The sequence below is a fragment of the Streptomyces sp. NPDC059454 genome (assembly GCF_042749965.1).
Taxonomy (GTDB): Bacteria; Actinomycetota; Actinomycetes; order Streptomycetales; family Streptomycetaceae; genus Streptomyces.
This window is the reverse complement of record NZ_JBHYVC010000053.1, coordinates 1-52846: the sequence shown is the minus strand read 5'-3', so window position 1 is coordinate 52846 and position 52846 is coordinate 1. Positions and strand designations below refer to the sequence as shown.

Genomic DNA, 52846 nt, shown 5'->3' with positions numbered 1-52846 from the left:
GTTGTGGGTTTGGGGTGTCTTCTTTGTTTTCTTTTACCTCGATGAGGATTTTGGCGTGGTGCGGGAGGGCGGGGGCCCGGCGCCGCTCGACCCCCCCCCCCCGCGGGGGCCGGGACCTATTGGAGCAGGCCCGACAGCATGGACTGGTTGTTCAGGATTCTTCCGCCGTAGGAGCGCGCTCCCGGGTCGGTGGCCCAGTAGGACTCCCCGCCCTTGTACCAGGCGCCCACGTTCTCGATGTCACCGGCCGTGAAGTCGGCGGCACCGGTACCGGGGGCGATCGTGTCCCGGCCCTGGGACAGATACCTGGCGGCCATGAAGATGTTCTGGACGTTGTCCTCGAGCGACCCCCGGATCTCGCCGCGCTGGTACCCGGTGAGGTCCTGCGGATCGTATCCGAGCAGTTCCGCTCCGAGATCGATCTGCATGCTGAGGTTGCCGAAGGACGCGTCGTCGCCGTTCAGCAGGCTGCCCCCGAGGTCGAAGACCGGCGGGTCGCCGGACACCTCCTCGTAGGCCACGCCCGCCAGCAGGGTGGCGGGAATGTCGTACTTGGCCGCGGCGGCGGTGAGGGTGTCACCGTACGCCTCGACGAAGGCGCCCTTGTGCTTGTTCTGGTCCTCCTTGACACCGCCGAAGATGAAGTCCGGGAGCTGGGCGATCGCGTCCCAGTTGCTCCAGACGTCGAGATCCTTCTCGGTCCCGTGGTCGTCGGACAGGCCCATCAGCAGTAGGTGCTCCACGGTCAGCTGCTTGGTGGACGTGCTGCACGCCGGCGGGCATCCGGCGCCGATGGTGACCAGCGTCGAGTCGGCCGCGGGGGTCGAGGGACCCTCGTAGCCGACGTCCCAGCCACCCGCGTCGTTCATCCGGCAGGTGTAGCCGGACTCGTTGCACTCGACCGGACGGTGACCGTCGTACTCGACGAACGAGGACGGGTTGCCGCCCGCGAACGCGTACCGGTTGCCGGTGAACGGATCCATGCCCAGGCCCATGTCGGCGAGGGCGCCGTTGTACATGTCCCGGCTGGTGAAGCGGTTCAGCCCCGGGCTGTAGTTGCGGAAGCCCATGTCGTAGGTGCCGGACTGGGCGTCCCAGCGCTTGGCGTTGAAGCGGTACGGGTTGTACGCCTCCTTCGTCGGGTCGGCCGCGTCGGGCTTGTCGACGCCGGTGAACTCGGACTCGTCGTCCTTGCCGTAGGCGGTGTACCCGTAGGTCGCCTTGGTGTCACCGTTCTGGTCGGTCACCGTCTCGACGTCGGTGTGGCTGTTGTAGCCGTAGTAGCCGTCCTCGGTCGTACCGTCCGTGTTGTGCTTGGCCTGGGACAGGCGCTCACCCCATGGGCTGTACTGGTACGACTTGGTCAGCGCACCGGAGACCTCCTCGTTCAGCACCTCGCCGGACAGGCCGAGGTAGGTGAAGTCGGTGGTCTTGCCGTCCGCGGTCTTGGACGCGGTGCGGTCCAGCGGGTCGAAGGTGTACTTCGTCGTCTTCAGCGCGCCGCCGTCGTCCATCTTCTGGGACTCGATGACGTGGTCGAAGCCGTCGTACACGCTCCGCTCGACGACCTGGTTGCCCGAGGTCACCGACTCCTGCCGACCGAACGGGTCGTAGTTGTAGTTCGCCGTCGAGCCGCCGGTGGTGGCGCTCAGCAAGCGGTTGCGGTCGTAGTCGAAGGTGCTCGTGGTGCCGTCGACGGTCTGGGTGATGACGTTGGCGTTCGCGTCGTGGACGTACGTCTCCGTCCCCGCGCCGTTGCCCGTCTTGACCGATTCCTTCAGCCGGTCGGCCGGGTCGTAACTGAAGTTCGTGGTCGACTCGAGGTAGGCCGTGTGGCTGTCGGCGTTCATCTTCTTCGCCACGTCCTGCGCCTTGTTGCCGTTGGCGTCGTAGGCGTAGGCGTGGGAGGAGACGAGGGTGCCGTTGGACTTCTTCTCGGTCGTCGACTTCAGGGCCGCGTTCCGGTAGTAGGTGTAGTCGACGGTGTTGCCGTTGGCCTTGGTCTCCTTCAGTTTCAGACCGCGGTCGGTGTACGCGTACGACGTGACCTTCGGCGAGGCGTCCGTGGCCGTCTTGCCGACCGACACCGTCTTGACCAGCTCGCGCAGGTCGTAGGTGTACTTGGAGAACTGGTCGGGATGGGTGACGGTCTCGGGCTGGCCGTTGGCGTCGTAGATGTACGACGTGGTCTTCTTCTCGGTCCCGGCGAGCGCCTCGGTGACCTTCTGGACCTGGTTGAGGCCGGTGTAGGTGACCGTGTAGGCGTCGATCTCCGCCGTTGACGACGTGTCGTCGATCTTGGTCAGGTTGCCGTTGAGGTCGTAGGTGTAGGCGAAGTCGTTCTTCTCCGTGTCCGCCGGCTCACCGGCGGTGCTGCGGACGAGTTTCACACCGTCGGCCACCACGGTGCCGCCGCTGTTCTGGAAGAGCTGGAGCTTGGACGTGTTGCCCTGCTTGAAGGCATAGGAGCCCAGCGATACCCAACTGCCCTGGTTGGCGGCGGCGTTCTGGTCGATGACCTTGTCCGCCGTGCCCGTGGAGTGGGTGACCGTGTACTTCGCGGTGGTCGCGGCCCCGGTGACCTTCGGGAGCTTCACGTACGCCGTGTAGGTGCCGTCCTTCGGGATGTTCAGCGTCCAGGTGAACGCGTCCGTGCCGGTGCCCGCCGCGTGGGTGCGGTGGTCGTAGCCGTGCTGGCCGGTGGCCGATCCCTTCGTCCAGGTGCCGGTCGCGGCGGTGTTCTGGGTGTCGGAGTTGTCGATGAGCGCCACCGACAGACCGACGGGCACACCGTCGTCCGAGCGGGACTTCACCGAGCCGTCCGGGTAGTACGACCACGTCATCGTGCGGTTGGAGGAACCGCCCGCCGACGTCAGCGTGCGCTTGGTCTGCTGGCCGATGTCGTTGTAGCCGTAAGCGGTTGAGATGTCCCACGGATCGGTGGAGGACTCCACCCAGCCGTTGTCGAAGTACGAGTAGGTCGTGTCGTTGCGGACCGTCTCACCCTCCGACGGCGGCAGCGAGGTCTTCGCCACCATGCCGACCTTGTCGTACACGGTCTCCGTGTAGACGTTCGGGTCGTTGTAGCGGGAGTCCGCCGGGTCGTACGGCTGGTACTGCTTCACCGGACGGTTCAGCGCGTCGTACTCGGTGCGCGAGGTGAACGCCGTGGTCGTACCGGCCGCGACAGCCCGCGGGCTGATCACCTTGGTGACATTGCCGATCTGGTCGTACTCGTACTTCGTCGACCGTGTCGTGGTGCCCTCGTACGGGACCGTGACCTCGGTCTGCTTGCCGCGCTCGTCGTAGGTGACGGTCACGGTGTTGTTCTCCGCGTCCGTGGTGGAGACGACCAGCGAGTCCTTGTCGTAGGACGTCTTCGTCGTCTTGCCGGCCGCGTCCGTGACGGCGGTGACCCGGTGGTTCAGGTCGTAGGCCGTCTTGGTGGTGTAGTCGGTCGTGTCCGCGGTCGCGTTCTTCTTGGGGTCGATGACCGTGACCACGTTGCCGACGTCGTCGTACTCGTAACCGATCTTCTGGCCGGCCGAGTTCACCACGGAGGTGAGCTGGTAGACCTCGTTGTAGTGGTTGGTGGTGACGTAGTCGGTCGTGTCCGTCGTCGTCGCCGTGCCCTTGGGCTCCGTCGTCTTCTTCAGGTGGCCGACCCGGTCGTAGGCGTACGTCGTGGTGCGCGGGTCCGTGAGGTTGTTCGCCGGAGCGGTTGCCGAGACGACCTGGTCCGCGCCGTCGTACACCGCCGTGGACACGGCACCGTTGGGTGACGTCGACTTGGTGACGTTGTCGTTGGCGTCGTACTCCGGTGCCGGAGTGGTGATCAGCTCGCCAACGGCCTGCTTCTTCGGCACCGTGCTGACCAGCGGGCGTCCGTAGACGTCGTAGGTCTGCGTGGTCACCTTCTCGTTGGCGTCGGTGACCTTGGTGACCTGGCCGCGGTCGTCGTAGACGAAGTCCGTCGGGTTGTTCAGCGCGTCGGTGATGCGACTGGGGTAACCGCTGGCACCGAAGCCGGAGTAGGTCGTCGGGTTGCCGTTGGCGTCGGTCGCCTTGGTGAGCCGGCCGTAGGAGTCGTACTCGTACGACGTCGTGTAGTCGTCCGCCGTCGCCGTCGCGACGCCCTTGGGGTCGGTGACCGTCCTCAGGTTGCCGAAGGCGTCATAGCCGAACTGCCACGTGCGGCCCTCCGGGGAGGTCTTGGTGGACAGGTCGGCCGCGTAGCCGTCGGCGCGGGTCTGGTAGCCGTACCGCTGCGAATCGGCCGGGTACGTGCCCGGAGCGCATTCCGAGGCGTCGGGGACACCGGACTTGTTGTTCTCGGCGTCGCGCGACCAGAGCGGGTAGCCGGTCTTCTGGTCGTAGCAGTAGGCCGTCTTGGCGCCGTTGGCCTCCTCCAGGTAGGTGACGTTGTTGTCCGCGTCCCAGCTCATCTTCGTGGTCTGGGACTTGGCGTTCGTCGTCTGCACCGGGCGGCCGAAGTCGTCCGCCACGTAGGAGGTGGTGTGCGATTCGGCGTCCGTCACCTCGGCCTCGGTGAACTTCGTGTTCGACGCGTTCGCCGCGTACGTGAACCCGGTCGCCCCGTTCAGCCGGTCGGTGATGGTCTTCGTCCACCAGTGGTACTTCGGGTCGTCCCCGGCCGACGGCTCGTTGTACGCCAGCTTCGTGGCGTTGCCCCGCGGGTCGTCGACCTGGACCAGCTTGACGTTCTTGTTGCCCTGTGTGGCGTCGTACGTGAAGCCGAAGACCTTCGGCTGGGCCGAGCCCGCGCCGTCGGTTATTTTCGTCAGCAGACCCTTGTCCGAGTACTCGAACGCGAGCTTACGGCCGGAGACGTCGGTGACCGACTGGATGTGGTCCTCGATCTTCGGGCTGGTCGCCTCGGCCTTGTCGTAGTAGTCGACGGTGAGCGACTGCCGGCCGGCCGGGTCGGTGATGTACCGGAGGAACTTGGTCGGCTTGTTGTTGGACCTGCGTTCCTCGTACGTGAACGTCTGCGTGTTGCCGTTCTTGTCGACCGCGGACGTCAGGTAGCCGTCGCAGCCGAAGAGGAAGCGGGTGCCGTCGGGGCGGGTGAGCGTCCAGGCGTCCGGGACCGGGTCCTTGGCCGGGGTGCAGTCCAGGCCCGGCTTCATCGACACCCGGTAGTGGACGCCCGCGGGGGCCTTCCACGTGCCGTCGTCCTGCTTGCGGAAGACATGCGTGGTGCCGTCGCCGTCCGGGAGGCGGATCTCGGTGGGGTGCGGGTTGGGGTGGAAGTCCAGCGGCGCGCCCAGCCGGATGGGGCCCGACGCCTGGAACGACCAGCCGTGACCGGAGACCGTGTCCGAGGTGTCCAGCGAGTTGTACGCCACCCGGAAGAACGTGTTCAGACCCCGGCCGGGGTTGGTGAACGCGTTGTACTGCCACACGCTGTTGCCGGCCGCCAGGTTGTTCATCACCGTGGAGCCGGCGCCGGTGTTCTTGCCGGTGTAGGAGTAGAACTTCTCCAGGCCGAGCTGGTTGGAGGTCGGGTCCTCCACGGCCACGTGCTGCGTGAGGCCGGTGACCGCCGCCGCCGTACCGGCCGCGTCCTGGACCTCCCAGGTCAGCGTGTACTCGGTGCGCTTGTTGCCGGAGTCGGAGTTGATCGGCGTCTTGACCTGCGCGGGGATGGTGACGGAGGCACCGGGGGCGAGGTCGTGCGGCAGCGCGGTGCGGACCTGGTTGCCGCCGGTCGTGGCGTCCGTGCCGTCCGGCAGGGACCACCGGTAGGTCAGCTCGTGACCGGCCGGCGTCCACAGTTGGTCGGTGGTGTTGGTGAGGGTGACGTCGACGGTGTAGGTGGAGTTGGGCGTCATCCGGGCCGGCGTGCCCGGCGCGTAGTACGTCGACTCCGGGCTCTCGTCCACGTAGGTGACGACGAGCTTGGGCCGCAGCCGCTGCTCGGGTGCCTCCGAGGACAGGAAGACCGAGCGCTCCTGCGCGGCGGTCTCGTCGGCCGTCCGGATGGCGACACCGTGCCCGGTGGCCGGGTCGGTCACCCAGCCCTGGGCGAGCGAGGTGACGTCCCAGTCGTGGCGGGCCGGGTCGTTGCTCATCGCGCCGACGTCGGAGACCGCCGCGCCGACGTCACCGCCGGGCGAGGTCCAGGCGGTGCCGGAGGTGGCCTTGTTCCAGGTCGCGCTCTCGTCGAAGTCCCGGGTGAGCGGGCGCAGTTCGTAGACCGCCCCCTCGGCGCTCCGCGTCGACTGGGTGCCCCAGAGGCGGACCGTGGCCTGCAGGACGCGCGAGGACGCGGGAACTCCGAGGTCGCCGAAGTCCAGCAGGGCGCGGGTGTCGCCGTAGGTGGTGGAGTTGTTGCCGACCGTCAGCCACGGCTGCGGCCCGTACTCGTCGAACGTGTCGTGGGCGGCCGTCGGCTGCGCCGAGGTCAGGGTGGTGTCCTGGCCGGCGGTGATCACCTTCGTGGTGCGGCCCGCCTTCGGCAGCCGCACCAGCTGGGTGGGCGAGCCGATGACCTGGCCGTCCTTCGTCTTCACCGCGACCATGTAGTAGTAGGCGCGGCCGAACGGGTCGGCGCTGTCCGCCGGGGTGGGCACCGCCGTGGTGTCGGTGAAGGCGTTCGCCGACCCGCCCACGGGGGCCACCAGCGTCGCCGCCGACGGCGTGAACGACTGGTAGACCGAGCGGTGGACCTGGTACTCCACCAGGTCGTCACCGGTGGAGCCGGCGTCCGGGTCCCGGTAGTCGGGCCAGTGCAGCTCCGCGCCCGTCGCGTGGATCACGGACGGGGAGTCGAGGGCCACGCCCTGCCGCCCGAAGGTCAGCACCAGGCGCGGGTAGTTGGCGCTCTCACCGCCGTAGCCGAACTCGCTGCCCTCGTAGCGGGGGCCGCCCTTGGGGGCGTCGGCGCTCTCGTCGCCGGCCTTGACCACGAAGCCGTGGTTGTCGTAGGTGCCGTCGATCCACTGCTGGACGGTCTTCGTCACCGGGAACGAGTGCCAGGTGCTCACCTCGCCCGGCTTCTTGGTGACGGTCCCGCCCTTGGTGAAGCGCACGGCGTCCGCGACGACCGCGGTGGACGTCGAGACCGGTGCGTCACCCAGGACGATCTTGCCGGCCGTGCCCGCCTGGAACGGGTGCGAGCCCAGCGACTTCCACACACCGCCGGTGCCGGCGCTCTGGTCGACGGTGTACTGCTTCGACCCGCCGGCGTACGTCACCGTGTACGGCGCGTTCGTCGCCCGGTCGACGGCGGGCACGCTGTGCACGTCGACCTGGTAGGTGCCGTCCTCCGGCAGGCTCGGCTGCCAGGTGTACGTGTCACCCGCCGCCGAGTCCTTGTTGTACAGGTAGTCCTTGTTGACCGCGTGCTGCGTGTAGGTGGTGTTCCCCGACGCCGGCCACGAGCCCACCGCCGCGGTGCGGCCGGTGTCCCCGTCGTCGACGACGACGGACGTGCCGGACAGCTCGCCGGTGATGCCCTGGGCGCTGTTCCAGGTGGCCGTCGCCTCGTTCCACTCCTGGGTGGCCCGGCGCGCCTCGAGGCGTACCTCGTCACCGGAGGTGGTGTGCGTCTGGTCGTAGTACAGCTTCAGGTCCGCCGAGTCCACGCGCGTCCCGGCCGGTATCCCGGACAGCGGGAACCGCAGCAGGGCACGCGAGGAGCCGGAGGCGGTGTTGCCGACCGACAGCCGCCAGTTGTCGTCGTAGTTCGACGCCGGGCCGTCCGAGGAGATCATCACGTCCTGCGCCGTCGTCGGCGTCGGCGCGATCTCGATCGTCGGGTCGACCGTGACGGGGTACTGGCGTTCCTTCGCGGCCAGCCACTTCGCGTCCGGCGTGACGGTCAGCGTCCAGCCGTTCCCGGCCTTGGCGAGCCGCTGCCTCACCTCGGTGCTGTACGTGGTGCCGTACGGCGACGAGGCGTCCTTCTTCGAGTCCGTCATGAATCCGGCCGGGATCACCAGCACGGGGTCCGCGGACTCGCCGAAGAAGCGGATCGAACCGTCCTCGCCCTGCTTCGGCGTCAGCCCGTCCACGTCCAGCGTGAACGTGAACTTCACCGGTCCGGAGGGCCGTTCGTCCAGGACGATGTTCTCCTTGACGCGCCCGGCACCCACCTCGTAGGTGAGGTCCGCGCCGTCGACCGCGTCCTTGTACGTGACCGTGCTGCCCTTGGCCGTCGGCTTCAGCGTGTCCGCGCCGGCCAGGCCCATGGTCACCGACCGGCCCTCACCGGCCTCCACCCGCAGCAGCTTCCCGGCGTCCGAACCGAACCGGCTGTGCAGCGTGTTCGTCGTGTTCGCGAAGTCGAAGCCCTTCGTCTCCGACGCCTCGACCGACGTGTCGATCGGCTTCCACTCGGCCTTCCTGCCCGTACCGTTCCGGTAGGACGTCGGCACCGCCGACAGCTCCACCTCGGTACGGCCGTCGGACATCCGCCAGTACCGGGCGTTCGCCGTCCGCCGGCCGGTCAGCTCCTTGACCCGCTTCGCCTTCGGCGCGTTCTTGCCCTTGGGCAGTTTCTGCCGGTCGGCGATTCCACGGTCACCGTACGACGGGGGTTCGGGGTTCTTCTCGTCGTCGTCCCCGAACCAGTCGGTGACGCTGTCGAAAAACCCCTTTTCATCGCCCTTTTCGGGCTCCGATGGCGGGGCCGCGTACGCGACCTGCGGCAAGAGCGATCCCGCTATCGCCGCCACCACCAGACAGGAGAGATATCTCCTGTACGGCACCTTCACGTCATGACCTTTCGACATCGGCGGCCGACCCCGCCGTACGCGAAATGGGCGCGCCGAACGAGCCGTTGCGGAGAATTCCGAACGGCGGCCGGATTATTGACCAGTTGGCTGACGGCATGTCAAGCGATGGGACATTTGGGGTCATTGAAGCCCCTGAATGCGGTCGCTTCGCCCCCGTTTGTCTTCTCGGTGGCGCCGCGTATTCCGCATGGTGTATAACCGCCCGGTTCCGTACCGGAAGCACGCGCGGAAATTGCGCCCGACGAAAGCCGGCCCCCATGTCAACGACCGAAAGCACGGCAGAAACAACGGAAAGGGAAGCCCCGGCCGGCGAATCGACCGACAAGCGCCGGGGCGGCGACCGGGCGGGCTTCATCGCCGCCGGCGCGGTCCTCGTCGTCTGCCTGGGCTTCGTCCTGTACGGCGTCCTCGGCACCGAGAGCGGCACCCCTCCGGAGCAGCCGAGGACACCGACGGCCGCCGTGACGTACCGGATCACCGGTGAGGGCAACGTGGACGTCAGCTACCTCGCGCGCAGCGAGGAGGGCAAGGCGACCGTCGAGAAGGGCATCGAGCTGCCCTGGGAGAAGACCGTCCGGGTGCCGCTGGGGCAGCCGCCCACCCTCAGCATCGTCCTCGACGGCAAGGGCGGACAGGCGCGCTGCGCCCTCGCCGTCCGCGGCGCCCACGTCCAGAGCGCCACCGCGTCGGGCACCTACGGCCGCGCCACCTGCGCCGGCGAACGGCTCGCGGCACCGACGGAGTCCTAGGGAGCCTGCGGCTTCAGGGTTTTCCGGATGGCCGTCACCGGGGCGCACTCCGCCCATACGGTCTTGCCGGGGCCCGTGGGGCGGGGCAGCACGCCCCAGTCGTCGGCGAGGGCGTCCACCAGGAGCAGGCCCCGGCCCGACTCGCCGGCCGGGGACGGGGGTCCGGGGGCCGGGCGTCGCTCCGCGCGGGTGTCCGACACCTCGATGCGCAGGGTGCCGTCCTCGGTCTCGGTGAGGCTCAGGTGGAAGTCGCGGCCGGGTACGTGTCCGTGCCGGACCGCGTTCGCGGTGAGTTCGGCGGCGATCAGGGTGAGCGTCTCGTTCGCCGGTGAGGTGCAGGGGTGGCCCCAGGCGTGCAGGCGGTGCGAGACCAGCCGGCGGGCGAGGCGGGCGCCTCGCGGGGTCGAGGTGAACCGCATGGCGAACGTGCGAGTGGGGTGGGGCGTACGCCTTTGCGGGGGAGTTGCTGACTTCATGGCGTAACGGTGGCGAACTGTGCGTAGCGTTGAACAGGTGGGACGCGCTGACCGGCGGTGGCTGTACGCCGATGTCGTGGGCCTTGTACACGGGGTGGACCGTGACGGGGGCTTCGCGGGGCGGGTTGGTTGCGTGCGCGATGTCTGTGCGGGGTGTTCGGCGGTGAGTGCGTACGGGAGGTGCCGGGCGTGGAGGAACAGCGGCAGCAGGTGGACGGCCAGGAGCAGGAGGCCGGTGCGGGCATCCTGCACGTCTTCGGGCGGCAGTTGAAGCTGTGCAGGGAGCGGGCGGGGCTGGATCGGGCGGAGCTGGGGAGCCGGGTGGGGTACTCCGCGTCGACCATCGCTTCCTTTGAGCAGGGGAGGCGGATCCCGCCGCCCAAGTTCATCGACAACGCGGATGAACTGCTCGACGCGGGTGGGTTGTTGAAGGCGGGGAAGGAGGAGGTGGCCCGGGCTCAGTATCCGGCGTTCTTTCGGGATGCAGCGCGGTTGGAGGGTGAGGCGGTTGAAATCCACCTGTACGACACCCACCTGGTCAACGGCCTGTTGCAGACGGAGGAGTACGCGCGAGCGGTGTTCGCCATGTGGCAGCCGCTCTTGGACGAGGCGATCATCGAAGAGCGTGTTGCCGCGCGACTGGCACGGCAGGGGATCTTCACCAGGCGTCCCGCGCCGCACCTCGGCTTTGTGATCGAGGAGAGTGTCCTGCTCCGTCCGATTGGTGGCAAGGCAGCCTGGCGGGGGCAGTTGGAGCACCTCATGCTGATCGCGGAGAAGCGCAACGTGGTGATTCAAGTGATGCCACTCTCCCGTCAGGAACACGCGGGACTGGCTGGCCCGTTCACCTTGATGGAGACCCGGGATGAGCGGAGGATCGCCTACACGGAAGTTCAAGGTGACAGCCGTGTCCACACAGAGCGTCAGAAGGTACGAGGTCTTGAGCGCACGTACGGGATCCTCCGCGCGCAGGCCCTCACTCCGACAGACTCGCTTGCGTTGATCGAGAAGCTGCTGGGAGAGAGATGAGCGGGGACAAGGCCAGGCCCCACGTCGATGACTTGGCGTGGTTCAAGAGCAGTTACAGCGCTGGCGATGGCGGCCAGTGCGTTGAGGTAGCTACGGGGAGCGGCGCCCTGTATGTGCGCGACTCGAAGCACGAGGCTGGCCCCATGGTCAGCCTCACGCCCGGGGCGTGGGCGGAGTTCATCGGGTTCGCCGCTCGGCGCACCGCGTAGGGCGAGGCGCGATCGCAGTGCCCCGTGACCGCTGACTGGGGTCACGGGGCACTGGCGTGGATCGCCGGGCTGCGCAACACCCCCGGCCCCGCCCCTTACGAGCCCGCGCCGGCGTCCGGCACGACCGCCGTCGCCGTGATCTCCACGAGCTGCCCGGCGTACCCGAGGCAGGCCACACCGATCAGGGTCGACGAGTGGGGCCCCGCGCTCAGTCCGGACGCCTCGACCACGCCCCACACGGCGGACAGCACCGCGGACTCATCGCTCACGACGTACACATCCGTCGCGACGACGTGACCCAAGTCGGAGCCCACCGCCCGCAGTTGCTCCTCCAGGTTGGCGATCACCTGCCGGGCCTGCCGCACCGGATCCCCCTCGCCGACCAGCTTCCCGTCGGCGTCCAACGGGACCGACCCGGCGAGAAACGCCAGCCTCGTGCCCGTCTCGACGACGGAGGCGTGGGAGTAGGCGGGCGGCGGAAAGAGGGTGGGGACGGTGACACGCCGGATCACGTGGACTCCGATCTACGGGGAGGACGGACAACCCCCGATCCTGCGCGACACACCGAGCCACCGCACCCGTATTTCGCTCGCCCCCCTCGGCCACGCCCTCAAGGGCGCCCTCACCCAGGTCGCGGGCGCCATCGCCGTGGCCGTGACCTGCACCGTGCGCGGTGACGGCGGCACGCGGGGAGTGGGTCACCGACGAGGAGGGGCTGCTCCACCGCGCGGGCCTCCAGTGCGTGGACGACGTCATCGCCGGAATGCGAGCCATGCCGGAGTCACTCGTCACAGCCGTCACCGACACCGAGGCGCTGCTCGAAGCGGCACCGCGCTGACTCCCGTATGAGCGGCGGCGCACCCCGGCCGGGTGCTGTCGGCGCCGGGCGAACCGGACGCGCGTCGGCCGTACGGTGTCCGGCCGTACCGCGTCGGGCGTCCGGCCGTACGGCGTCCGGGCGTACCGCGCCGCGGCGGGTGAACGCCGTCCCCCTTTGCTCCATGGGAGGGAAATCCGGCTCTCCACAGGCATGATCCGCACGCCGGACATACGCTTCCGACGAGGGGAGGAAAGACGCGGAATTCCAGCAGAGGAGGCCCGGTGGCCGAACGTGTTGTGAAACGACGAGGCTATCGAGAAGGTGTCCCCGGTGAGATGCTCGCCGAATTCCTGGGAACGTTCGTCCTGCTTCTGCTGGGTATCGGATCCGTGGCGGTGGCCGTCGTAGGGCTGCCCGGTTCGGGCCGGCAGATGGTGGAGTTCGGGCCCGCCAACTGGCTCATCATCTCCTGGGGCTGGGGCCTCGCCGTCGTGTTCGGCGTCTACGTGGCCGGCGGCGTCAGCGGCGCCCACCTCAATCCCGCCGTGACCCTGGCCTTCGCCGTACGGCGGGACTTCCCCTGGCGGAAGGTACTGCCCTACTGGCTCGCGCAGGTCCTGGGCGCCTTCGTCGCCGCCGCGCTCGTCTACGCCTGCTACCGGTGGGCGATCGACGCGGCCAACGCCAAGGAAGGCATCACGCGGGAGGAATCGCTGGGGACCTACTCCATTTTCGCCACCTTTCCCGCCGAATACTTCGGGGATTCCTGGTGGGGTCCCCTGCTCGACCAGATCGTCGGCACCGGAATTCTGCTCCTGCTGATCTGCGCGCTCATCGACACCCGCAACACGGCTCCGGCGGCGAATCTCCATCCGTTCCTCATCGGCCTGGTGGTCGTCGTCATCGGCCTGACATTCGGTACCAACGCCGGATACGCGATCAACCCCGCACGCGATTTCGGCCCCCGGCTGTTCACCTTCTTCGAAGGCTGGGGGGCGATCGCGCTGCCCGGGTCGTTCGGATGGTTCAGCGGCTACTGGTGGATCCCCATCGTCGGTCCGCTCATCGGCGCGGTCCTCGGGACCCTCGTGTACGACCTGCTCATCGGCCCGGTGCTCAAGGCGAGGTCGAAGGAGGCCGAAGAGGGCCCGGCCACCGAAGAACCCTAGGCACACCAGGAGGTGGCAGAGATGCCCGAATTCGTCGGCGCCGTGGACCAGGGGACCACCAGCACCCGCTTCATGATCTTCGATCACGCCGGGAACGAGGTGGCCAGGCACCAACTCGAGCACCAGCAGATCCTGCCGCGGTCGGGCTGGGTGGAGCACGACCCGGTGGAGATCTGGGAGCGCACCAACACCGTGATCCAGAACGCCCTCCGGGACGGCGGACTGACGGCCGCCGACCTGCGGGCCATCGGCATCACCAACCAGCGCGAGACGACCGTGGTCTGGGACCCGCGCACCGGCCGGCCGTACCACAACGCCATCGTCTGGCAGGACACCCGCACCGACAGCATCGCCGCCGCCCTCGAACGCGACGGCCACGGCGAGACCATCCGCCACAAGGCCGGTCTGCCGCCGGCCACCTACTTCTCCGGCGGCAAGATCAAGTGGCTGCTGGAGAACGTCGACGGACTGCGCGAGGCCGCCGAGGCGGGCCACGCCCTGTTCGGCAACACCGACGCCTGGGTGCTGTGGAACCTCACCGGCGGCCCGGGCGGCGGTGTGCACGCCACCGACGTCACCAACGCCAGCCGCACCATGCTGATGAACCTGGAGACCCTGGACTGGGACGACGAACTCCTCGGCATCTTCGGCATCCCCCGCGCGATGCTGCCGGCCGTCCACCCCTCGTCCGACCCCGAGGCGTACGGCACGGCCCGCACCTCCCGGCCGCTGGGCGCCGCCGTCCCGATCACCGGCGTACTCGGCGACCAGCACGCGGCGACCGTCGGCCAGGTCTGCTTCTCGCCCGGCGAGGCCAAGAACACCTACGGCACCGGAAACTTCCTGGTCCTCAACACGGGCACGGAGCCGGTGCGCTCGGAGCACGGGCTGCTGACGACGGTGGCGTACCAGTTCGCGGGCAGCCCCGCGGTGTACGCGCTGGAGGGTTCCATCGCCGTCACCGGCGCCGCCGTGCAGTGGCTGCGCGACCAGCTGAAGATCATCAGGAGCGCCCCGGAGAGCGAGCAGCTGGCCCGCCAGGTGGACGACAACGGCGGGATGTTCTTCGTCCCGGCCTTCTCCGGCCTCTTCGCCCCGTACTGGCGCTCCGACGCCCGGGGCGCCATGGTCGGCCTGGCCCGCTACAACACCGGCGCGCACATCGCCCGGGCCACGCTGGAGGCCATCTGCTACCAGAGCCGTGACGTGGTCGAGGCCATGGAGCAGGACTCGGGCGTGCACCTGGACGTGCTCAAGGTCGACGGCGGAGTCACCGCGAACGACCTGTGCATGCAGATCCAGGCCGACGTGCTGGGCGTCCCGGTCAGCCGTCCCGTGGTCGCCGAGACCACCGCGCTGGGCGCCGCCTACGCCGCGGGCCTCGCCACCGGCTTCTGGCGCGACACCGACGAGCTGCGCTCCCACTGGCAGGAGTCGAAACGCTGGAACCCGTCATGGACCGAGGAGAAGCGCCAGGCCGGCTACCAGGACTGGAAGCGGGCCGTGGAACGCACCCTGGACTGGGTCAGGATCACCTGAGCCGCCCTGCGCGTCCGTACCGTCAGCGGTCGGCGAGGTCCTCGCGGAGGCCGTCGGAGAACTCCCACCACGCCAGCGCGAGCCAGTCACCGTTGACGAAGGCGTCGACGGACGAGCCGCGGCCACGGACCGTCACGGTCGTTCCCGGCGGGTACACGGTGCCGGAGAGCCCTGGCACCGGGACGAGCAGGGTTCCCAGCCTCTGTGCTGCCATTTCCCGCCTCTTTCCGTTCCTGGTGCGGCATCGGACACGTATGAACTCTTCCGCCGGAGATTACCGGTTTGCCCGACCGTGTAGACGGCGGAACCATGAGAGATGAGTCACGCGCGGAACGGAGGTCGCAGTCATGAAGGCAGTCGTGTACAAGGGACCGTTCAGTGTCGCGGTCGAGGACGTCGACAAGCCGGCCGTCCAGCACCCGAACGATGTGATCGTGAAGGTCAGCTCCACCGCGATATGCGGGTCCGACCTGCACATGTACGAGGGCCGCACCGCGGCCGAGCCCGGCATCGTCTTCGGTCACGAGAACATGGGGATCATCGAGGAGGTCGGCCAGGGCGTCACCTCGCTGAAGGAGGGTGACCGCGTGGTCATGCCCTTCAACGTCGCCTGCGGATTCTGCCGCAACTGCGCCGAGGGGTTCACCGGATACTGCACGACCGTCAACCCCGGTTTCCCGGGAGGAGCCTACGGCTACGTCTCCATGGGCCCCTGGAAGGGCGGCCAGGCCGAGTACCTGCGTGTGCCCTACGCCGACTTCAACTGTCTGAAACTGCCGCCGGGCCAGGAGCACGAGACCGACTTCGTCCTGCTCGCCGACATCTTCCCCACCGGCTACCACGGCTGCGAACTCGCCCAGGTCCGCCCCGGCGAGAGCGTCGCGGTGTACGGCGCGGGACCGGTCGGCCTCATGGCCGCCTACTCGGCCCTGCTGCGCGGCGCGAAGAAGGTGTTCGTCGTGGACCGGGTCGCCGAACGGCTGCGGAAGGCCGAGGAGATCGGCGCGGTTCCCGTGAACTTCGCCGAGGGCGACCCGGCCGAGCAGATCAAGGACCAGACCGAGGGCATCGGCACGGACAAGGGCGTCGACGCCGTCGGCTACCAGGCGACGAAGGGCGGCACGGACCGCGAGGAGCCGGCGACGGTCCTGAACTCCCTCGTCAGCACGGTCCGCGCCACCGGAGCGCTCGGCGTGCCCGGCCTCTACGTCCCCTCCGACCCCGGAGCCCCGGACGAACAGGCCAAGCAGGGCATGCTCCTCGTCGCGATCGGCAAGCTCTTCGAGAAGGGCCTGCGGGTGGGGACGGGACAGTGCAACGTGAAGCGCTACAACCGGCAGCTGCGCGACATGATCATCGAGGACAGGGCGAAGCCCAGCTTCGTGGTCTCCCACGAACTGCCCCTGGACCAGGCTGCGTCGGCCTACGACAAGTTCGACAAGCGGATCGAGGGCTACACCAAGGTCGTACTGCACCCGTAGTCCGGCCGGCTACGGCCGCCACACGTACCGGACGTCCGGCTCCCGCTCCTCGTTCCCGGAACCGTCCGTCCACTGCACGGCCGCGAAACCGTGCCGCTCGTAGAAGCGGTGCGCGGCCGCGTTGACCTGGAAGGTCCACAGCGCGAGCCCTCCGGGGCTGCGCTCCTTGGCCAGCACGACGAACCGGTCGCCGATACCGCGCCCGCGCCACTCGGGGGCGAGGTAGAGCTGTGCCAGCTCCTCGCCGTCCAGCACCATCACACCGACGACCTCCCCGCCCGCCGCCTCCGCCACCCACGTCTCGCGCAGGGGCACGAGGACGTGGCGGAAGTAGCCGTGCACCTCGTCGTCGGACCGGGGCCGGACCACGCCCGGCAGGGCGGCGGCGAAGGAGCGCAGCCAGACGTCGGCCGCGGTACCGGCGTCGGCGGGCAGGGCCCGCCGCACACGCACCGCCCGGTCACCGGTCATCACGCGGACTCCGATCCATGGGGTGCGGACAACCCACCGATCATGCGGGTCCCGCCGCTTTGGCGCACCCGTATTTCCGCCGGAGGAGCCGGACGACGCGGACCGGCCGGGAGCTCAGGGCCAGACGCCGGTGAAGTCGATCGCGCGAGCCCACTCGGGGTGGTCTATCAGCGGATTCCGGTTGCCCTGGATCTCCGCGACGGCCGCGTTGCGGTGCAGCTCGTACTCGCTGACCGCCTCGCCCTCGTGCCACTTCAGCAGGAGGGGCAGCCGGTCCTCGGGGAACTCGCGCGCCGCGTCGCCGACCTGGCCCGGATAGCGGAGCAGGAAGTACAGCGTGGCACGGGCGACCGCGCCCCTGCCCTCCTCGGGCTCGAACCCCACGTCCTCGCGCATCCCGCAGTCCTCCCGGACCGCTTCGTCGAAGTCGGGGAAGTCGAAGTACGGGAAGTTGCCGCGGAAACTGTTGCAGCCGACCTCGCACGCGAACAGGTGGTGCAGATCGCCCCGCATCGGCTCCTTCTTGGCGAACCACGACTGCGGCACCACGTGCTCGCAGTTGAACGGCATGGACGCCTCCAGGGCGTCGAACTCCGCCTCGAACTCGGCCGGTCCCGCCGTGCTCTCCCGCAACAGGAGTTCCTGCACGCGGGCCAGCCGGGCCTCCGCCACGGCCGCGTCGGCCCGTATGAGCTCTTCGGCGGAGAAGTCCTTGCCCGAGTAGATGCTGCGCAGCCGGCCGTCCTTGTGCAGGTCGACCCACGGATAGACCATGCTCATCGGCTTGTACCGGGGCCGGGGCCCGTGGGTCTCGGTCAGCAGCCCGGTCAGCGCGCGGCGCAACGCGTCACCGTCGCCGTCACCGGTGCCGACGTCCGCGTAGTACGCGTCGCGCGCGGCGATGTCCGCGGTCCGGTCGTAGTAGGGACCCCGCTGCGCGAGCCGGTGGCTGGTCAGGGCCGCGTCGACGTCCTTCTCGACCGCCGACACGATGTCCGGCCGCCCGGCCGGGGACGGCTGGGGCGCGGCCGTCGGTGGCGGTGTGGCCGGTGAGGTGATGAGGGCGGCCGGCGAGGACAAGGGCGTGTCGAGGCCGAGGGTGATCCGCAGGGGGATGGTGAGCCGGGCGGCGCCGTCGACCGCCTGTGCCGGTGAGCCGTTGGTCCCCGGCAGCGCGGACGTGCCGAAGGGGAAAGGCATCGGCGGCGCGCTCTCCCCGGGGGACGGGGCGAGCCCGGTGGTGAACACCTCGTCCCGCAGCCGGGCCGCCTCACCGGTCAGGGGCACCGCGTGCAGAGCCTCCAGCACGCGGCTGATGCGCACCCCCTCGTTGGCCCGCCACGCCAGTTGCTGCTCGCCCATCTCCGGCCGCCACACTGTGCCGTCGACGCTCAAGGGCCGGCCCTCGGTGTCCGTCTTCGGAACGGCCGAGTGGTGCAGCGCGACGACCTCCCACTGGTCGTTGAAGACCGCGGATCCCGAGGAACCCTCACGGGTGTCGGACTCGTAGTGCAGGAACCGGTCCAGCAGGTCGACGACCTGGTTCTCGCGCAGCGCGATCTGCTTGGGTTCGCCCCTGGGGTGCTGGACGATGTTGACGTACTCCCCGATGACGACCTTCCCCTGCGCCTGGCTGAGGACCAGCCGGCCGAACGACGACAGCGCCTCGCCCTGCGCGCCGCGCGGGGCCACCGCGACGAGGCTGAAGTCCAGCGCCCGGTCGGTCACGAAGAGGCGGAGCGGCTCCAGCGGGAAGACGGCCGGTACGAGGGGGCCGCCGTCGACGCCGTCCTGGAACGCGAACGCGACCTTGCTGCGGTCCGCCTCCTGCGCGCTGGGCAGCACGTGGTTGTTGGTGAGCAGCAGGGAGGGGGACACCATGAAGCCGGTGCCGTGCCCGCCGCCCGGTCCGCTGATGGTGATCCGGCCGACCGAGCGGGAGACCTGTACGCCCTCCTCCAGGAACGCGACGGGGGTGAGGTTGTTGCGCCCGATGAGGCGCTCCAGTCCCAGCACCTCGCTGGTGACGGCCTCCGGCGGCAACCGCAGGGTGCTTCCCGCGCCGCTGGCGGGTTCCGTCGGCGTCCGCTCGATCGCCCGGGCCATGGCCCAGTCGGTGCCGAGACGCGCCAGCCGCTTCTCGACCCGCTCGGGGGTGTCCGCGTACAGCGGTCCGCGTGTCTCGAGGACCGCCCGGTTCCGTTCCCGTCGTTCGGTCCGGTTCTCGTAGCGTGCCGCGGCCATCGTCAGTTGCGACAGATGGTCCGACTCTCGTTGGGAAGCGAGTTCCGCCGTGGCCATGATCCGCCTCCTGGCCTGTTGATGGTGCCGGAGATGCCTGGGACAGGACTCTTCTGAGCCGTGTCCGAAGCTACAAAACCGCCGTCAGCGCGGCGTCATCGATCCGGTTGCACGGGAGGGGCGGGGGGCCGAGACTGGTGACGACCCCTCCACGGAGGATGCGGCACCCGGATCCGCACCAGGCGGACCACGAGCAGCGATGCGCCGGTGGCGAGGCCGGACGGCCCCCGGAGGCGCTCGCGCGGGACACGGTGAGCGAGGCGATGAGGTCGGTTCCCCCGCCTCTCCAGTTGCGGTTGCTCGGCCAGTTCCGGCTGGAACTGGGTACCGAGACCATCGAACTGTGCCGCAACGGCCAGCGGCTTCTGGCGTTCATGGGACTGCGGGGACGGGTGTCCCGCACGGTCCTCGCCGGCACGCTGTGGCCCGAGGTCACCGAGGAGCACGCCCGGGGCAGTCTGCGCACCACCCTGTGGAAGCTGCCGCGCGGGGAGCCGCCCCTGATCGGGTGCCGCGGGGACACACTGCTGGTCGCCCCGGCTCTGCGCGTGGACGTCGACACCCTCACGCGGACGGCGCTCGGCGTCGTGGAGGACCATGGTCCACCGCTCCACGCCCCGCCGCCACTGGAAGCCCTCACCGGCGAGGACCTGCTGCCCGGCTGGGACGAGGACTGGGTCCTGGTGGAGCGCGAACACCTGCGGCAACTGCGGCTGCACGCGCTCGACGCACTGGCGGGGACCCTGACCCGGCAGGGCAGACCCGCTCTGGCGATGGAGGCCGCGTGGGCGAGCGTCCGCGCGGAGCCCTTGCGGGAGAGCGCCCACCGGGCCGTCGTGTCGGCGCACCTGGCGGAGGGCAACGTCAGCGAGGCCGTGCGCCACTATCACGCCTTCTGCCGGCTGCTGAACGAGGAACTGGGCGTCGCGCCCTCACCGCAGTTCGCCCGGCTGCTCCCCGGGCGGCTGCCGGAGCGGACCGGGCGGACCGGCTGAGCGTCAGCCGGTGAGCGGCGGCGGCACCACCCCTGGGGCAAAGGCACCGTGTCAGTGCCGTGCGAACTGGACGCGGGTCGGCTGTACGGCGTCCGGCCGTACGGTGATGCCGTCGACGGTCAGCCGCTCCCCGTAGACGTCGGTGAGCCTGAGGGGGCCGCCGCATCCGGTGCCGTCGGGGGAGAGGAAGTAGTTGTACTCGGTACGGGTCAGCCGCCGCCACCCGGAGCCGGTGCCGACCTCGAGCCGGGCGAGCGGGTTGCGGTGGCCGATCGCCTGGATGCCGCACCAGTGGCTGCTGGAGCCGGTCTTGTAGCGGATCGAGACGGTGTCGGACGTGCCGGGGCTGAGCAGACTCCACGTGACCGGGATCCGCCCGGCGGAGAGGCCGGCGAGCTTCGCGAAGGCCTCCCTGCTCAGGTCGAGCTGCCCGGGAGCACAGGGCGAGGGGCACTGGTTGGTGATCCGGACGGTCACGGAGGCGCCCCCGGCCGCGCGGACGAGGACGTACGCCCCGCACGCCTTGGACGTCTCGTAGTCGATGGTGTTCATCGCCGCGATCATGAGGTCGGGGCTGGGACCGTACAGGCAGGCGCCGTCGCCGTCCCCGGCCTCGTAGTGGGTGGCCACTCCGCTGTAGGCGGCCCCGGGCTGGATCCGGCCCGCGAGCGGCGCCCCGCCGGAAGCCGGGTGCGGGGCGGCCGTGGGGGTGCTGCCGCGCGAGGGCCGGGCCGACGCGGTCGTCGTGGAGGGCTCGGGGACCGGGGACGTGGTGGACGGCTTCGCCTCCGGTGTCCGCCCGGTCGCCGTGGGCGAGGCGCTCGGCCGGGCGCCGACACCGGCGGCGGACGCGGCCGTGGCCCGCACGGTGTCGGAGCCACCGTCACGAGTGAGGGCGACGACCAGCGATATGAGGAGCCCGACGGCGGCCACGGCGACGGCCGGAACCAGGAGGCCGCGCCGCTTGCCGCGAGGGCGGCGGTGGGAGGGGGATGCCACGGATGAGTCCTTACGTGGTGCGGGGAGAACACACGCTTCCGACTCTGTGGTCGTCACAGCCGCCGGAAAGGTTGCCGGGCTTTCAGGTGCGGCACGTCAGCCGGGCCCACGGCAGGCGGCCCGGCTGACGGCCCCGGGGCCGGGACCTTTCCGGGGGTACGTCCGGATGCCGCAGCGGCGGGTCCGGGCGTTCGAGAGCGGCCCGACCGGGCTCGTCGACGACCGCGGTGACCAGGGGCCGTGGAGTACGTCCGTGGTGAGCTCGTGGATCGCGCCCATGGACGGCAGGAGACCGCAAGGCGCGGGCCCGCTCGGTGAACGCCCGGGAGCCGGGTGGGGCGGTGGACTCAGCGCCAGTCGTCGATCACGTAGGCATCCGGGTGGCTGTAGCCGGGGTCGTTGGGCCTGTGCATGGTCACGCCCTGCAGCCAGGTACGGAAACCGCGGTCGGCCATGCGCCGGTAGGCGTCCTGGCGGGCCAGGTTCGTTCCGGCGTCCAGTTGCCCCAGTCCCCTCTCGGCGGCCAGCCGCTCGCACGCGTCCAGTAGTCGTTCGAACCGGTCCGCGGCGTCCGGGCCGGGGCGTACGGCGCCGAACTTGACGAAGCACACGTCCTCACCGGCCTCCGACCCCGCTCCGCAGTGGCAGACGGCCAGACCGTCGAGGCCGGAGCCGGCGCCCTCGAGGAGGACGGTGTCACCGAGTCCCTGCGCCTGTACGGCCGTGATCTCGCGTTCCAGGCTCAGGCCCTCGTACACAGCCCCCGTCAGTGCGCGGCCGAGGCTCAGCGCGCCGGGCCGTTCGGCGGCGGTCAGCTCGCCGTACAGCAGCCGGCCGGGGACCGCGGCACCGACGGCGACCTGTTTCTTCATGATGGCGGTGAGGAACCGGGGCCAGAAGCCGTAGCGGCGGTAGAGCTCGAGGTGCTTGGGGCTGTGCGAGAAGGTGAACAGGCCGAGGTGGCGGTTGTCCCAGGCGTCGAAGCAGGCCATGACCGGTTCCATGAGGCGCCTGCCGATGCCCTGGTCCCACAGGTCCGGACGCACGGTCAGCGGGCCGAAGTACCCGACGCTGCCCCAGTGGGCGGCGAAGTTCGATCCGACGACCTCGCCCTCGACGGTCGCCGCGAAGGCCGCGTGCGGATCCGCCGCCCAGCGGGTGCGGACATAGTCGGCGGTCCCGAAGAACGTCTCCGGCTCAGGGACGCCGAGGAAGGTCCCGAAGGCGACCCTGAAGATCTCGTCGGCCCGGTCCAGGTCCGGCTCGGCCAGCGGGCGGACCGACACCGGGGCGGCGGCACTCGTTCGCTTCGCTGCGGGCATGATCGCTCTCCTTTCCGCCCCCGGTTCCATCGCACCACGGACGTGCGCCGAGGGCGAAGCGACAGGTCCGGCGCTGCCTCAAGGATCGAGCGGCGCCCGATCAGCGTCTTGGCCTGCGTTGATCGAGAAGCTGCCGGGAGGGAGAGGAGCGAGGACAAGGCCGGTCTCCATGACTTGGCGTGGCTCAAGAGCAGCTGCGGCGCCGGCGATGGAGACCGGTGCGTCGAAGCAGCCGCCGGAAACGACGCCCTGTATGTGCGCGCCTCGAAGCACACGGCCGGCCCCGTGGCCGGCCTGACGCCGGAGGCGTGGACGGAGTTCATCGGGTGCGCCGCCCGGCACACCGCGTAGAACGAGGAGCACCGCGGTGCCCGTGACCGCTGACCGGGGCCACGGGGCACCGGACCGCTCCCGCCCGCATCGTCACATCCCGGAAACACGGCCGTTCGCTCCCCTTCCACCCCACCGATTACCGTGGAAGGCGCGTTTCCTCCCGCCCGGTCACCGTCGCCCGCGAGCTCGTTCCGCTTCCGAATGCGACGACTGGAGTCCCGTGTCCCGTGCCGTACCTCCATGGCTGGCCCATGCCCTGCGCGCCCAGCGCGGACCGGTCCCGTGGAGCGCCGTCGTGCGCGGTGCGCTGGGCGGCGGGCCGCTGCTGCTCGCGGCCGTCCTCGCCGGACGGCCCACCCTCGGCGTCGTCGCCGCCATCGGCGCCCTGTTCGCCGGGATCAACGACCGGCCGGGCAGCCGTCGCGCCTCCGTCGGACGCATCGGCGGGCCCGCGCTCGCGGGGGCGGCCGGGCTGGTCGTGGGGACGTACGCCGGGGACCACGTCTCCGCCGTACTGCTCACCCTGCTGCTGACCGGGCTCGGTCTCGTCGCCGGTGCGGTCAGCGCGCTGGGGCCCGTCGGTTCCTCCGTCGGCACCCAGTTGCTGGTCGGGGCCGCCGTCGGCGCCGGGATGCCGCTGCCCGAACCGGGCTGGCAGCGGGCGCTCGCCTTCTTCGCCGGTGCGGGGTGGCTGCTCCTGCTGCGGCTCGCGCTGCCCACGCCCGGATCGCTCGCCGGGGGCTTCCGGTTCGACGGGGAGCGGGATGCCGTCGCCGGGGTGTACGACGCCGTTGCCGCGCTGCTCGACGCCACCGGGTCGGACACCGCCACCGCACGGCGGGCCGCGCTCACCGCCGCCCTCGACCACGCACAGGACGCGCTCGCCGGGCCCCGGCTGCGGCGGTACGCCTCCTCCGTCGCCGAACGCCGGCTGCACGCCCAGTACGGAGCCGCCCTCCCGCTCGCCGAGGCCGCCACCGCGCTCGCCTGGGCCGGGGATCCCGTACCGGCCCGCGCCTCCGAAGGACCCCGGCGCCTCGCCGCCGCCGTACGAGGCAGCACTCCCACCGGCCCGCTGCCCGCCCCTTCCCGTACCGTCCCCGCCCTGCGCGCCCTCGACGACGCCCTCCTGCGCGCCGCCGAGGCCTTCGACCGGGGCGACGGCGGCGACCTGCACAGCCGCAGCCGCTCCCGGGCCACCGTGCTGCGGACCGTCCTCGGCGCCCGGGGCCGGGAGTACGGGCTGCGGGTCGCCCTCTGCTTCGGGGTGAGCGCGGCCCTGGCCCAGGTCCTGCACCACGCCCGCTGGTACGGGCAGCACGAGCACTGGTACTGGCTGCCCGCCACCGCCGTCTTCCTCGTCAAACCCGACCTCGGACCGCTCGCCTCCCGTGTGCTGTCCCGGGCCGCCGGAACCGTCCTCGGGGCGCTCCTGTTCGCCGGGTTCGCAGCCGTGCTGCCCCGGCCGGGGGGACTCGTCGCGCTGGTCGCGGTCAGCGGCGCGCTGATCCCCGTCGCCGCCCGGCACTTCGCCGCGCAGACCGCCGTCGTCACCGTGCTCGTCCTCGCCCTGGTGATGGCCGGTGGCGAACCCCAGGCTTCCCTCGGCCGCATCGGTGAGACGCTGCTGGCCTGCGCCGTCGTCCTCGTCGTGGGACACCTCCCGATGCCGGGCCGGCGCGGCGGCGACGCCATCCGCGCCCGGCTGACCGAAGCGGCCGGCGCCGCCCAGGCGTACCTCGACCACGTGCTCGGCGAGTCCGGCGACCGCGCCGCCCGCTGGGCGCTGCGCCGCGAGGCCTACCGCACCCTCGCCGAGGCCCGCGCCGCCATCGCCCTCGCCTCCGCCGAGCTTCCCCCGCTCGCCCGGCACGCCGACGGCACCGACGAGACCGCCGCCACCCTCGAACTGCTCGTCGACACCGTCACCGCCGGCGCCGTCCACCTCGACGACACCGGCCGCATCGACCCCCGGCACGTCCAGCGGCTGACCGAGCTCGCGGACCGTGTACGGGCGCGAGGGGATGTCGCGCTCCGGCTCACGCCGGGCCACACCCGCGTCGTACGTTGACGGGATGACGCCTGCTGCCACGGAGAGCCCGGCCCAGCTCATCATCACCGGATGCACCGTCCTCACGCACGACGCCCGGGAACGGATCGGATTCACGCGGGACGCGGCCGTCGTCGTACGCGACGGGACGGTGCAGGAGGTGACGAGCGCGGAGGCGGTCGAGGGACGGGCGGCCCGCGAGCGGATCGACGCACGGGGACAGGTCGCCCTGCCCGGACTGATCAACTGCCACACCCACGCCCCGATGGTCGCCCTGCGCGGTCTCGCCGAGGACCTGCCGACCGGGGAGTGGTTCAACGACGTCGTCTGGCCGGTCGAGTCCAACCTCACCGAGCGGGACGTCGAGCTGGGGGCGCTGCTCGCCTGCGCCGAGATGATCCGCGGCGGCGTCACCTGCTTCGCCGACCACTACTTCGCCATGGACGCGGTCGCCGCCGTGGTCGCCGGGTGCGGGATGCGGGCGCTGCTGGGGGAGGCGTACTTCTCCTCCCAGGGGCCCGGCGGGCTTCAGCGGTCACTGGAGTTCGCGCTGCGGCACCGGGGGGCCGCCGACGGCCGTGTCACCACCGCCCTCGCCCCGCACGCCCCCTACACCGTCGACGACACCGATCTGGCCGCCACCGCGCGGCTGGCGCGCGAGCACGGGCTGCCCGTGCATCTGCACGCCGCCGAGAACCGCGACCAGACCGAGGCCAGTCTCGCCCGGCACGGCGTCACCCCCATCGAGGTCCTGCACCGCACCGGCATCCTCGACACCGACGTGCTCATCGCCCACGGAACCGGCATCGTCGACGGCGACCTGCCGCTGCTGGAGCGCGCGGACGGCCGTACGGCCGTGGCCACCGCACCCCGCGGCTACCTCAAGTTCGCCTGGCCCCGCACCACACCCGTACGCGCCCTGCGCGACATCGGCGTCCCGGTCGGACTCGCCACCGACGGCGCCGCCTCCAACAACTCGCTCGACGTGTGGGAGTCCATGGCACTCACCTCCCTGATCCAGAAGTCCACCGAGGGCGACCCCCGGTGGCTGACCTCCCGGCAGGCCCTCCACCACGCCACTCTGCAGAGCGCCCGCGCGGTCGGCCTCGGCGAGAGCGTCGGGAGCATCGCGCCGGGCCGCCGCGCCGACCTCGTCCTCGTCGACCTCACCGGCCCGCACACCCAGCCCGTGCACGACCTCGCCGCGACCCTGGTGCACAGCGCCCGCGCCGCCGACGTCCGTACGACGGTCGTGGACGGCCGGATCCTCATGCGGGACCGGGAACTGCTCACGATCGACGTGCCCGAGGTGGTGCGGAGGCTGGGGGAGCGGCTGCCCGCACTGGTCGACCGGAGCCATGGGCGGCGGATTCAGGAGTACGACACCTGACACGACCCGTACGGCGACCGATACGGAAAGTAGTCGGCTGGTGCGATCAGCCGAGAGTCCGATCACACTTGGCGGTGAACGGGTGTCAGCTACGTCTCAGTACCGTCACTGAGCAAGGTGTTCACCCCATGGTTGGCGTTTAACTCTACGAGTACAACGCAGCATGGAGGTGGCAGAGTGAACGGGCGAACGGTGCTCGAACGCTTTCCCGCAGGTGGACCGCGCGGCTCATGGCCGGCGGAGGAGTTCGCCCACGCACGCCGCCTGGAGGGTCTGCCCGCCGAGGTTGTCATGGACCTCGCGACCGACATGTTCCTGGTGATCGTCCGGGGGGACGGCGGGGGCGGTGACGTCACGGCGTGACGAGGGCCGGGGGCCAGGGGTGCGTGGCTACGCGGTGACGGGGCGTGACCAGGTGGGGGTCGTGTCCGTCAGGCGGCACAGGGCGAGATAGAGCGGTATCGGCGGCGTATAGGGGAGCGTGCCGTCGGGGCGGTGGATCAGACCGGGGAGGTCCGGGGCGCCGGGGGCGTCCGAGGGGCCGGGGAGGACCGCGCCGGTGGCGTAGTGGGCGGGGGCCGGCCACTCCAGGGCGTAGTCGGAATCGGACGGGACCAGCCACCACCAGTGCGCGTCATCGGCGTACACGCAGCCCACGCGGGGCAGCCGGGGCATCACCAGCGGGCCGAAGCGTGCCGGTATCGCCACGGCGTCGCAGCCCATGGGCGCGGTCATGCCGTCGGGGACGGGGAGCCGCCGGGGGGTGGCGGGGGCGTGCCGTTCGCGCCGGATCCGCACCAGCGAGTCCAGGCTCAGTACGCGGGTGCCGGGTATGCCTGTCACGCCTGGCCCCGGGAGCGGGGGGTGCGCTGGTGCGGGGGGAACGGCAGGTTGTGGGCCTGGTTTCCCGCCGGGCCGTGGGACTGGTCCGGTTCGTTGCCGGTGTCGTCGTCCGGGGGGCCGGGCGGGCCCGGCTTCGGGCGGGCTCCCCAGCCCAGGTCGTCGGTGGGCTCCGCGGGACCGTGCCCGGTGTCCGCCGCGCGGGGGAGGTCGGCCCAGACCAGCAGTCCAGGACCGTTCTCGTGCGCGCCCCACGAGTGACACAGGGCGTCGACGAGAAGCAGTCCCCTCCCGTGCTCGTCCTCCGGCTGCTGCCGGGTGTTCGCCCGCGGCTGGCCCGGCGCGCACCCCTCGTCGCGCACGGCTATGCGCACCAGCTCGCCACCGTCGTGCAGCTCGCAGACCACGTGGCTGCTCGCCGTGTGCACGATGGCGTTGGTGACCAGTTCGGAGACGACCAGGGCTGCCGTGTCGCAGGTGTCCTCGCACACGGACCAGCCGGTCAGCCGTGCCCTCGTCAGGCGTCTGGCCTGAGCCGGGGAACCCGGATGAGCGGCCAGTTCGAAACGGAACCGGCGCTCGGCGGCGGACCCCGAAGGGTCGGCTTCCGAGGCGGCGCCGAGGCCGATGGACCCTGCGGCGGCGTCTGTTCCTAAGGGCGCGGACGGAATCACGCTTGCCACTATCGCCCCGCCGTGAACACTTGGCAAGTGTCACTCTGAAAAATGCAGAGTGCGGTGTGACGGTCTGGACGGGCGTGGCACACTGCTCGCAACAGCACCTCACGCGGCGCCAGTTGGGATTGCCGAAGATTTGTTCGAATGCAAGTTCGGGCGAGACGGATCTTCGGATGGATCTTCGAGTGGCGCCGCCGGGCTGTCGGCTTTTGTTCGAGGGAGGTGGAGTGTGAGCGAACCCCGGTCCGCGCCGACGGTGGGGCAGGTCGTCCTCGGCCGGCGCCTGCTGGACCTGCGGGAACGCGCGGGACTCAAGCGTGAGGAAGCGGCCCGCATCCTCCGCGTCGCGCCCGCCACCGTCCGCCGCATGGAGACGGCCGAGGTCGCGCTCAAGATCCCGTACCTCCAGCTCCTGCTGAAGGCGTACGGCGTCTCCGACGAGGAGGCCGACGGTTTCGTGCAGCTGGCGGAGGACGCCAACCGGCCCGGTTGGTGGCAGCGCTTCCATGACATCCTGCCCGGCTGGTTCTCGATGTACGTCAGCCTGGAGGGTGCGGCCTCCCTCATCCGCAGCTACGAACCCCACTTCGTCCCCGGACTGCTCCAGACCGAGGACTACGCACGCGGCGTACTGCGCTCCGGGGCCGTCGGGCAGACCCGGCCCGAGGACATGGAGCGCCACGTCGACCTGCGTATGCAACGGCAGGAACTGCTCACCCGCAAGGACGCGCCCCGGATGTGGGTCGTGATGGACGAGACCGCGCTCCGCCGCCCGGTCGGCGGCCCGGAGGTGATGCGTGCGCAGATCGACAAGTTGCTCGAGGCCACGAAGCTGTCCAATGTGACGCTGCAGATCGCGACGTTCGCCGGTGGGCCCCATCCCGGCACGTACGGGCCGTTCGTGCTGTTCCGATTCGCCATGCCCGAACTGCCGGACATGGTCTACAGCGAGTACCTGACCGGCGCCGTCTATCTGGACGCGCGCGCCGAGGTGGCGACCCACCTCGAGGTCATGGACCGCATGGCGGCGCAGGCCGCTACGGCACATCGCACGAAGGAGATCCTCCGGGATCTTCGCAAGGAGCTGTGAATGGAACTCATGAAGCCCCTGAAGTCCCTGCCCCACCCGCGGGCGCGCACCGGAAGGATCTACAACGGCATGCCCGCGCGGGAACTGGGCAGCGAGGGCTGGCACAAGCCGTGGAGCGGCGGCAACGGAGGGAACTGCCTGGAGGCGATGAAGCTCGAGGACGGCCGGATCGCCGTACGCCAGTCCACCGACCCGGACGGGCCGGCGCTCATCTACACCTCCGCCGAGATGACGGCCTTCATCGAAGGAGCGAAGGCGGGAGAGGCGGATTTCCTGCTGTCCTGAGCCCTGTTGTCCGCTCTACCTTTTTGTTTCCCCTTCTGAACGTGGCACCGACTTGATCACTAACAGTTGCAGAGACTTATGGAGTCCGTCATGACCGGGCAGCACCCCGTGGAGATCGACACGAGCAGGCCGCACCCCGCGCGGATGTACGACTGGTACCTCGGAGGCAAGGACAACTATCCGGTCGACGAGGCCATGGGCAGGCAGATGCTGGCCCTCGACCCCCGGGTGCCGGTGATGGCGCGGGTGAACCGCGCGTTCATGCAGCGGGCCACGCGCTGGCTGGCCGGGCAGGGTGTACGGCAGTTCCTCGACGTCGGCACCGGCATCCCGACCGAGCCCAACCTGCACCAGGTGGCGCAGGGAATCGTGCCCGACGCCCGCGTCGTGTACTGCGACAACGACCCGATCGTGCTCGCCCACGCGGCGGCCCTGCTGCGCGGTACGGACGAGGGGGTGACCGAGTACCTCCAGGCCGATGTGCGCGAACCGGACACCATCCTGGAGGGCGCGCGGAAGATCCTCGACTTCGACGAGCCGATCGCGCTGTCGCTCATCGCGCTGCTGCACTTCGTCTCCGACGAGGACGGGGCGCACGAGCTGGTCGGGCGGCTGCTGGACGCGCTGCCCTCGGGCAGCCACCTGGTCGTCACCCACGCGACGTCCGACTTCACTCCGGAGGAGTCGAAGGCGGCCACGGAGAAGCTCAAGGCGGCGGGCGTCACCCTGGTGCTCCGCTCCCGCGAGGAGTTCACCCGCCTCTTCGACGGCCTGGACCTGATCGACCCCGGCGTCCAGGTCCCCCACCAGTGGCACCCGGAGCTGGGCGACCCGGTCCCGGGCCAGGACGACGGCGTCATCCCGGGCTACGGCGCGGTGGCCCGCAAGCCGTAACCCGGCTGGGGTGGTGGGACCCATCGAGGCCCTGTGTTCCGGCACCACTCCACCAACGGCGGCCCGCCGTGTCGCACGGCGGGCCGCCGTTGCACGCGCGCAGCGCCCACGGCGGGTGGAGGGGCGGGGCCGCGTCCGCCGCTCACCGCGGGCAGTCGTGCCTCCCCCAGTGCCTCAAAGGCAGGGGAAGCGCCCCCAGGGCGGCACGGGTGGACGGTGGGGTGCCTCCCGCTCATGGGGGTCCCCCCGCTCGAGCGAAGCCGGGAGCGGGGGAGGCGCCCCGCGAGCGCCGGGCCGCGCGAACACCCCCCGGGCTCACACCGACGCCGAGCACCCGGCACGGCGCCGGGCCGCGCGAGCCCACCCCCCGCCCGCACCCACGCCGGGCACCGCGGGCTCACACCGTCATCGGACGGTCGTACGGGGTGATCGGCGCCGGTAGGCGACTGGGCGCATCGGTCAGGTAGCCGTCGACCGCCGCCGCGACCGCCCGCCCCTCGGCGATGGCCCACACGATCAAGGACTGGCCGCGAGCGGCGTCCCCGGCAGCGAAGACACCCGGCACATTCGTGGCGAAGCCCGCATCCCGGGCAACCGTGCCACGAGGTGACAGCTCCACCTCCATCTGGGCGACGAGCCCGTCCCCCCGGTCCGGCCCGGAGAACCCGAGCGCGAGCAGAACGAGATCCGCCGGCAGCATCCGTTCCGTGCCCGGCACGGCCCGACGCCCAGCGTCCACCTCGACCAGGTGCAGCGCACCCACCCGCCCCTCCCCGTCGCCGGTGAAGCGCAGCGTGGACGCCGCGAACAGCCGCGCGTCCGCGTCCGCCGCCGGTGCCGTCCGCAACTCACCGGCCTCCTCGTGCGCCGCGGACAGCCGGTACAGCTTCGGACAGGTCGGCCACGGCTCGGCGTCCTCGTCGCGCTCGGAGCCCGGCTGGGCATAGATGTCGAGCTGGGTGACCGACGCGGCGCCCTCCCGCACCGCCGTACCCAGACAGTCCGCTCCCGTGTCACCGCCACCGACGATGACGACATGCCGGCCCGCGGCCGACAGCGGCGACGACTCCAGATCCCCCTCGCACACCCGGTTCGCGAGCGGCAGATACTCCATCGCCTGGTGAATTCCCGCCAGTTCGCGCCCCGGTACGGCAAGCTCCCGCCATGCCGTCGCCCCCGTCGCGATCACCACCGCGTCATACCGCGTCCGCAACTCCGCCGCGTCCACATCGCGCCCGACCGTCGTGGACGTACGGAACTTCGTCCCCTCGGCCCGCATCTGCTCCACCCGCCGCTCCAGATGCCGCTTCTCCATCTTGAACTCCGGGATGCCGTACCGCATCAGCCCGCCGATCCGGTCGTCCCGCTCGTACACGGCGACGGTGTGCCCCGCACGGGTCAGCTGCTGGGCCGCGGCCAGCCCGGCCGGGCCCGAACCGATGACCGCGACCGTCCGGCCGGAGAGCCGGTCCGGCGGTGCCGGTGGCGCGAAGCCCTCCTCCCAGGCCCGGTCGGCGATGGCGCACTCGACGTTCTTGATGGTGACCGCCGGCTGGTTGATGGCGAGCACACAGCCCGCCTCGCAGGGCGCCGGACACAACCGGCCGGTGAACTCCGGGAAGTTGTTGGTGGCGTGCAACCGCTCCGCCGCCGCCCGCCAGTCCTCCCGCGAGACCAGGTCGTTCCACTCGGGGATGAGATTGCCGAGCGGGCAGGCCTGGTGGCAGAACGGCACACCACAGTCCATGCAGCGGTCGGCCTGCGGACTGACGATGGGCAGCAGCGCCCCCGGGACGTACACCTCGTTCCAGTCGCGGACCCGTTCCTCGACGGGCCGGCGCGGCCATTCCTCGCGGGGCGTGGTCAGGAAACCCTTGGGATCGGCCATGGCCGTGTTCCTTGCGTGCGCGGGTGACGGGCCGTGCGTCGTCGGGCGGCACTCCTCCGGTCACGATACGTCCGCTCACCCGCCCCCGCAGAGCGCCGGGACAGCGCTTTCCCGGGAGCCCGTCGGCCGAGTCCCTCAGACGAGGGCCAGGAGGTACGCCACCGCCGCCCCGGCCGAGGCGAGCGCGCGGACGTGGTTCCACATCGTCCACTCGCGCACATAGACCGGCCAGTACGCGGCCGCCTCCGGGCCATCCGGTTCGAGCCGGGCCAGCGCCTCGTTGCGCGGTATGTTCGCGACCACGGTCAGCCCGAACGACCCGGCCAGGTACAGGACACCGCCCACCAGCAGCTCGACCGTCCCCTCGTCCGGCCACAGCACGAACGTCACCACCGTGACCACCGAGCACAGCATCGCCGTACCGAGGAACAGCAGCATGAAGGCCGGACGCACCGCCGCCACGTTGACCGCCTGCATCGCGGCCACCCCCTGCGCCGGCGGCAGCGCCGCGAGCCCTCTCATCACGAACGTCGAGAAGGCGCAGAAGGCCCCGGCCGTCAGCCCGGTCCCGAGCACCCCCAGCACCGTCAGCACGAAGTACGGCCCGTCGATCATGTCGTCACCCCCGTTCTCGGCCGGGACCCTTCCCGGCCGTCACCGTCACCATCAGTGAATGCGACCCCCGGCACCCCCGGCCATGGCCCAGGAGCGCGGGCGCATGCGCGAACGTCCAGGGGTGCTGAACGCCCGGGCGTCCCCGGTCCGCCGGACCCGTACCGCCAGGAGACCCGTACCGCCAGGAGACGCGCGCGGCCGGACGGGCCGTCGGCGCATCATGGCCGTGTGCGACTTGAAGCGATCACCTGGGACCGGCTCGGCGACCTCCTCGCCGAGCGCCTGCGGGAGCTGAAGACGGCCGACGGCGGACCCTGGCCGCGGGTCGCCCTCGACGGTGCCCCCGCCGCGCGTCCGGGAGACCTCGCCGAGCGGGTCGCCGAGGCGCTGCGGATACGCGGCCGGCCCTCCCTGGTCGTCGGCACCGAGGGCTTCCTGCGGCCCGCCTCCGTCCGGCTCGAGTACGGCCACCAGGACCTGGAGTCCTACTACGGCGGCTGGTACGACACCGGCGCCCTCTGGCGCGAGGTGTTCGGCCCCCTCGAACCCGGCGGGAGCGGACGCGTCCTGCCCGATCTGTGGGACCCCGTCACCGACCGCGCCACCCGCAGTCCCTACATCCGACTCCCTCCCACCGGTGTGCTGTTGCTGCACGGCCCGCTCCTCCTGCGGCACTGGTTCCCCTTCGACCTGAGCGTTCACGTCCTCCTCTCCCCGGGCGCCCTGCGCCGCCGTACCCCCGAGGCCGAGCACTGGACCCTCCCCGCCTTCGAGCGCTACGAACAGGAGACCGACCCCGCCGGCACGGCCGACGTACTGGTACGGGCCGACGACCCACGCCATCCGGCCTGGCGGGGCTGACACCGCCGGGCGCCACCCACGGGCCGCCCGGCGAGAACCGGGGACGTCAAGAACTCCGGAAGGGGCCCCGAGGGCCGGTCTCAGAGCCAGCGGCTGCGCCGGAACGCCCGGTACAGCAGCAGACACGCCACGGATATCACCCCGATGACCATGCCGTAGCCGTACCGCCAGTGCAGCTCCGGCATGTGGTCGAAGTTCATGCCGTACATGCCGCAGACCATCGTCGGCACCGCCACGATCGCCGCCCAAGCGGTGATCTTGCGCATGTCCTCGTTCTGCGCGACCGTGACCTGCGCCAGATGCGCCTGGAGGATGGAGTTCAGCAGCTCGTCGAAGGCCGCTATCTGCTCCTTCGCCCGCAGCAGATGGTCGGAGACGTCACGGAAGTACGCCTGTATCTCCGGGGCGACCACCCGGATCGGCCGGCTGGCGAGCTCCTCCAGCGGCCGGTCCAGCGGCACCACCGCCCGCTTCAGTTCCAGGAGTTCACGCTTGAGCTGGTAGATGCGGCCCGGATCGACCCGCGCGCCGTGCTCCGCGAACACATCCGTCTCGACGTGGTCCATGTCGTCCTGTACCGAGTCGATGACAGTGAGATAGTCGTCGACCACATGGTCCGCGATCGCGTGCAGCACCGTGGACGGGCCCTTGGCGAGCTGTTCGGGATCGGACTCCAGCCCTTCGCGCAGCGGTCCCAGCGAGCCGTGCCGGCCGTGCCGCACCGTGACCACGAAGTCCTCACCGAGGAACACCATGATCTCGCCGGTGTCCACCACCTCGCTGTTCGCGGTGAGTTCCTCGTGCTCGACGTAGCAGACCGTCTTGAACACGGCGAACAGCGTCTCCCCGTACCGCTCCAGCTTGGGCCGCTGGTGCGCCTCGACCGCGTCCTCCACCGCCAGCGGGTGCAGGTCGAACAACTCCGCGATGCCGGTGAACTCCCGGCTGGTCGGCTCGTGCAGCCCCAGCCAGACAAAACCTTCGCCGCTCTTGCGTACCTGCTTCACCGCGTCCACCAGATCGCCACGCGCGGCGGTGCGGTGACCGTCCCGGTACGTCACGCAGTTCACCACCGAGGAGCCCAGCGGGGACCGGGCCGGATGACTCAGGTCCACACGGGGCCGTCGCCGGGCCAGCCGCGCCACCCGGCGCAGCCCGCCGACCCTGCCGAGGCTCGTGACCTTCCGCAGATTCCCTGCCATGGACATCCGGCTCTCCTTGCGTGGTTCCCCCGCGCCGTTCTGCTTCACGCGCCTTGCCGCGCCAGTCTGCCAGCACTGGACGAGCTGTGTGCGAGGCTGTGGACAGGGGGCATTCCGCTTTGTTCCCGCCTGTGGACAAAGTCGGTCAGCCCCTCGTGACACCCGTTCGTCAGGCGGGCGCGGGCGGGCGGCCCCCTATGTGTCCCACCGCCTGCGCGCCCGCCCGGCAGCCCTCCTCCGCCGCCTGCTCCGGGCCGGCACCCGCCAGCAGGGCCGCCAGGAACGCGCCCGTGAACGCGTCGCCGGCACCCGTGGTGTCCCGGGGCACCGCCGGTACGGCCGGGACACGGGCGTACACCTTCCCGGACCGCGCGAGCAGCGCGCCCCCGGCACCCTGCTTGGCCACCACCAGCGGGACGTGCCGACTCAGCCGCGCCGCGGCGTCCGAGGCATCGGACACGTCCATGAGCAGACACGCCTCGTCACGGCTGGGCAGCAGGACGTCCACGCCCTCGACCAGCGACAGGAACCGGTCGGTGCCCAGCCGCACGAGGAACCCCGCCGACGCCGGATCCAGACTCACCGGCACCCCACGGGCCCGCGCCGCCTTCAACGCCACCGCGGCCAAGGCCCTGCTCGGCTCGGTGAACAGCAGGTAGCCCGACAGATGCAGCCGTGCCACCCCGTCCAGCAACGCGTCCGACCAGTCACAGGGTTCCAGCCGCGGCGACGCACCGCTGTCGGTGAGGAACGTCCGCTCGGCCGCCGCGCCCTCGTCGACCAGGCAGATCACCGTCCCCGTCGGCGCCTGTCCGTCCACGACCAGAAGCGGGCGGACCCCGCAGGCGATCAGCTCCCGCTCGTGCCAGGCCGCCGCGTCCTCGCCCACCCGCCCGAGGAGCCGCACCTTCGTACCGTCCCGACGCGCCGCCCAGCAGGCCACATTGGCGCCCGCGCCGCCCGGCAGCGTCCGGATCGCCGCCACCGTGTCCGTTCCCGGCGCGAGCGGCCCCCGGTGCAGGGCGACCACATCCGTGATCACATCGCCGACGACCAGCAGCACCCCGCCCCGCACGGCGTCCGTCACTCCCCGGCGGCCCAGGACGCCGCGACCCGCGCGGCCAGACGTACGTTGCCTTGGACCGCCGCCAGGTTCGCGGCGAGGGACGCGCCGTCGGTGTGGCGGACCAGACGGCCGAGCAGGAACGGCGTGACCGCCTGGCCGGTGACACCCTCCGCCGCGCACGCGTGCAGTGCCTCGTCGAGCACACGCGCGTGCACCCCGGGATCCAATTGCTCCGCCTCGGGAACGGGGTTGGCCACGATCAGCGCCGACTCGGGCCCGCCCAGCGCGTCCTGCGCCCGCATGACCTCCGCGACCTGCGCCGGAGTGTCCAGCCGCCAGTCCACGGGGTGCCCCGAGTCGGACAGATAGAACCCGGGGAAGCGGTCCGTGCCGTATCCGGCGACCGCCACGCCCAGTGTCTCCAGCCGCTGCAGGGTCGCGGGCACGTCCAGGATCGACTTCACGCCCGCGCACACCACGGTGATCCGCGTCCGCGCCAGCAGGCCGAGATCGGCCGACTCGTCCTGGGTCACCGTCCACTCCCGGTGCACCCCACCGAGCCCTCCGGTGGCGAACACCCGTATACCCGCGAGCGCCGCCAGCAGGGCCGTGGCCGACACCGTGGTCGCCCCGCTCGTCCCGGTGGCCACCGCGAGCGGCAGATCACGATGGCCCAGCTTACGGATGCCGTCCTCGCCCGCGACCCGTTCCAACTGCTCCTTGTCCAGGCCGACCCGGGGCCGCCCGTCCAGCACGGCGATCGTCGCCGGTACCGCGCCCTCCTGCCGTACGGCCGCCTCCAGCTCCAACGCCACCTGGAGATTGCGCGGCCGGGGCAGCCCGTGGGCGATGATCGTGGACTCCAGGGCCACCACCGGGCGGCCCGCGGCGATCGCCTCCCGTACCTCTCCGGACACCATGAGCACCACGCGTCTGCCTCCTGTCTGCCGGTTCTCCCTCATCTCTGGCGGGCCGGGCACCGGGCCAAACCCCTTGCGTGCCGTCACGGACGTCGCGGAGGCTGGGGCCATGACGGACAACACGACTCGCCTCGACCACATCGTCCTGTGGGTGAACGACCCCATCGCCGCCGCCGGTTTCTACGAGAAGGCCGTGGGCCTGGAGCCCGTCAGACTCACCGATTACTCCGTCGGTGAGGCGCCGTTTCCCTCGGTGCGGGTGAACGAGGAGACGATCCTCGATCTCATGCCGCGGGCGAAGGCGGAACGCATGGGTATGGTTCCCGGCGCCGCCGAAAGCTCGGGGCACCCCGTCAACCACGTCTGCCTGTCCCTGCCGGCCGATGCTTTCGATGCCCTCCGCGGCCGCTTGGAGGAGGGCTCCGTACCGGTGTCGGACGTCTCGCAGGACTCCTTCGGGGCGCGCGGCCTGGCCAAGCGCAGCTTCTACTTCCGCGACCCCGACGGCAACGTCTTCGAGGCCCGCCACTACGACTGACCGAAGATCCTGCGATGTCCGCGGGCAACCCCTGCCTCCCTCAGTGCCTCAAGGGCCTGGGAGGCGCCCCCAGGGCGCTGGGAGAGGGGGCGCGACGGGACCTGGCAAGCGCCGTGAGCGGAAACCTCCCCGAGCCGTCAGAACAATGGCTCGGGGAGGATGCCCTCCAGGGCCAGGAGGTGGCGTTTGGTCTGAACGCCGCCGCCGAACCCGCCGATGCCCCCGTCGCTCTCCACCACCCGGTGGCACGGCACGACCACCGGCAACGGATTCGCACCCATCGCCATGCCCACGGCCTGGGCCGCGCCGGGCCGGCCGACCCGCCGGGCCAGGTCGCCGTACCCGACGACCGAGCCGAACGGCACTCCGGAGGCCAGCTCCCGCAGCACTTCCCGGTTGAAGCCCGAGATCAGCGACCAGTCCAGCGGCAGCTCGAAGCCCCGCCGCTCACCCGCGAAGTACGCCTCGACCTGACGTATCGCCTCGGTCAGCAGCGGGGAGCCGGGCTCCTCGACGGGCTCGGTGCCGAGCCGCGACGCCAGCCGCTCCAGCGCGCTGTCGCGTACCTCGTCGGTGGCGTGGAACACGACGTTGACCAGGCCCTCACGGGTCGCGGCCAGCAGCAGTGGGCCGATGCCGGTGCCGACGGCGGCCCACACCACCCGCTGCTCGTACTGCCCATGGCTGTCCATGCGCACCACCGTACGGCCCGCCACTGACAACGCCCCGGAAGCGCGGGCGGACGCCTCAGCCGCGTACCGCGTCCCGCACCACGTCAGGCGTGTCGGTGATGATCCCGTCGACTCCGAATCCGGCGACCCGCCGGGCGGCGGTCGCGTCGTTCACGGTCCAGGTGCACACCTCCAGCGGCTTGCCGTGCACCCCCTTGAGGGCGTGCACGGCAGCGACGTAACCGGCGGATAGGGAGCCGTGCGAGGGATTGATCTGGTCGGTGAAGGCCGCGTACGCGGGCAGGTCCGACACGGGAGGCGTCCCGAGGAAGCCCGTCTTCACCGCGGGCCGCAGACCGTGGACCGTCCGTACGCTGTCCGCGCTGAAGCTCTGCACGATCAGCCGGTTCCGCACATGCCGGCGGTCCAGCCAGCCCTCGTTGCCCAGCACCTTGACGATCTGCCGCTCTATGCCGGGATACAGCTGAGGGTTCTTGATCTCCAGCAGCAGCTTCTGCTGGTGCCGCTCGACGCGGTGCACGAACTGTTCCAGCGTCGGCACGCGCGCGCCCGCGTACGCGGAGCCGAACCAGCTGCCCGCGTCCAGCCGGGCGATCTCCGCGGCGGTGAAGTCCTTCACCTTCCACGGAGCCCGGCCGGGGAAGACCTCCTCGACGTCGGTGGTGCGCTGGAGGCTGTCGTCGTGCAGGACGACGAGTTCACCGTCCCTGGTGCGCTGGACGTCGTTCTCCACCCAGTCGACGCCGAGCGCGGCGGCCTCGTCGACGGCCGCCAGGGTGTTCTCGGGCGCGTACGCGGACGCGCCCCGGTGGGCTATCACCAGGGGCCGCACGGGGTTTTCCGCGGCCCGCGCGGGGGAGGGCGGGAGCAGGAGGGCGGCGGTGCCCAGGAGCGCGATGGCCGAGGCGGTGACAGTGCGTGCGTGCATGCGTACTCCTCGCGTCGAGCGATCACATTCGGCTCCACTGTGACAGCGGAGGGTCGACGCGAGGCGGGTGCGGGATGGCCGCGGATTGAACGATGTCGCCCGAACTCCGCACACTGATGCCACACACCTGGGGCAAGGACGTGTTTCTTTGCCGGAAAGTCGTTCGACCATTCCGGTGGGGTCATACTCTCTGCGTCATCCCTGGCCGCTGTCACGGCGCCGGGAGGGGGGAATATCAAGACGTTGCGGGATACACGGGTCGGGAAGGGCAGCCGCGCATGCAAGGCACGGTCGACGGATTCAGCTACGGCCTGGTCACACCGCTGGTGGCCTTCCTCATGGCCTGTCTCGGCGGTGCCCTGGGCCTGCGCTGCACCACCAGGGCCCTCAGGGTGTCCCGTTCCTGGCGCCCCGGCTGGCTCGCCCTGGGGGCCGCGACCATAGGCTCCGGCATATGGACGATGCACTTCGTCGCGATGACGGGTTTCACCGTCGAGGGCACGCCGATCCACTACGACCGGCTGATCACGTTCGCGAGTCTGGCCGTCGCCGTCGTCATGGTGGGCATCGGGATCTTCATCGTCGGCTACAAGGGGGCCTCCGGAACGGCTCTGTTCACCGGGGGCACCATCACCGGCCTCGGCATCGCCTCGATGCACTATCTCGGCATGGCCGGGATGAACCTCGACGGATACCTGGAGTACAACGTCCTCACGGTTGCCGCGTCCGTGGCCATCGCCATGGCCGCCGCCAGCGCCGCCCTGTGGGCGGCCGGACAGGTGCGGGGATTCCTGTGGAGCGTGGGCGCCAGCGTCGTCATGGGGCTCGCGGTCACCGGGATGCACTACACCGGCATGGCCGCACTCGAGGTGCACGTCCACGGCACGGCCGAGCCCGCCGCGGGGGAGCCGGCGGCCGCCCTGCTCGGGCCGATGATGGTCGGCCCACTCGCCTTCCTCGTCCTCGCGGGCGTCGTGATGATCTTCGACCCGCTGATGGTCGCCGGCGGGTCCGCCACGCCCCCCGCCGAGCACAAGCCCGGCGTCCCCGCCCACTCCCCGGCCCACCACTCCCCGGCGCGCTCCCGGCTGCGGGCCCGCGGCCCCGTGGAACACCGCTCCCGGACCCCGCAGAAACACTGATCCGGACCCGTTGTCAGTGGGGGGCCGTACGGTGGATGACATGCGGCCCGTTTCCCAGATCGAACGCACGGTGGCGCCCTTCGAGGTCGTCAGCTCCTACCAGCCGAGCGGCGACCAGCCGACGGCCATCGCCGACCTCGCCCGGCGCATCGAAGCAGGTGAGAAGAACGTCGTCCTGCTCGGCGCGACCGGCACCGGCAAGTCCGCCACCACCGCGTGGATGATCGAGAAGCTCCAGCGCCCCACCCTGGTCATGGCGCCGAACAAGACCCTGGCCGCCCAGCTGGCCAACGAGTTCCGCGAGCTGCTGCCGAACAACGCCGTCGAGTACTTCGTCTCGTACTACGACTACTACCAGCCCGAGGCGTACGTTCCGCAGTCGGACACCTACATCGAGAAGGACTCCTCGATCAACGAGGAGGTCGAGCGGCTGCGGCACTCCGCGACCAACTCGCTGCTCACCCGCCGCGACGTCGTCGTGGTCGCCTCCGTCTCCTGCATCTACGGCCTGGGCACCCCGCAGGAGTACGTGGACCGCATGGTCCCCCTCCGCGTCGGCGACGAGTTCGACCGGGACGAACTGCTGCGCCGCTTCGTGGACATCCAGTACGCGCGCAACGACATGGCCTTCACCCGCGGCACCTTCCGCGTCCGCGGCGACACCATCGAGATCTTCCCGGTCTACGAGGAGCTCGCCGTCCGCATCGAGATGTTCGGCGACGAGATCGAGGCACTGTCCACGCTCCACCCGCTCACCGGCGAGATCATCAGCGACGACCAGCAGCTGTACGTCTTCCCGGCCTCCCACTACGTCGCGGGCCCCGAGCGGCTGGAGCGCGCGGTCAACGACATCGAGAAGGAGCTCGGCGAGCGTCTGACCGAGCTGGAGAAGCAGGGCAAGCTCCTGGAGGCCCAGCGCCTGCGCATGCGCACCACGTACGACATCGAGATGCTCCGCCAGATCGGCTCCTGCTCCGGCGTGGAGAACTACTCGATGCACTTCGACGGCCGCTCTCCCGGTTCCGCGCCGAACACCCTGCTGGACTACTTCCCGGACGACTTCCTCCTCGTCATCGACGAGTCGCACGTCACCGTCCCGCAGATCGGCGCCATGTACGAGGGCGACGCCTCCCGCAAGCGCACCCTCGTCGACCATGGCTTCCGGCTGCCCTCCGCCCTGGACAACCGGCCGCTGAAGTGGGAGGAGTTCCAGGAGCGCATCGGGCAGGCCGTCTACCTGTCGGCCACCCCCGGCCAGTACGAGCTCTCCCGCGCGGACGGCACGGTCGAACAGATCATCCGCCCCACCGGTCTCGTCGACCCTGAGGTCGTGGTCAAGCCCACCGAGGGCCAGATCGACGACCTGGTGCACGAGATCCGCACCCGCGTGGAGAAGGACGAACGCGTCCTGGTCACCACGCTCACCAAGAAGATGGCGGAGGACCTCACCGACTACTTCCTGGAACTCGGCATCCAGGTGCGTTATCTGCACAGCGACGTCGACACCCTGCGCCGGGTCGAGCTGCTGCGGGAGCTGCGCAGCGGCGAGTACGACGTCCTCGTCGGCATCAACCTGCTGCGCGAGGGCCTCGACCTGCCCGAGGTGTCCCTGGTGGCCATCCTCGACGCCGACAAGGAGGGTTTCCTGCGCTCGGGCACTTCCCTGATCCAGACCATCGGCCGCGCGGCGCGCAACGTCTCCGGCCAGGTCCACATGTACGCCGACAGGATCACTCCGGCGATGGAGAAGGCCATCGACGAGACCAACCGCCGCCGGGAGAAGCAGGTCGCGTACAACCAGGCGAACGGCATCGACCCGCAGCCCTTGCGCAAGAAGATCAACGACATCGTCGCCCAGATCGCCCGCGAGGACATCGACACCGAGCAGCTGCTCGGCTCGGGCTACCGCCAGGCGAAGAAGGACGGCGGTGGCACCAAGGCGCCCGTGCCCTCCCTGGGCACCAAGGCGGCCAAGGGAGCGAAGAGCGCCAAGGCCGCCAAGGGCGCGGCCGCCGAGACGGTGCCGACCGACCGCCCCGCCGCCGAACTCGCCGAGCAGATCGAGGAGCTCACCGCGCGGATGCGGGCCGCCGCGGCGGACCTCCAGTTCGAGATCGCGGCCCGGCTGCGCGACGAGGTGTCCGAGATGAAGAAGGAACTGCGACAGATGCGGGAGGCCGGCCTGTCCTGACGGCCGCGTACGCGATGTGTTGCAAGAACGACACAAAGTGCGGACCTGGGTACGTCACTGTCAGTGCCCCTGCGTAGGGTTCTGGTCAACCGCGATTGCGCGGTAACAGGGGAAGTTCGAGAGGGGAATCAGCGCGTGACCGTCAACATGACCAAGGGTCAGGCCATCAGTCTGCAGAAGAACGACGGCGGCAGCCTGACCGCGGTGCGCATGGGTCTCGGCTGGCAGGCGGCTCCCCGTCGCGGCCTGTTCGGCTCGCGCACCCGGGAGATCGACCTGGACGCCTCGGCCGTCCTGTTCGCGGACAAGCAGCCGGTCGACGTCGTCTTCTTCCGTCACCTGGTGAGCGACGACGGCTCCGTGCGCCACACCGGTGACAACCTCGTCGGCGGTGTCGGCCAGGGCGGCGACGACGAGGCCATCCTCGTCGATCTCTCGCGCGTCCCGGTCCACATCGACCAGATCGTCTTCACCGTGAACTCCTTCACGGGCCAGACCTTCCAGGAGGTGCAGAACGCGTTCTGCCGCCTCGTCGACGAGACCAACGGCCAGGAGCTCGCCCGCTACACGCTGGCAGGCGGTGGCGCCTACACGGCCCAGATCATGGCGAAGGTGCACCGGACGGGCACGAACTGGACGATGACGGCCCTCGGCAACCCGGCCAACGGCCGCACCTTCCAGGACCTGATGCCGTCGATCCTGCCGGTTCTCTAGGTACCGCACCCGAAGCAGGGGCACGGCAGGAGACACATCACACGCGACACAGGGGGGACGAAGGCGATGACGGCCGAGCTGGTGCGGGGGCAGAACCACCCGCTCTCCCAGTCCCGTCTGGAGATCCGGATCTCGGCCGGCACGCCGATCGTGGCCGTGGCCGCGCTCGGCGACGAGAACGGCCGGATCCACGGAGCGGAGTGGGTGGCCCACCCGGGCGCACCCGCCCAGCCCGGCCTGGAGGTGTCGCGGCAGGCGGCCGCCGACCACCGTCTCGCGGTGGACCTGGACGCCATGACGGACGCGGTCCACCGCGTCAGTGTGCTGCTCGCCCTGCCCGCCCCGGGCGGTGGTCCCGGCCCCGTCCGGTTCGGCGCCGTGGCGGCCCCCTTCGTCGCCGTCACCGGCCTGGACGGCAGCGAGATCGCCAGCTACACCATCACGGGCCTGGAGGCGGAGTCGGCCGTCGTCGCGCTGGAGCTCTACCGGCGGCAGGGTGCATGGAAGGTGCGCGCCGTCGGCCAGGGCTACGCGGGCGGCCTGGCCGACCTCCTCACCGACCAGGGCCTGCCCGAGGCCGTACAGCTCGCGGGCACCGTCAACGAGGCCGTCGCGCGGGGCCTCGCCCGCTCCGTGCAGGCGCCCCCGCCCCGCCCGGCCGACGGTGACCGCTCCCGTCAGCCGGCCGCCCCCGCGGTCGGCCCCGACCAGGGCGGCACCGCACCGCAGGGTGCCCCCGGCCCCGTACCGCCGTCGTACGGCGGGCAGCCGGCCGACGGACCGGGACAGACCGGACCGCAGCCGGCGTACGGCGTAACCGGTGCCGCGGACCCGTCCGCCACCACCGGCGGCCCGATCAACTACAGCCACCCCGGCCGGCGGAACTCCGCCCCGCCGCCGCCCCCGCCCACCGTTCCGCCGGCGCATCCCGGACAGCCCGCGCGGCCCGTCGCGGGGGACGCGACCGGCTGGTCCATGGAGGAGCGGCTCTACAACCAGGTCTGGGGCATGTTCGAGGACCTGGCCCGCACCACCGCCGCCTACCGCAGCGCCGTCGACTTCGCCGAGTCCCGCATGGACAAGGAGCTGGAGCAGGCCCTGTCCGACCCGCGCAGCCGGATCGGCGGTCAGGGCGACGCCGCGCGCGAGGCCGCCAGGGCCCGGCACGCACACCTCGTCGACCGGGCGCGAGAAGTCCTCGACCGGGACCTCGCCCAGCTCGTCGCCGAGGCCGACGTCGTCGAACCCGCACTGCCCCCGGCCTTCGCCCGCTGGGACAACCCCGCCTGGCACGCCTACCGGGTGCCGATGGAGATACCCATGGCGCTTCGTCTGGGCGACCTGCGGCTGCCCGAGGCCGACCGGATCCGCATCCCGATGCTGCTCCGGCTGCCGCTGGAGCGCGGCCTGTGGATCGATAGCGGGCGGGCCGACTCGGTCGACGGGTCGTTCACCGACTCCCACGACATGCGGCGCCTCGCCATGGAGACGGCGGTGGCGCACGCGGCCCGGCTGCTCGCCGTCTACCCGGCGGGCGAGTTCACCGTGCACGTCATCGACCCGGCCGGATCCGGGGCGCAGCCGCTGGCACCGCTGACGCAGACCGGTGTGCTGGCGGCCCCGCCCGCCCGGGGCGCCGCGGGAGTGACGGAGGTGCTGGGCCGGCTCACGCAGCGGGTCGACCTGGTGCAGATGGCGCTGCGCGGAGGCGCCCCGGACGCGCTGCCGCCCGGCTTCGACACCTCTCAGCAACTGCTGATCGTCAACGACTTCCCGCACGGCTTCGACGACCGGGCCGTGAACCAGCTGCGCTACCTCGCCGACGAGGGCCCGTCCGTCGGGGTCCATCTGATGATGGTCGCCGACCGCGAGGAGTCCGCGGGCTACGGTCCGCTCCTCGACCCGCTGTGGCGTTCGCTGCTGCGACTGACTCCCGTGCCAGACGAGCATCTGGCCGACCCGTGGGTCGGACACGCCTGGACGTACGAGCCGCCGCTCGTGCCGCCGGGCAGTCAGGTCCTCCACCAGGTGCTCACCCAGGTCGTGGCGGCCCGCCGCTCATGGAACAGGTGACGTCTCCCCAGCTTTGACCAAGCTTGCGTAAAGGTCTGTCACCTGGGGATTTGCATCTTTCTTTACTCATCTCTTTACCAATCCTTGGAGATTGGGTACTGTTGGCCGCACGGAGGGGAGTACTCCCTGTCTGTGCGGCGACCCCGTCAATACGGATCAGGCCAGATCCCGGGGCGTCGGCCCGAAGGACCGTCCGGACGCAGTCAAGCGCCGGAGGCCCGGGTGGAAGAGACCTCCGGCAGCGACGACGCTGACATTTGCCGTGTGACGTATCTGCCGGAGGCGCAGTGAATGTTTCCCTGGCCCTATGGGTCCTGACGATCGTGGGCCTGTGTGCCCTCATCGCGGTCGACTTCATCATCGGCCGCAAACCGCATGACGTATCCGTCAAGGAAGCCGGGATCTGGACCATCGTCTGGATCGTCCTGGCCGCACTCTTCGGACTCGGCCTGCTGATCTGGGGCGGAGGACAAGCCGGAGGCGAGTTCTTCGCCGGCTACATCACCGAGAAGTCGCTGAGCGTCGACAACCTCTTCGTCTTCGTCCTGATCATGGCGAAGTTCGCGGTGCCGTCGCAGTACCAGCAGCGGGTACTCCTCGTCGGCGTCCTCATAGCCCTGGTGCTGCGCGCGATCTTCATCGCCGCCGGCGCCGCGATCCTCGCCAGCTTCTCATGGGTGTTCTACCTCTTCGGTGCCTTCCTGATCTGGACCGCCTGGAAGCTCATCCAGGAGGCCCGGACCGACGAGGAGGACGAGGAGTACGAGGAGAACAAGCTGCTCAAGGCCGCCGAGCGCCGCTTCGGCGTGGCCGACCGGTACCACGGCACCAAGCTGTGGATCGAGCAGAACGGCAAGCGGGTGATGACCCCGATGCTCGTCGTCATGCTCGCCATCGGTACCACGGACGTCCTGTTCGCGCTCGACTCGATCCCCGCGATCTTCGGCCTGACGCAGGACCCGTACATCGTGTTCACGGCGAACGCGTTCGCGCTGATGGGCCTGAGGCAGCTGTACTTCCTCATCGGCGGCCTGCTGAAAAAGCTGGTCCACCTGTCCTACGGCCTGTCGATCATCCTCGGCTTCATCGGGGTGAAGCTGGTGCTGCACGCACTGCACGAGTCCGGGGTACACGTACCCGAGATCAGCATCCCGGTCTCGCTGGGCGTCATCTGCGCGGTCCTGGTCGTCACCACGATCACCAGCCTGCGGGCCTCCCGCAAGCAGGCGGAGGCCGAGGCGGCAGCAGGCCGGGGCGAGGGCTCCGTGAAGAAGGACATCGACGTCTGACCCTGTCGGACACCGGGAGCACCGGCACCGGGAGCGGAGGTCGGTACATCGCCGACCACCGCTCCCGGTCCCGTTTGTTCCCACCCCGCGCCACCCGTCGGCGCCGACCGAATTCGACTCGTACGAGGAGGCCATGCGTGACCATGATGACCCCGAGACGATCAGGATCACGGAGCGGAGGGGCGCGCCGTACGGCGGTGACACCCCCCGCGCCCCCTACGGTCGGCCGGTGGTCGGAGGATCGCAGCAAGGTGCGCCGCGGTAAGGTGCGACACCCGTTCACGTCTGCGACGATCGCCCCATGACCGCTCGGCTCAGGTCACTCGCGGCACAGTGGACGACCCTGGTACCGGTACTCGCCGTAGTTCTGCTGGTCCTGACCTGGGGGCGCGAACTGCCAGGCTGGGTCGTCGTGCTGGTGACCGCGATCCTCGCGGGGGCCGTGCTGGCGGCCGTGCACCATGCCGAGGTGGTCGCGCACCGGGTCGGTGAGCCCTTCGGCTCCCTGGTTCTCGCGGTCGCCGTCACCGTCATCGAGGTGGCGCTGATCGTCACGCTGATGCTCGACGGCGGGGACAAGAGCGCGACGCTCGCCAGAGACACCGTGTTCGCGGCCGTGATGATCACCGTCAACGGCATTCTCGGACTGAGTCTGCTGGTGGGATCACTGCGCCACGGTACGGCGGTGTTCAATTCGGAGGGCACCGGCGCGGCCCTCGCCACGGTCGCGACACTGGCGACCCTCAGCCTGGTGCTGCCGACGTTCACCACGAGCAAGCCGGGCCCGGAGTTCTCCACGGTGCAGCTCACGTTCGCGGCGGTCTCCTCGCTGATCCTCTACGCCTTGTTCGTGGCGACCCAGACCGTCAGACATCGCGACTACTTCCTGCCGATCGTCAAGCAGGGCGAGGCGGTCTCCTCCGAGCAGGAGCACGCCGGGACGCCCTCCACGCGCACCGCTCTGATCAGTCTCGGGCTGCTGGGTCTGGCCCTGGTCGGAGTGGTCGGGCTGGCCAAAGGGGTCTCGCCCACGATCGAGTCCGGAGTGGAGGCAGCCGGGCTGCCCCACTCCGTCGTCGGTGTGATCATCGCCCTGCTGGTCCTGCTCCCGGAGACCATCGCCGCGGTGCGGGCCTCGCGCCGCAACCAGGTGCAGACCAGCATGAACCTCGCGCTCGGCTCGGCGATGGCCAGTATCGGTCTGACCATCCCCGCCGTCGCGCTGGCCTCCCTCTGGCTCCCCGGTCCGCTCGTCCTCGGGCTCGGCAACACCCATATGGTGCTGCTCGCCCTGACCATGGTGGTGGGCGCGCTGACCGTGGTTCCCGGGCGGGCCACACCACTGCAGGGAGGCGTGCACCTGGTGCTGCTCGCGGCCTATCTGGAGCTGGCGATCAACCCCTAGCGGGAAAGGCCGGCGGTACACGGCCGCACGCTGCTCGGCGGCGTGGGCCGCGCCTCTCCTCGGGGCTCGTGGGCTGTCCGAAGACCTGAGTCCTCGGACAGCCCACGAGCAGTGCCGAGCAGCGCCCGGGTCACGACCGCGCGGTCACCCGGTGCGGGCTCGGGCATGACTCGACGGCAGTACGCCGCACCGTGATAAACCGGGTCCGAGCAGCGGTTCCGGTGAGGACCGCCCCACCCCGACGGACCGGAGGAACCGTGCCCCGCAACCTGGCCGACGCCCCCATCATGATCCTCAACGGCCCCAACCTGAACCTGCTGGGACAACGCCAGCCGGAGATCTACGGCTCCGACACACTCGCCGACGTGGAGGCGATGTGCGCCAAGGCGGCGGCGGCGCGGGGCGGCACGGTGGATCTGCGCCAGTCCAACCACGAGGGCCGGCTGGTGGACTGGATCCACGAGGCGCGGTTGAACCACTGCGGGATCGTCATCAACCCCGGCGCCTACTCGCACACCTCCGTCGCCGTCCTGGACGCCCTCAACGCCTGTGACGGCCTGCCCGTGATCGAGGTCCACATCTCCAACATCCACCGGCGCGAATCCTTCCGGCACCACTCCTATGTCTCCCTGCGCGCCGACGGGGTCATCGCGGGATGCGGGGTGCAGGGGTACGTGTTCGCGGTGGAGCGGATCGCGGCGCTGGCCGGCCCGGGACTGGCCGAGGCGTAGGCCCCGTTCGCCATGGCGGGCGTTCCCTGCAAGGGCCGGCTCACCAGCCCCGTGCGCGCCACTCCGGCAGATGCGGGCGCTCCGCGCCCAGGGAAGTGTCGTTGCCGTGCCCGGGATAGACCCAGGTCTCGTCCGGGAGGACGCCGAAGATCTTGGTCTCGATCCCCGACATCAGAGACTGGAAGTCCTCGGGACGTGTCGTCCTTCCAGGACCCCCGGGGAACAGGCAGTCCCCGGTGAACACATGCGGATGCCCGTGGGGGTCGTCGTAGACGAGGGCGATCGAGCCGGGCGTGTGCCCGACCAGATGGCGGGCGGTGAGCTCCACCTGCCCCACGCGGATGATGTCGCCGTCGTCGACCGGCACGTCGGTCGGTACGGGGATGCCCTCGGCGTCCTCCCGGCCCGCGTGGGTGCGGGCGCCGGTGGCCGCGACGACCTCGGCCAGCGCCTGCCAGTGATCACCGTGCCGGTGGGTGGTGACGACGGACGCGATGCCGTCGTCACCGATCGTCCCCAACAGGGTCCCCGCGTCGTTGGCCGCGTCGATCAGCAGCTGCTCGTCGGTGGCCCGGCAACGCAGCAGATAGGCGTTGTTGTCCATGGGGCCGACCGCGACCTTGGTGATCATCAGGTCCTTGAGTTCGTGCACGTCGGCTGGGCCGCCGACCGTCACCCGACCGCTGTACGTCATGACCGCCAGCCTATAGCGGGAACCCGCGCCGGACAGGTGCTACAGCGGGGGAAGCGACGGGAGGCCGCCGCCCTTGACCGTCAGGGCGGCGCCGTTCCGGCGGCCGGCCAGCCAGCCGAGCAGGTCGGCGGCCGGCCCCTCGACCGCGACCGGGCCGCCGTCCGCCCCGCCGCCGGTCGTCCACGTCCTGCCGTCCACGGTGGCCAGGGCGGTCGACGGCACGTCCGGGTGGCCGGCGAACCGCGCCGCGAGGAAGTCGATCTCCCGCTCCGCGAAGTCCGCCGACAGGTCCTCCAGCTCGTAGCCGATCCCGAGGTCCACGTGGTGCAGCTCCACCTCGACCCACCGGCGGAACGGCACCCGTTCCGCCCGGTCCGTGACCCCGTTGCGCAGCTCCACCGCGCGCGACCAGTCCGCGGGGGCCGCGCCCACCGCGCGGAAGCGCTCCCCGCTCTCCCGCAGGTCGGCGAGGTGCACGTCGAGGGGACGCGGCGCGTCCCGCTCGATGTCGGCGTCCCGGGCCGCGCCGGAGACGTACATGGGGCGGCCCTCGAGGACGTTCACCAGAGCATCCGCGTTGCGGGCCAGATGGGCCAGGACGTGACCACGGGTCCAGCCGGGCAGCCGTGACGACTGGGTCACAGCCGCGTTGTCCAGTGCGGCGACCGCGGTGAGCAGCCGCTCGGTCGCTGCTTGTACAGACGCCAGGTCATCAGCGTGATCAATCATGGTGCTGACCCTAGCCCTGTCACGCCATCGGGTGAAGGTGGTGAAGCCGTACCCTAAATCGAATGCACGTGCTATAAGGTCGTGTTCGGCGTCGGGCATGCTGGAGAGCCGGGGTTTGTTGACAACCCGTGAATCCGAACCGGCGTTGTCAGTGGCTCCCCCTAGTCTGAGAAAGACGGGGGCCTCGCCCCTGTCACTTCTCTCAAGAAAGGTGCGGACCGGCGTGGCCGACCGTCTCATCGTCCGTGGAGCGCGCGAGCACAACCTCAAGAACGTCTCGCTCGATCTCCCGCGCGACTCGCTCATCGTCTTCACGGGCCTGTCGGGGTCGGGTAAATCCTCGCTGGCCTTCGACACGATCTTCGCCGAGGGACAGCGGCGCTACGTGGAGTCGCTCTCCTCGTACGCCCGGCAGTTCCTCGGCCAGATGGACAAGCCGGACGTCGACTTCATCGAGGGCCTGTCCCCGGCGGTCTCCATCGACCAGAAGTCGACCTCCCGCAACCCGCGCTCCACGGTCGGCACCATCACCGAGGTCTACGACTACCTGCGCCTGCTGTTCGCGCGCATCGGCAAGCCGCACTGCCCCGAGTGCTCCCGGCCGATCTCCCGTCAGTCGCCGCAGGCCATCGTCGACAGGGTCCTGGAGCTGCCCGAGGGCAGCCGTTTCCAGGTGCTCTCCCCGCTGGTGCGCGAGCGCAAGGGCGAGTTCGTCGACCTCTTCTCCGACCTGCAGACCAAGGGCTACTCCCGCGCGCGGGTGGACGGCGAGACGATCCAGCTCTCCAGCCCGCCCACGCTGAAGAAGCAGGAGAAGCACACCATCGAGGTGGTCGTCGACCGCCTCACGGTCAAGGACGGCGCCAAGCGCCGCCTCACCGACTCCGTGGAGACCGCCCTCGGCCTGTCCGGCGGCATGGTCGTGCTCGACTTCGTCGACCTCCCCGAGGACGACCCCGAGCGCGAACGCATGTACTCCGAGCACCTGTACTGCCCGTACGACGACCTGTCCTTCGAGGAGCTGGAGCCGCGCTCCTTCTCCTTCAACTCGCCCTTCGGCGCCTGCCCCGAGTGCACCGGCATCGGCACGCGCATGGAGGTCGACCCCGAGCTGATCGTCCCCGACCCGGACAAGAGCCTCGACGAGGGCGCCATCCACCCGTGGTCGCACGGCCACACCAAGGACTACTTCGACCGTCTGATCGGCGCCCTCGCGGAGGCGCTGGGCTTCCGCACCGACATCCCGTTCGCGGGTCTGCCGCAGCGCGCCAGGAAGGCCCTGCTGCACGGCCACAAGACCCAGGTCGAGGTCCGCTACCGCAACCGCTACGGCCGCGAGCGCCGGTACACCACGGCCTTCGAGGGCGCCCTCCCCTTCGTCAAGCGCCGGCACAGCGAGGCCGAGAGCGACGCCGGCCGCGAGCGCTTCGAGGGCTACATGCGCGAGGTGCCCTGCCCCGCCTGTGAGGGCACCCGGCTCAAGCCGGTCGTCCTCGCCGTCACGGTCATGGGCAAGTCCATCGCCGAGGTCTCCGGCATGTCCATCAGCGACTGCGCGGACTTCCTGGGCGAGCTCAGGCTCACCGACCGCGACAAGAAGATCGCCGAGCGCGTGCTCAAGGAGGTCAACGAGCGGCTGCGGTTCCTGGTCGACGTCGGCCTGGACTACCTCTCGCTCAACCGCGCGGCGGGCACGCTCTCCGGCGGCGAGGCCCAGCGCATCCGCCTGGCCACCCAGATCGGCTCCGGACTCGTCGGCGTGCTCTACGTCCTCGACGAGCCCTCCATCGGCCTGCACCAGCGGGACAACCACCGGCTGATCGAGACCCTGGTCCGGCTGCGCGACATGGGCAACACGCTCATCGTCGTGGAGCACGACGAGGACACCATCAAGGTCGCCGACTGGATCGTCGACATCGGCCCCGGCGCCGGTGAGCACGGCGGCAAGGTCGTGCACAGCGGCTCCCTGAAGGAGCTGCTCGCCAACGCCGAGTCGCAGACCGGCCAGTACCTGGCCGGCAAGAAGGCCATCCCGCTGCCCGACCTCCGCCGCCCGCACGACCCGTCGCGCCGGCTCACGGTGCACGGCGCCCGCGAGAACAACCTCCAGGACATCGACGTGTCCTTCCCGCTGGGCGTCTTCACCGCGGTCACCGGTGTGTCCGGCTCCGGCAAGTCCACGCTCGTCAACGACATCCTGTACACCCACCTCGCCCGCGAGCTGAACGGCGCGCGCAGCGTCCCCGGCCGGCACACGCGCGTGGACGGCGACGACCTCGTCGACAAGGTCGTGCACGTCGACCAGTCGCCCATCGGCCGTACCCCGCGCTCCAACCCGGCGACGTACACCGGCGTCTTCGACCACGTCCGCAAGCTGTTCGCCGAGACCACCGAGGCGAAGGTCCGCGGCTACCTGCCCGGCCGCTTCTCCTTCAACGTCAAGGGCGGCCGCTGCGAGAACTGCGCGGGCGACGGCACCATCAAGATCGAGATGAACTTCCTCCCGGACGTGTACGTCCCGTGCGAGGTCTGCCACGGCGCCCGCTACAACCGGGAGACCCTGGAGGTCCACTACAAGGGCAAGTCCATCGCCGACGTCCTGAACATGCCGATCGAAGAGGCCATGCACTTCTTCGAGGCCGTCCCGGCCATCGCCCGCCACCTGAGGACGCTCAACGACGTCGGTCTCGGCTACGTCCGGCTCGGCCAGTCAGCGACCACCCTGTCCGGCGGCGAGGCACAGCGCGTGAAGCTCGCCAGCGAGCTGCAGAAGCGCTCCACCGGCCGCACGGTCTACGTCCTGGACGAGCCGACCACCGGTCTGCACTTCGAGGACATCAGCAAGCTGCTGACGGTCCTGTCCGGCCTGGTCGACAAGGGCAACACGGTCATCGTCATCGAGCACAACCTCGACGTGATCAAGACCGCCGACTGGGTCGTCGACATGGGTCCCGAGGGTGGTTCCGGCGGCGGCCTGGTCGTCGCGGAGGGCACCCCGGAGCAGGTCGCCGGCGTCCCGGCCAGCCACACCGGCAAGTTCCTGCGGGACATCCTGGGGGCGGAGCGGATCAGCGACGCCGCGCAGGCGCCGGCCCCGCGCAAGACGGCGGCGAAGAAGACGGTCGCCGCCAAGGCCACCACCAGGAAGACGGCCACCAAGGCGGTCGACGGTACGGCCGCCAAGAAGACGGCCACCAGGACCGCCGCGAAGAGGACGACGCGGGCGACCAAGGCCTGACCGGTCCGCATCCGCACGCGCCGTGCCGCACGGGAACCCCGTGCGGCAC

Annotated in this window: 44 protein-coding genes; 25 read left to right on the top strand and 19 right to left on the bottom strand. The window is 70.5% G+C overall.

All coding sequences use genetic code 11. The annotated features are described in order from the left end of the window. Positions 1 to 116: 116 nt before the first annotated feature. Complete coding sequence (locus ACFXAE_RS27950) at positions 117 to 8759, bottom strand: DNRLRE domain-containing protein (protein ID WP_384719715.1); 8643 nt, start codon at positions 8757 to 8759, stop codon at positions 117 to 119. 260 nt (positions 8760 to 9019) lie between these two features. Here ACFXAE_RS27950 and ACFXAE_RS27945 point away from each other — a divergent pair, with 260 nt between their 5' ends. Then, a complete protein-coding gene (locus ACFXAE_RS27945) occupies positions 9020 to 9511 on the top strand; it encodes a hypothetical protein (RefSeq protein ID WP_384719713.1) in 492 nt (163 codons plus the stop codon). Here the strand turns inward: ACFXAE_RS27945 and ACFXAE_RS27940 are convergent. Next, positions 9508 to 9987: an ATP-binding protein gene (locus ACFXAE_RS27940; protein WP_384719711.1), complete on the bottom strand. Its 480-nt coding sequence runs from the start codon at positions 9985 to 9987 to the stop codon at positions 9508 to 9510. The genes ACFXAE_RS27945 and ACFXAE_RS27940 overlap by 4 nt on opposite strands. A 189-nt stretch (positions 9988 to 10176) precedes the next feature. On the opposite strand from ACFXAE_RS27940, the gene ACFXAE_RS27935 reads away from it, so the two are divergent. Beyond that, complete coding sequence (locus tag ACFXAE_RS27935) at positions 10177 to 11016, top strand: helix-turn-helix domain-containing protein (RefSeq protein WP_384719709.1); 840 nt, start codon at positions 10177 to 10179, stop codon at positions 11014 to 11016. Then, positions 11013 to 11225, top strand: coding sequence for a DUF397 domain-containing protein (locus ACFXAE_RS27930; RefSeq protein ID WP_384719707.1), 213 nt, complete (start codon positions 11013 to 11015; stop codon positions 11223 to 11225). Before ACFXAE_RS27935 ends, ACFXAE_RS27930 begins: the two co-directional genes overlap by 4 nt. A gap of 95 nt (positions 11226 to 11320) precedes the next feature. Here ACFXAE_RS27930 and ACFXAE_RS27925 read toward each other — a convergent pair whose 3' ends face one another. Continuing rightward, the gene (locus tag ACFXAE_RS27925; RefSeq protein ID WP_384719705.1) at positions 11321 to 11737 is read right to left on the bottom strand and encodes a RidA family protein; all 417 of its coding nucleotides are present in this window, start codon (positions 11735 to 11737) and stop codon (positions 11321 to 11323) included. A 161-nt stretch (positions 11738 to 11898) separates the two neighbouring features. Between ACFXAE_RS27925 and ACFXAE_RS27920 the strand changes: the two genes are divergently transcribed. The 3 genes from ACFXAE_RS27920 (at position 11899) to glpK (ending at position 14753) form a co-directional block, all read left to right on the top strand. Further along, positions 11899 to 12063 (top strand): hypothetical protein, encoded by a 165-nt coding sequence (locus tag ACFXAE_RS27920; RefSeq protein ID WP_384719703.1) that lies wholly within the window; start codon positions 11899 to 11901, stop codon positions 12061 to 12063. Between the two features lie 317 nt (positions 12064 to 12380). Further along, positions 12381 to 13214, top strand: a complete 834-nt coding sequence (locus tag ACFXAE_RS27915; protein WP_384719701.1) for an MIP/aquaporin family protein — start codon at positions 12381 to 12383, stop codon at positions 13212 to 13214. Positions 13215 to 13235: 21 nt separating this feature from the next. Then, positions 13236 to 14753 carry a glycerol kinase GlpK gene (glpK, locus tag ACFXAE_RS27910; RefSeq protein WP_384719699.1) on the top strand — a complete coding sequence of 506 codons (1518 nt, stop codon included), beginning with the start codon at positions 13236 to 13238 and terminating at the stop codon, positions 14751 to 14753. Between the two features lie 22 nt (positions 14754 to 14775). Here the strand turns inward: glpK and ACFXAE_RS27905 are convergent, their stop codons facing one another. Then, positions 14776 to 14967, bottom strand: coding sequence for a hypothetical protein (locus tag ACFXAE_RS27905; protein WP_384719697.1), 192 nt, complete (start codon positions 14965 to 14967; stop codon positions 14776 to 14778). Between the two features lie 133 nt (positions 14968 to 15100). On the opposite strand from ACFXAE_RS27905, the gene ACFXAE_RS27900 reads away from it, so the two are divergent. Beyond that, the gene (locus ACFXAE_RS27900) at positions 15101 to 16234 is read left to right on the top strand and encodes a glutathione-independent formaldehyde dehydrogenase (protein WP_384719695.1); all 1134 of its coding nucleotides are present in this window, start codon (positions 15101 to 15103) and stop codon (positions 16232 to 16234) included. Positions 16235 to 16243: 9 nt separating this feature from the next. Here ACFXAE_RS27900 and ACFXAE_RS27895 read toward each other — a convergent pair whose 3' ends face one another. Next, on the bottom strand, positions 16244 to 16705 hold the full coding sequence (locus ACFXAE_RS27895) for a GNAT family N-acetyltransferase (protein WP_384719693.1): 462 nt from the start codon (positions 16703 to 16705) through the stop codon (positions 16244 to 16246). 114 nt (positions 16706 to 16819) lie between these two features. After that, entirely contained in the window at positions 16820 to 19006 is a 2187-nt protein-coding gene (locus tag ACFXAE_RS27890) for an endonuclease (protein ID WP_384719691.1), read from the bottom strand. Between the two features lie 263 nt (positions 19007 to 19269). Here ACFXAE_RS27890 and ACFXAE_RS27885 point away from each other — a divergent pair, with 263 nt between their 5' ends. Next, positions 19270 to 20001 (top strand): BTAD domain-containing putative transcriptional regulator, encoded by a 732-nt coding sequence (locus ACFXAE_RS27885; protein ID WP_384719719.1) that lies wholly within the window; start codon positions 19270 to 19272, stop codon positions 19999 to 20001. Between the two features lie 51 nt (positions 20002 to 20052). On the opposite strand, the gene ACFXAE_RS27880 is transcribed toward ACFXAE_RS27885, so the two are convergent. Both ACFXAE_RS27880 and ACFXAE_RS27875 read right to left on the bottom strand, forming a co-directional pair. Next, positions 20053 to 21000 carry an expansin EXLX1 family cellulose-binding protein gene (locus ACFXAE_RS27880; protein WP_384719689.1) on the bottom strand — a complete coding sequence of 316 codons (948 nt, stop codon included), beginning with the start codon at positions 20998 to 21000 and terminating at the stop codon, positions 20053 to 20055. A gap of 347 nt (positions 21001 to 21347) precedes the next feature. Further along, positions 21348 to 22322: a GNAT family N-acetyltransferase gene (locus ACFXAE_RS27875; RefSeq protein WP_384719687.1), complete on the bottom strand. Its 975-nt coding sequence runs from the start codon at positions 22320 to 22322 to the stop codon at positions 21348 to 21350. Between the two features lie 42 nt (positions 22323 to 22364). On the opposite strand from ACFXAE_RS27875, the gene ACFXAE_RS27870 reads away from it, so the two are divergent. The 4 genes from ACFXAE_RS27870 (at position 22365) to ACFXAE_RS27855 (ending at position 26458) form a co-directional block, all read left to right on the top strand. Beyond that, on the top strand, positions 22365 to 22673 hold the full coding sequence (locus ACFXAE_RS27870) for a DUF397 domain-containing protein (RefSeq protein ID WP_384719685.1): 309 nt from the start codon (positions 22365 to 22367) through the stop codon (positions 22671 to 22673). A gap of 202 nt (positions 22674 to 22875) precedes the next feature. Then, positions 22876 to 24726, top strand: coding sequence for an FUSC family protein (locus ACFXAE_RS27865; RefSeq protein WP_384719683.1), 1851 nt, complete (start codon positions 22876 to 22878; stop codon positions 24724 to 24726). A gap of 4 nt (positions 24727 to 24730) precedes the next feature. Further along, positions 24731 to 26095, top strand: coding sequence for an amidohydrolase (locus ACFXAE_RS27860; RefSeq protein WP_384719681.1), 1365 nt, complete (start codon positions 24731 to 24733; stop codon positions 26093 to 26095). A gap of 177 nt (positions 26096 to 26272) precedes the next feature. After that, positions 26273 to 26458: a hypothetical protein gene (locus ACFXAE_RS27855; RefSeq protein ID WP_359351159.1), complete on the top strand. Its 186-nt coding sequence runs from the start codon at positions 26273 to 26275 to the stop codon at positions 26456 to 26458. A gap of 27 nt (positions 26459 to 26485) precedes the next feature. On the opposite strand, the gene ACFXAE_RS27850 is transcribed toward ACFXAE_RS27855, so the two are convergent. After that, positions 26486 to 26938, bottom strand: a complete 453-nt coding sequence (locus tag ACFXAE_RS27850) for a hypothetical protein (RefSeq protein ID WP_384719679.1) — start codon at positions 26936 to 26938, stop codon at positions 26486 to 26488. Then, positions 26935 to 27618 (bottom strand): ATP-binding protein, encoded by a 684-nt coding sequence (locus ACFXAE_RS27845; RefSeq protein WP_384719677.1) that lies wholly within the window; start codon positions 27616 to 27618, stop codon positions 26935 to 26937. The genes ACFXAE_RS27850 and ACFXAE_RS27845 overlap by 4 nt, the downstream gene beginning before the upstream one ends. Positions 27619 to 27841: 223 nt before the next feature. Here ACFXAE_RS27845 and ACFXAE_RS27840 point away from each other — a divergent pair, with 223 nt between their 5' ends. The 3 genes from ACFXAE_RS27840 (at position 27842) to ACFXAE_RS27830 (ending at position 29881) form a co-directional block, all read left to right on the top strand. Next, the gene (locus tag ACFXAE_RS27840) at positions 27842 to 28702 is read left to right on the top strand and encodes a helix-turn-helix domain-containing protein (RefSeq protein WP_384719675.1); all 861 of its coding nucleotides are present in this window, start codon (positions 27842 to 27844) and stop codon (positions 28700 to 28702) included. Then, positions 28703 to 28987, top strand: coding sequence for a DUF397 domain-containing protein (locus tag ACFXAE_RS27835; RefSeq protein ID WP_384719673.1), 285 nt, complete (start codon positions 28703 to 28705; stop codon positions 28985 to 28987). A 90-nt stretch (positions 28988 to 29077) separates the two neighbouring features. Beyond that, the gene (locus ACFXAE_RS27830; protein WP_384719671.1) at positions 29078 to 29881 is read left to right on the top strand and encodes an SAM-dependent methyltransferase; all 804 of its coding nucleotides are present in this window, start codon (positions 29078 to 29080) and stop codon (positions 29879 to 29881) included. A 397-nt stretch (positions 29882 to 30278) separates the two neighbouring features. Here ACFXAE_RS27830 and ACFXAE_RS27825 read toward each other — a convergent pair whose 3' ends face one another. Together ACFXAE_RS27825 and ACFXAE_RS27820 are read right to left on the bottom strand one after the other, a co-directional pair. Beyond that, positions 30279 to 31769: a glutamate synthase subunit beta gene (locus ACFXAE_RS27825; protein ID WP_384719669.1), complete on the bottom strand. Its 1491-nt coding sequence runs from the start codon at positions 31767 to 31769 to the stop codon at positions 30279 to 30281. A gap of 135 nt (positions 31770 to 31904) precedes the next feature. After that, on the bottom strand, positions 31905 to 32384 hold the full coding sequence (locus ACFXAE_RS27820) for a DUF1772 domain-containing protein (protein WP_384719667.1): 480 nt from the start codon (positions 32382 to 32384) through the stop codon (positions 31905 to 31907). 228 nt (positions 32385 to 32612) lie between these two features. Here ACFXAE_RS27820 and ACFXAE_RS27815 point away from each other — a divergent pair, with 228 nt between their 5' ends. Beyond that, positions 32613 to 33245, top strand: a complete 633-nt coding sequence (locus ACFXAE_RS27815) for a uridine kinase (protein WP_384719665.1) — start codon at positions 32613 to 32615, stop codon at positions 33243 to 33245. A gap of 80 nt (positions 33246 to 33325) precedes the next feature. On the opposite strand, the gene ACFXAE_RS27810 is transcribed toward ACFXAE_RS27815, so the two are convergent. From ACFXAE_RS27810 to ACFXAE_RS27800, 3 genes are all read right to left on the bottom strand, one after another. Further along, on the bottom strand, positions 33326 to 34453 hold the full coding sequence (locus ACFXAE_RS27810; protein ID WP_384719663.1) for a magnesium and cobalt transport protein CorA: 1128 nt from the start codon (positions 34451 to 34453) through the stop codon (positions 33326 to 33328). Between the two features lie 163 nt (positions 34454 to 34616). Then, entirely contained in the window at positions 34617 to 35549 is a 933-nt protein-coding gene (locus tag ACFXAE_RS27805; protein WP_384719717.1) for a carbohydrate kinase family protein, read from the bottom strand. Then, positions 35531 to 36442: a pseudouridine-5'-phosphate glycosidase gene (locus ACFXAE_RS27800; protein ID WP_384719661.1), complete on the bottom strand. Its 912-nt coding sequence runs from the start codon at positions 36440 to 36442 to the stop codon at positions 35531 to 35533. Before ACFXAE_RS27800 ends, ACFXAE_RS27805 begins: the two co-directional genes overlap by 19 nt. A 100-nt stretch (positions 36443 to 36542) precedes the next feature. On the opposite strand from ACFXAE_RS27800, the gene ACFXAE_RS27795 reads away from it, so the two are divergent. Further along, positions 36543 to 36971, top strand: a complete 429-nt coding sequence (locus ACFXAE_RS27795) for a VOC family protein (RefSeq protein WP_384719659.1) — start codon at positions 36543 to 36545, stop codon at positions 36969 to 36971. 137 nt (positions 36972 to 37108) lie between these two features. Here ACFXAE_RS27795 and ACFXAE_RS27790 read toward each other — a convergent pair whose 3' ends face one another. Both ACFXAE_RS27790 and ACFXAE_RS27785 read right to left on the bottom strand, forming a co-directional pair. Next, a complete protein-coding gene (locus tag ACFXAE_RS27790; RefSeq protein ID WP_384719657.1) occupies positions 37109 to 37663 on the bottom strand; it encodes a methylated-DNA--[protein]-cysteine S-methyltransferase in 555 nt (184 codons plus the stop codon). Between the two features lie 55 nt (positions 37664 to 37718). Next, a complete protein-coding gene (locus ACFXAE_RS27785) occupies positions 37719 to 38591 on the bottom strand; it encodes a glycerophosphodiester phosphodiesterase (RefSeq protein WP_384719655.1) in 873 nt (290 codons plus the stop codon). A 278-nt stretch (positions 38592 to 38869) separates the two neighbouring features. Between ACFXAE_RS27785 and ACFXAE_RS27780 the strand changes: the two genes are divergently transcribed. The 7 genes from ACFXAE_RS27780 to aroQ all read left to right on the top strand — a co-directional run bounded on the left by ACFXAE_RS27780 (position 38870) and on the right by aroQ (position 48136). Then, positions 38870 to 39733: an MHYT domain-containing protein gene (locus ACFXAE_RS27780; RefSeq protein WP_384719653.1), complete on the top strand. Its 864-nt coding sequence runs from the start codon at positions 38870 to 38872 to the stop codon at positions 39731 to 39733. Positions 39734 to 39773: 40 nt separating this feature from the next. Then, on the top strand, positions 39774 to 41924 hold the full coding sequence (uvrB, locus tag ACFXAE_RS27775; RefSeq protein WP_384719651.1) for an excinuclease ABC subunit UvrB: 2151 nt from the start codon (positions 39774 to 39776) through the stop codon (positions 41922 to 41924). A 135-nt stretch (positions 41925 to 42059) separates the two neighbouring features. Beyond that, complete coding sequence (locus ACFXAE_RS27770) at positions 42060 to 42638, top strand: TerD family protein (RefSeq protein ID WP_384719649.1); 579 nt, start codon at positions 42060 to 42062, stop codon at positions 42636 to 42638. Between the two features lie 66 nt (positions 42639 to 42704). After that, a complete protein-coding gene (locus ACFXAE_RS27765) occupies positions 42705 to 44711 on the top strand; it encodes a TerD family protein (RefSeq protein WP_384719647.1) in 2007 nt (668 codons plus the stop codon). Between the two features lie 287 nt (positions 44712 to 44998). Next, complete coding sequence (locus ACFXAE_RS27760) at positions 44999 to 46000, top strand: TerC/Alx family metal homeostasis membrane protein (RefSeq protein ID WP_384719645.1); 1002 nt, start codon at positions 44999 to 45001, stop codon at positions 45998 to 46000. 301 nt (positions 46001 to 46301) lie between these two features. Beyond that, the gene (locus ACFXAE_RS27755; RefSeq protein ID WP_384719643.1) at positions 46302 to 47405 is read left to right on the top strand and encodes a calcium:proton antiporter; all 1104 of its coding nucleotides are present in this window, start codon (positions 46302 to 46304) and stop codon (positions 47403 to 47405) included. Between the two features lie 257 nt (positions 47406 to 47662). Then, a complete protein-coding gene (gene aroQ / locus ACFXAE_RS27750; protein WP_384719641.1) occupies positions 47663 to 48136 on the top strand; it encodes a type II 3-dehydroquinate dehydratase in 474 nt (157 codons plus the stop codon). Between the two features lie 40 nt (positions 48137 to 48176). Here aroQ and ACFXAE_RS27745 read toward each other — a convergent pair whose 3' ends face one another. Both ACFXAE_RS27745 and ACFXAE_RS27740 read right to left on the bottom strand, forming a co-directional pair. After that, positions 48177 to 48830, bottom strand: coding sequence for an MBL fold metallo-hydrolase (locus ACFXAE_RS27745; RefSeq protein ID WP_384719639.1), 654 nt, complete (start codon positions 48828 to 48830; stop codon positions 48177 to 48179). 39 nt (positions 48831 to 48869) lie between these two features. Further along, positions 48870 to 49559 (bottom strand): maleylpyruvate isomerase family mycothiol-dependent enzyme, encoded by a 690-nt coding sequence (locus ACFXAE_RS27740; RefSeq protein ID WP_384719637.1) that lies wholly within the window; start codon positions 49557 to 49559, stop codon positions 48870 to 48872. Positions 49560 to 49782: 223 nt separating this feature from the next. Between ACFXAE_RS27740 and uvrA the strand changes: the two genes are divergently transcribed. Continuing rightward, the gene (uvrA, locus tag ACFXAE_RS27735) at positions 49783 to 52797 is read left to right on the top strand and encodes an excinuclease ABC subunit UvrA (protein ID WP_384719635.1); all 3015 of its coding nucleotides are present in this window, start codon (positions 49783 to 49785) and stop codon (positions 52795 to 52797) included. Positions 52798 to 52846 lie beyond the last annotated feature (49 nt).

What these genes read in the sequence shown, in the direction of transcription:
- ACFXAE_RS27830 (WP_384719671.1), top strand. Translation starts at nt 29,078, where the DNA reads ATGACCGGGCAGCACCCCGTGGAGATCGACACGAGCAGGCCGCACCCC.
- ACFXAE_RS27915 (WP_384719701.1), top strand. Translation starts at nt 12,381, where the DNA reads ATGCTCGCCGAATTCCTGGGAACGTTCGTCCTGCTTCTGCTGGGTATC.
- ACFXAE_RS27875 (WP_384719687.1), bottom strand. Translation starts at nt 22,322, where the DNA reads ATGCCCGCAGCGAAGCGAACGAGTGCCGCCGCCCCGGTGTCGGTCCGC.
- ACFXAE_RS27795 (WP_384719659.1), top strand. Translation starts at nt 36,543, where the DNA reads ATGACGGACAACACGACTCGCCTCGACCACATCGTCCTGTGGGTGAAC.
- ACFXAE_RS27825 (WP_384719669.1), bottom strand. Translation starts at nt 31,769, where the DNA reads ATGGCCGATCCCAAGGGTTTCCTGACCACGCCCCGCGAGGAATGGCCG.
- ACFXAE_RS27905 (WP_384719697.1), bottom strand. Translation starts at nt 14,967, where the DNA reads ATGGCAGCACAGAGGCTGGGAACCCTGCTCGTCCCGGTGCCAGGGCTC.
- ACFXAE_RS27950 (WP_384719715.1), bottom strand. Translation starts at nt 8,759, where the DNA reads ATGTCGAAAGGTCATGACGTGAAGGTGCCGTACAGGAGATATCTCTCC.
- ACFXAE_RS27940 (WP_384719711.1), bottom strand. Translation starts at nt 9,987, where the DNA reads ATGAAGTCAGCAACTCCCCCGCAAAGGCGTACGCCCCACCCCACTCGC.
- ACFXAE_RS27860 (WP_384719681.1), top strand. Translation starts at nt 24,731, where the DNA reads ATGACGCCTGCTGCCACGGAGAGCCCGGCCCAGCTCATCATCACCGGA.
- ACFXAE_RS27900 (WP_384719695.1), top strand. Translation starts at nt 15,101, where the DNA reads ATGAAGGCAGTCGTGTACAAGGGACCGTTCAGTGTCGCGGTCGAGGAC.
- ACFXAE_RS27790 (WP_384719657.1), bottom strand. Translation starts at nt 37,663, where the DNA reads ATGGACAGCCATGGGCAGTACGAGCAGCGGGTGGTGTGGGCCGCCGTC.
- ACFXAE_RS27745 (WP_384719639.1), bottom strand. Translation starts at nt 48,830, where the DNA reads ATGACGTACAGCGGTCGGGTGACGGTCGGCGGCCCAGCCGACGTGCAC.
- ACFXAE_RS27765 (WP_384719647.1), top strand. Translation starts at nt 42,705, where the DNA reads ATGACGGCCGAGCTGGTGCGGGGGCAGAACCACCCGCTCTCCCAGTCC.
- ACFXAE_RS27895 (WP_384719693.1), bottom strand. Translation starts at nt 16,705, where the DNA reads ATGACCGGTGACCGGGCGGTGCGTGTGCGGCGGGCCCTGCCCGCCGAC.
- uvrB (WP_384719651.1), top strand. Translation starts at nt 39,774, where the DNA reads ATGCGGCCCGTTTCCCAGATCGAACGCACGGTGGCGCCCTTCGAGGTC.
- ACFXAE_RS27740 (WP_384719637.1), bottom strand. Translation starts at nt 49,559, where the DNA reads ATGATTGATCACGCTGATGACCTGGCGTCTGTACAAGCAGCGACCGAG.
- ACFXAE_RS27820 (WP_384719667.1), bottom strand. Translation starts at nt 32,384, where the DNA reads ATGATCGACGGGCCGTACTTCGTGCTGACGGTGCTGGGGGTGCTCGGG.
- ACFXAE_RS27890 (WP_384719691.1), bottom strand. Translation starts at nt 19,006, where the DNA reads ATGGCCACGGCGGAACTCGCTTCCCAACGAGAGTCGGACCATCTGTCG.
- ACFXAE_RS27810 (WP_384719663.1), bottom strand. Translation starts at nt 34,453, where the DNA reads ATGTCCATGGCAGGGAATCTGCGGAAGGTCACGAGCCTCGGCAGGGTC.
- ACFXAE_RS27930 (WP_384719707.1), top strand. Translation starts at nt 11,013, where the DNA reads ATGAGCGGGGACAAGGCCAGGCCCCACGTCGATGACTTGGCGTGGTTC.
- ACFXAE_RS27885 (WP_384719719.1), top strand. Translation starts at nt 19,270, where the DNA reads ATGAGGTCGGTTCCCCCGCCTCTCCAGTTGCGGTTGCTCGGCCAGTTC.
- glpK (WP_384719699.1), top strand. Translation starts at nt 13,236, where the DNA reads ATGCCCGAATTCGTCGGCGCCGTGGACCAGGGGACCACCAGCACCCGC.
- ACFXAE_RS27780 (WP_384719653.1), top strand. Translation starts at nt 38,870, where the DNA reads ATGCAAGGCACGGTCGACGGATTCAGCTACGGCCTGGTCACACCGCTG.
- ACFXAE_RS27755 (WP_384719643.1), top strand. Translation starts at nt 46,302, where the DNA reads ATGACCGCTCGGCTCAGGTCACTCGCGGCACAGTGGACGACCCTGGTA.
- ACFXAE_RS27945 (WP_384719713.1), top strand. Translation starts at nt 9,020, where the DNA reads ATGTCAACGACCGAAAGCACGGCAGAAACAACGGAAAGGGAAGCCCCG.
- ACFXAE_RS27835 (WP_384719673.1), top strand. Translation starts at nt 28,703, where the DNA reads ATGGAACTCATGAAGCCCCTGAAGTCCCTGCCCCACCCGCGGGCGCGC.
- ACFXAE_RS27785 (WP_384719655.1), bottom strand. Translation starts at nt 38,591, where the DNA reads ATGCACGCACGCACTGTCACCGCCTCGGCCATCGCGCTCCTGGGCACC.